47 protein-coding genes and 1 tRNA gene (1 of these 48 running past the window's edge) are annotated in these 57,671 nt (G+C 71.6%); 28 read left to right on the top strand and 20 right to left on the bottom strand.

From position 1 onward, the window contains the following. Together VF289_RS18355 and VF289_RS18350 are read right to left on the bottom strand one after the other, a co-directional pair. Positions 1-565 carry the 5' portion of an orotate phosphoribosyltransferase gene (locus VF289_RS18355; RefSeq protein WP_330885733.1) on the bottom strand. It extends 35 nt beyond the left edge of the window, so 565 of the gene's 600 nt are visible here — the first part of the coding sequence; the start codon lies at positions 563-565; its stop codon lies beyond the left edge, outside the window. Positions 566-731: 166 nt separating this feature from the next. Then, the gene (locus VF289_RS18350) at positions 732-1,580 is read right to left on the bottom strand and encodes an SDR family oxidoreductase (protein ID WP_330885731.1); all 849 of its coding nucleotides are present in this window, start codon (positions 1,578-1,580) and stop codon (positions 732-734) included. An 85-nt stretch (positions 1,581-1,665) separates the two neighbouring features. On the opposite strand from VF289_RS18350, the gene VF289_RS18345 reads away from it, so the two are divergent. The 7 genes from VF289_RS18345 (at position 1,666) to VF289_RS18315 (ending at position 7,499) form a co-directional block, all read left to right on the top strand. After that, positions 1,666-2,466 carry an exodeoxyribonuclease III gene (locus tag VF289_RS18345; protein ID WP_330885729.1) on the top strand — a complete coding sequence of 267 codons (801 nt, stop codon included), beginning with the start codon at positions 1,666-1,668 and terminating at the stop codon, positions 2,464-2,466. A gap of 414 nt (positions 2,467-2,880) precedes the next feature. Next, entirely contained in the window at positions 2,881-4,131 is a 1,251-nt protein-coding gene (locus VF289_RS18340) for a hypothetical protein (RefSeq protein ID WP_330885727.1), read from the top strand. Beyond that, positions 4,128-5,321 (top strand): TadA family conjugal transfer-associated ATPase, encoded by a 1,194-nt coding sequence (locus VF289_RS18335; protein ID WP_330885725.1) that lies wholly within the window; start codon positions 4,128-4,130, stop codon positions 5,319-5,321. The genes VF289_RS18340 and VF289_RS18335 overlap by 4 nt, the downstream gene beginning before the upstream one ends. Further along, entirely contained in the window at positions 5,318-6,403 is a 1,086-nt protein-coding gene (locus VF289_RS18330) for a type II secretion system F family protein (RefSeq protein WP_330885723.1), read from the top strand. The genes VF289_RS18335 and VF289_RS18330 overlap by 4 nt, the downstream gene beginning before the upstream one ends. 159 nt (positions 6,404-6,562) lie before the next feature. Further along, positions 6,563-6,763 (top strand): DUF4244 domain-containing protein, encoded by a 201-nt coding sequence (locus VF289_RS18325; RefSeq protein ID WP_330885721.1) that lies wholly within the window; start codon positions 6,563-6,565, stop codon positions 6,761-6,763. Beyond that, entirely contained in the window at positions 6,763-7,170 is a 408-nt protein-coding gene (locus VF289_RS18320) for a TadE family type IV pilus minor pilin (protein ID WP_330885719.1), read from the top strand. The genes VF289_RS18325 and VF289_RS18320 overlap by 1 nt, the downstream gene beginning before the upstream one ends. Next, positions 7,167-7,499 (top strand): Rv3654c family TadE-like protein, encoded by a 333-nt coding sequence (locus VF289_RS18315; RefSeq protein WP_330885717.1) that lies wholly within the window; start codon positions 7,167-7,169, stop codon positions 7,497-7,499. Before VF289_RS18320 ends, VF289_RS18315 begins: the two co-directional genes overlap by 4 nt. Positions 7,500-7,597: 98 nt before the next feature. Here VF289_RS18315 and VF289_RS18310 read toward each other — a convergent pair whose 3' ends face one another. Beyond that, entirely contained in the window at positions 7,598-10,114 is a 2,517-nt protein-coding gene (locus tag VF289_RS18310; protein WP_330885715.1) for a DEAD/DEAH box helicase, read from the bottom strand. 225 nt (positions 10,115-10,339) lie between these two features. Between VF289_RS18310 and VF289_RS18305 the strand changes: the two genes are divergently transcribed. From VF289_RS18305 to VF289_RS18265, 9 genes are all read left to right on the top strand, one after another. Continuing rightward, positions 10,340-11,956: a DUF7059 domain-containing protein gene (locus VF289_RS18305; RefSeq protein ID WP_330885713.1), complete on the top strand. Its 1,617-nt coding sequence runs from the start codon at positions 10,340-10,342 to the stop codon at positions 11,954-11,956. Beyond that, complete coding sequence (locus VF289_RS18300; protein ID WP_330885712.1) at positions 11,953-12,975, top strand: phosphatase PAP2 family protein; 1,023 nt, start codon at positions 11,953-11,955, stop codon at positions 12,973-12,975. Before VF289_RS18305 ends, VF289_RS18300 begins: the two co-directional genes overlap by 4 nt. A 103-nt stretch (positions 12,976-13,078) precedes the next feature. Next, on the top strand, positions 13,079-15,844 hold the full coding sequence (gene topA / locus VF289_RS18295; RefSeq protein ID WP_330885710.1) for a type I DNA topoisomerase: 2,766 nt from the start codon (positions 13,079-13,081) through the stop codon (positions 15,842-15,844). Between the two features lie 285 nt (positions 15,845-16,129). Next, positions 16,130-17,476 carry an ABC transporter substrate-binding protein gene (locus VF289_RS18290; RefSeq protein WP_330885708.1) on the top strand — a complete coding sequence of 449 codons (1,347 nt, stop codon included), beginning with the start codon at positions 16,130-16,132 and terminating at the stop codon, positions 17,474-17,476. Then, positions 17,473-18,630 carry a sugar ABC transporter permease gene (locus VF289_RS18285; protein ID WP_330885706.1) on the top strand — a complete coding sequence of 386 codons (1,158 nt, stop codon included), beginning with the start codon at positions 17,473-17,475 and terminating at the stop codon, positions 18,628-18,630. The genes VF289_RS18290 and VF289_RS18285 overlap by 4 nt, the downstream gene beginning before the upstream one ends. Further along, positions 18,627-19,481 carry a carbohydrate ABC transporter permease gene (locus tag VF289_RS18280; protein WP_330885704.1) on the top strand — a complete coding sequence of 285 codons (855 nt, stop codon included), beginning with the start codon at positions 18,627-18,629 and terminating at the stop codon, positions 19,479-19,481. The genes VF289_RS18285 and VF289_RS18280 overlap by 4 nt, the downstream gene beginning before the upstream one ends. Positions 19,482-19,651: 170 nt before the next feature. Next, positions 19,652-20,728: a Gfo/Idh/MocA family oxidoreductase gene (locus VF289_RS18275; RefSeq protein WP_330885702.1), complete on the top strand. Its 1,077-nt coding sequence runs from the start codon at positions 19,652-19,654 to the stop codon at positions 20,726-20,728. 11 nt (positions 20,729-20,739) lie between these two features. Continuing rightward, complete coding sequence (gene tmk / locus VF289_RS18270; RefSeq protein WP_414644527.1) at positions 20,740-21,456, top strand: dTMP kinase; 717 nt, start codon at positions 20,740-20,742, stop codon at positions 21,454-21,456. Between the two features lie 26 nt (positions 21,457-21,482). Then, on the top strand, positions 21,483-22,703 hold the full coding sequence (locus VF289_RS18265) for a DNA polymerase III subunit delta' (RefSeq protein WP_414644526.1): 1,221 nt from the start codon (positions 21,483-21,485) through the stop codon (positions 22,701-22,703). Positions 22,704-22,755: 52 nt separating this feature from the next. On the opposite strand, the gene VF289_RS18260 is transcribed toward VF289_RS18265, so the two are convergent. The 4 genes from VF289_RS18260 to VF289_RS18245 all read right to left on the bottom strand — a co-directional run bounded on the left by VF289_RS18260 (position 22,756) and on the right by VF289_RS18245 (position 25,889). After that, a complete protein-coding gene (locus VF289_RS18260) occupies positions 22,756-23,796 on the bottom strand; it encodes a DUF3027 domain-containing protein (RefSeq protein ID WP_330885698.1) in 1,041 nt (346 codons plus the stop codon). A gap of 4 nt (positions 23,797-23,800) precedes the next feature. After that, complete coding sequence (locus tag VF289_RS18255; RefSeq protein ID WP_330885696.1) at positions 23,801-24,187, bottom strand: cold shock domain-containing protein; 387 nt, start codon at positions 24,185-24,187, stop codon at positions 23,801-23,803. A gap of 293 nt (positions 24,188-24,480) precedes the next feature. Continuing rightward, positions 24,481-25,200, bottom strand: a complete 720-nt coding sequence (locus VF289_RS18250) for a CoA pyrophosphatase (RefSeq protein ID WP_330885694.1) — start codon at positions 25,198-25,200, stop codon at positions 24,481-24,483. Then, positions 25,197-25,889, bottom strand: a complete 693-nt coding sequence (locus VF289_RS18245; RefSeq protein ID WP_330885692.1) for an endonuclease III — start codon at positions 25,887-25,889, stop codon at positions 25,197-25,199. The genes VF289_RS18250 and VF289_RS18245 overlap by 4 nt, the downstream gene beginning before the upstream one ends. Positions 25,890-26,047: 158 nt before the next feature. Here VF289_RS18245 and VF289_RS18240 point away from each other — a divergent pair, with 158 nt between their 5' ends. After that, positions 26,048-26,725 (top strand): Crp/Fnr family transcriptional regulator, encoded by a 678-nt coding sequence (locus VF289_RS18240; RefSeq protein WP_076808401.1) that lies wholly within the window; start codon positions 26,048-26,050, stop codon positions 26,723-26,725. 294 nt (positions 26,726-27,019) lie between these two features. On the opposite strand, the gene VF289_RS18235 is transcribed toward VF289_RS18240, so the two are convergent. The 4 genes from VF289_RS18235 to VF289_RS18220 all read right to left on the bottom strand — a co-directional run bounded on the left by VF289_RS18235 (position 27,020) and on the right by VF289_RS18220 (position 28,918). Next, positions 27,020-27,841 carry an MBL fold metallo-hydrolase gene (locus tag VF289_RS18235; protein ID WP_330885678.1) on the bottom strand — a complete coding sequence of 274 codons (822 nt, stop codon included), beginning with the start codon at positions 27,839-27,841 and terminating at the stop codon, positions 27,020-27,022. A gap of 10 nt (positions 27,842-27,851) precedes the next feature. Next, entirely contained in the window at positions 27,852-28,349 is a 498-nt protein-coding gene (locus VF289_RS18230; RefSeq protein ID WP_330885676.1) for a RidA family protein, read from the bottom strand. Between the two features lie 4 nt (positions 28,350-28,353). After that, complete coding sequence (locus VF289_RS18225) at positions 28,354-28,524, bottom strand: DUF4177 domain-containing protein (RefSeq protein ID WP_096798403.1); 171 nt, start codon at positions 28,522-28,524, stop codon at positions 28,354-28,356. 91 nt (positions 28,525-28,615) lie between these two features. Continuing rightward, on the bottom strand, positions 28,616-28,918 hold the full coding sequence (locus VF289_RS18220; RefSeq protein WP_330885672.1) for a WhiB family transcriptional regulator: 303 nt from the start codon (positions 28,916-28,918) through the stop codon (positions 28,616-28,618). A gap of 295 nt (positions 28,919-29,213) precedes the next feature. On the opposite strand from VF289_RS18220, the gene VF289_RS18215 reads away from it, so the two are divergent. The 6 genes from VF289_RS18215 to VF289_RS18190 all read left to right on the top strand — a co-directional run bounded on the left by VF289_RS18215 (position 29,214) and on the right by VF289_RS18190 (position 36,597). After that, positions 29,214-31,613: a penicillin-binding protein gene (locus tag VF289_RS18215; protein WP_330885670.1), complete on the top strand. Its 2,400-nt coding sequence runs from the start codon at positions 29,214-29,216 to the stop codon at positions 31,611-31,613. Positions 31,614-31,659: 46 nt separating this feature from the next. Further along, positions 31,660-32,553, top strand: coding sequence for a metallophosphoesterase (locus tag VF289_RS18210; protein WP_330885668.1), 894 nt, complete (start codon positions 31,660-31,662; stop codon positions 32,551-32,553). Positions 32,554-32,618: 65 nt separating this feature from the next. Next, positions 32,619-32,695 (top strand) — tRNA-Pro (locus VF289_RS18205). A 574-nt stretch (positions 32,696-33,269) separates the two neighbouring features. Next, on the top strand, positions 33,270-34,367 hold the full coding sequence (locus tag VF289_RS18200) for a peptidoglycan-binding protein (protein ID WP_330885665.1): 1,098 nt from the start codon (positions 33,270-33,272) through the stop codon (positions 34,365-34,367). Between the two features lie 213 nt (positions 34,368-34,580). After that, positions 34,581-35,990 carry a beta-N-acetylhexosaminidase gene (locus VF289_RS18195; protein WP_330885663.1) on the top strand — a complete coding sequence of 470 codons (1,410 nt, stop codon included), beginning with the start codon at positions 34,581-34,583 and terminating at the stop codon, positions 35,988-35,990. Between the two features lies 1 nt (position 35,991). Beyond that, the gene (locus VF289_RS18190) at positions 35,992-36,597 is read left to right on the top strand and encodes a LytR C-terminal domain-containing protein (RefSeq protein WP_330885661.1); all 606 of its coding nucleotides are present in this window, start codon (positions 35,992-35,994) and stop codon (positions 36,595-36,597) included. A gap of 71 nt (positions 36,598-36,668) precedes the next feature. Here VF289_RS18190 and VF289_RS18185 read toward each other — a convergent pair whose 3' ends face one another. Continuing rightward, entirely contained in the window at positions 36,669-38,633 is a 1,965-nt protein-coding gene (locus VF289_RS18185; protein ID WP_330885659.1) for an Ig-like domain-containing protein, read from the bottom strand. A gap of 116 nt (positions 38,634-38,749) precedes the next feature. On the opposite strand from VF289_RS18185, the gene VF289_RS18180 reads away from it, so the two are divergent. After that, positions 38,750-40,420, top strand: coding sequence for a maltokinase N-terminal cap-like domain-containing protein (locus VF289_RS18180; protein ID WP_330885657.1), 1,671 nt, complete (start codon positions 38,750-38,752; stop codon positions 40,418-40,420). Here the strand turns inward: VF289_RS18180 and VF289_RS18175 are convergent. Then, entirely contained in the window at positions 40,383-40,892 is a 510-nt protein-coding gene (locus VF289_RS18175) for a hypothetical protein (RefSeq protein ID WP_330885655.1), read from the bottom strand. The genes VF289_RS18180 and VF289_RS18175 overlap by 38 nt on opposite strands. Before the next feature lie 153 nt (positions 40,893-41,045). Further along, positions 41,046-44,432, bottom strand: a complete 3,387-nt coding sequence (locus VF289_RS18170; RefSeq protein WP_330885653.1) for an ATP-binding protein — start codon at positions 44,430-44,432, stop codon at positions 41,046-41,048. Positions 44,433-44,760: 328 nt separating this feature from the next. Here VF289_RS18170 and VF289_RS18165 point away from each other — a divergent pair, with 328 nt between their 5' ends. The 4 genes from VF289_RS18165 to VF289_RS18150 all read left to right on the top strand — a co-directional run bounded on the left by VF289_RS18165 (position 44,761) and on the right by VF289_RS18150 (position 49,333). Further along, on the top strand, positions 44,761-46,479 hold the full coding sequence (locus tag VF289_RS18165) for a glycosyltransferase (protein WP_330885649.1): 1,719 nt from the start codon (positions 44,761-44,763) through the stop codon (positions 46,477-46,479). A 2-nt stretch (positions 46,480-46,481) separates the two neighbouring features. Next, positions 46,482-47,732, top strand: coding sequence for a CDP-glycerol glycerophosphotransferase family protein (locus VF289_RS18160; RefSeq protein ID WP_330885647.1), 1,251 nt, complete (start codon positions 46,482-46,484; stop codon positions 47,730-47,732). A 214-nt stretch (positions 47,733-47,946) separates the two neighbouring features. After that, complete coding sequence (locus tag VF289_RS18155; protein ID WP_330885645.1) at positions 47,947-48,633, top strand: IspD/TarI family cytidylyltransferase; 687 nt, start codon at positions 47,947-47,949, stop codon at positions 48,631-48,633. After that, on the top strand, positions 48,626-49,333 hold the full coding sequence (locus VF289_RS18150; protein WP_330885643.1) for an SDR family oxidoreductase: 708 nt from the start codon (positions 48,626-48,628) through the stop codon (positions 49,331-49,333). The genes VF289_RS18155 and VF289_RS18150 overlap by 8 nt, the downstream gene beginning before the upstream one ends. 186 nt (positions 49,334-49,519) lie before the next feature. Here the strand turns inward: VF289_RS18150 and VF289_RS18145 are convergent, their stop codons facing one another. The 6 genes from VF289_RS18145 to VF289_RS18120 form a co-directional block, all read right to left on the bottom strand. Next, positions 49,520-50,410, bottom strand: coding sequence for an ABC transporter ATP-binding protein (locus VF289_RS18145; protein ID WP_330885641.1), 891 nt, complete (start codon positions 50,408-50,410; stop codon positions 49,520-49,522). Beyond that, complete coding sequence (locus tag VF289_RS18140; RefSeq protein WP_330885639.1) at positions 50,403-51,350, bottom strand: ABC transporter permease; 948 nt, start codon at positions 51,348-51,350, stop codon at positions 50,403-50,405. The genes VF289_RS18145 and VF289_RS18140 overlap by 8 nt, the downstream gene beginning before the upstream one ends. Before the next feature lie 187 nt (positions 51,351-51,537). Next, on the bottom strand, positions 51,538-52,338 hold the full coding sequence (locus VF289_RS18135) for a polysaccharide pyruvyl transferase family protein (RefSeq protein ID WP_330885637.1): 801 nt from the start codon (positions 52,336-52,338) through the stop codon (positions 51,538-51,540). Further along, complete coding sequence (locus VF289_RS18130; RefSeq protein WP_330885635.1) at positions 52,338-54,371, bottom strand: glycosyltransferase family 2 protein; 2,034 nt, start codon at positions 54,369-54,371, stop codon at positions 52,338-52,340. The genes VF289_RS18135 and VF289_RS18130 overlap by 1 nt, the downstream gene beginning before the upstream one ends. Before the next feature lie 168 nt (positions 54,372-54,539). Beyond that, positions 54,540-56,252 (bottom strand): CDP-glycerol glycerophosphotransferase family protein, encoded by a 1,713-nt coding sequence (locus VF289_RS18125; protein ID WP_330885633.1) that lies wholly within the window; start codon positions 56,250-56,252, stop codon positions 54,540-54,542. Between the two features lie 192 nt (positions 56,253-56,444). Then, positions 56,445-57,671, bottom strand: a 1,227-nt coding sequence (locus VF289_RS18120; protein ID WP_330885631.1) for a siderophore-interacting protein, incomplete at its 5' end; no start/stop codon positions are given.

Below are 57,671 nucleotides of genomic sequence, written 5' to 3'. Positions count from 1 at the left end.
GGTAGCGATACCCGGCGGCCTCGACGGCATCCCGCGAGGCGTCGGAGCGGTGCACGATCACGGCGACCGCGGCGATGTCCGCGCCGGCCTCGGCGAGCGCTTCGCAGGCCGTGAGCACGCTGCCGCCGGTGGTGGAGGTGTCCTCCACGGCGACGACGCGGCGACCTGAGACCTCGGGGCCCTCGATGCGTCGCTGCAGACCGTGAGCCTTGTTCGCCTTGCGCACCACGAAGGCGTCCAGGGGGTCGAGGGTGTCGTCGGCCGCGGAGGCGTGCAGGATCGAGGTGGCCACGGGATCCGCTCCGAGCGTCAGCCCGCCCACGGCCTCGACTCCGGGCACCAGTGCCTCACGTCGCAGCAGGTCGAGCATCACGCGGCCCACCAACGGGGCGGCCTCGCGGTGGAGGGTGATGCGGCGCAGGTCGACGTAGTGATCCGCCTCGGCGCCGGAGGAGAGCACGACGTGACCGCGGACGACGGCGAGGTCCCGGATCAGGACGCGCAGACGCTCGCGGGCGTCGTCGATCGGCAGGGACTGTGCGGAAGCGGTGCGGGAGCCTGACATGCGGTCAGGGTAATCGACACGTCGGCGGCCGGGTCGAGCGCGACGGCCGACGGGACAGGCCCACCGGACGGCCGACAGAACGGGCCGACGGCCCGCGGCCCGCGGCCCGCGGCGCACGCTCCTGGCCGGTGTCCACCCCTGGTCAGCACCCTCGCCAGGTCATCGCCTACTCCGGGTCCTCCCGCTGCCAGGGGGCGTGCAGGTTCCTCTTCGAAGCACGGCGCCGGGAGCGCTGCACGGACTTGGCCTGCATCCGCCGGTACCAGTCGGGCGAGGTCAGTGCCCGCACCAGCGGTCGTGGCGCGATGCGCGAGACCTCGCCGGCGGTGCGGTACTTGACCGAGGGGATCGAGAGCACGGTCCCCTTCGCGGTGTCCTTGAGCGCCTGCTCGACGACGAACGGAGCCTTGAGCCAGGTGATCCGGGGCAGTCCGTCCATCGACATGGCCGCACGCTCATGGAACTCGGTCTGCACGAAGCCGGGCAGCAGCGCCGTCGCGCTCACCCCGGTGCCCTTGAGCTCCATGGCGAGGGACTCCGTGAACACGGTGACCCAGCTCTTGGAGGCCGCGTAGGGGCCGGCGGTGGTGTACCCGGCCAGCGAGCTGACGTTGAGGATCGCGCCCTTGCGTCGCTGCACCATCGAGCGGGCCGCGGCGTGGGAGAGCACCAGCACGGCACGCATCAGGGTGTCCATCTGCTTCTCGTGGTCCTCGACCCCGACCTCGAGGAACCCGCCCCGCAGCCCGTAGCCGGCATTGTTGACCAGCAGATCGATGCGGTCCACAGGGTCGGTGAGACGGATCGCGACCCGCTCCAGCTGCCCGCGGTCCGAGAGATCGGCGGGCAGGACCTGGAGGTCGACCCGGTGGACGTCTCGGATCTGGGCGGCGACCGCGGCCAAGCGATCCTCGTCCCGGGAGACCAGCACGAGATCGTGCCCGGTCCCGGCGAGCTGCCAGGCGAATTCGAGTCCCAGTCCGGAGGTCGATCCGGTGACGAGTGCGCGCGCCATGCCGAGAGTTTACGTCGGCCCCTCCCCTGCCGTGTGCAGTATCGGCCGGCGGCGCGCACCGCCGCTCCCCCGTAGGATCGACGCCATGCGCATCGCGACCTGGAACATCAACTCACTGCGCGCCCGAACGGATCGGGTGCTGGACTTCCTCGAGCGGCACGAGGTGGACGTGCTGGCCCTGCAGGAGATCAAGGCGAAGCCTCAGCAGCTGGATCTCACGCCCTTCGAGGCGGCCGGGTACGACGTCGCCGCGCACGGACTGAACCAGTGGAACGGAGTGGCCCTCCTCTCCCGCGTCGGTCTCACCGACGTGCGCACCGAGCTGCCGGCGGTGCCCTCCTATCCCGAGGACGAGACGGGCGTGGTCGAAGCGCGGGCGCTCGGCGGGATCGTGGGCGATGGCCTGCGGATCTGGTCGCTGTACGTGCCCAACGGGCGGGAGATCGACCACCCCCACTACGCCTACAAGCTGCGCTGGCTGGAGGCGCTGCGCGCTGAGGGCGCCCGCGAACTGGCCGCCGATGCCGACGCTCGCGCCGTGCTGGTGGGCGACTTCAACGTGGCCCCCTTCGACCAGGACGTGTGGGACACGGAGTTCTTCGAGGGCAAGACTCACGTCACCGAGCCCGAGCGGGCCGCGTTCCGTGCCGTGGTGGAGGCCGGCTACGCCGATGTGGTGCGACCGGACCACGAGGGCCCGGGCGTGTACACCTACTGGGATTACCAGAAGCTGCGCTTCCCGAAGAAGGAGGGCATGCGCATCGACTTCGTGCTCGGCTCACCCGCCGTGCAGTCCGCGGTCACCGGATCGTTCATCGACCGCGAGGAGCGCAAGGGCAAGGGCGCCTCGGATCACGCGCCCGTGGTCGTGGACCTGGAGTTCTGAGCGCGGCCGGTCCCGCGCCGGCCGTCGATGCCGGCACCGAGGACTGCTGCCGGCGGCGAGGACTGCTGCCGGAGGCTGAGCCGAGCACACGTGCCGAACAGACCTGCTGCACATAGAGGGAGCGGCGTCGCGATCACTCGCGACGCCGCTCCGGACGAGCCATCTGCATCGGGATCAGGCGTACACGTGGTGTAGCTGCGGTGGCGCTTTCGACGCCTCACAGCCGGTCCGTTGCGGGGACCAGTCGTACGTGGGTTCCGATGCCGGTATTCGTCGTTGTACAGATCACACTACGCGCATCGTGAGGGCCGTGCAAGCACCCCGCGCACTCTGACCGTTCCTCCACAGAGGTGGGTTGTCCACCATTCGCGAGGACCCCTGCCGCGGCGCCGTCGTCCCGGCCACGATGGCGGTATGACCAGCACGATCATTCCCTCCTCCAGCGGGCAGGCCGGTGTCCCCGGTCTCGTCGGCGCCGCCGTCCCCACTGAGTCCACCCCCGGTGGGGAGTCGACGCCGCGCCGTCGCCGCAGCCGCTTCCCCGACCCGGGCTCCGCCCTGCCGGCCTCCGCCTCCGCGACCCGCCCCGCGGTGCGGTGGACGGGCTCGGACACCTCCTTGCGGGAGCTCGTGCGGGACCATGCCACCGCCGTCGGGCTGGATCTCGTCGAGTCCTCGGCGGACACCGCCGTCGTGTGCATGGCCACTGACACGGCCGCTCTGCTCGCCGACGCCCGCACGCCCGTCCGCCCTCGCACTCCTCTGCTCGTGGTGACCGACGAGCCCGAGGTCACCCCTGCCGCATGGGCGAGAGCGCTCGAGGCCGGGGCCCGGGCCGTGCTCCGCCTGCCCTCCGGGTCCGAGGAGCTCCTCTCCCGCTTCGCCGAGCTCGCACGACCCCGCAGCGCCTCGCTCCTGCTGGGTGTGGTCGGCGGCTGCGGCGGAGCGGGCGCCTCGAGCTTCGCGGCCCGACTCGCCGCCGCAGCCCGACCGCTCGGAGCCGTGACGCTGATCGATGCCGATCCCTCCGGCGGCGGAGTGGACCTGCTGGTCGAGGCCCCGTCGCTGGAGGGGATCAGCTGGCAGGAGACAGCGGACCTCGGACCGGATGACGGCGAGGCGCTCCGCGCCGGGCTGCCCGCGGTGGACGAGGTGCGGCTGCTCGTCTCCGGGCAGGGGCCCGGCCCGCGGGTGCAGGCGCTCCCGCCCGTGCTGTCCGCCCTCGCGCCGCTGGGCGGGACCGTGGTCGTGGACCTGGCGGAGTCATGGGTCCCGGCGGCGGCGGAGCATCTGGATCTCCTGCTGGTGGTCGTCCCGGCCACCGACCATGCGGTGCGTGCCGCAGCGCGGAGGCTGCGGTCGTGGCAGGTGAGCGGAGGACGCGCACGGCTCGTCGTGCGGCGCAGCGGTCCGCTCAGTCCGCGCGAGGTCGTCGAGGACCTCGCTCTCCCCCTTGCCGCCGCCTTCCGCGACTCACCGCGGGGCAGCGTGCCGCTGCTGGACGTTCGCCGGCGCGGCGCAGACCGCGCCGCGCGGGAGCTGCTCGCAGGTCTCGAGGCCGGAGGGATCTCCGCCCCGAGGGACTCCGTCGGGCCGGGATCGGCCGGGCCACGCTCCGTCGGGACGCGCCCCTCGGGGCCCCACTCCGCCGGAGCGAGCGCATGAGCGCCGCCGCGCCCTCCCTGCCCGACGACGATCTCGCCCCGCTGCTGGAGCTCGTGCGGGACGATCTGGTGCACGTCCCCGGCACGGTCGACGTCCCCCGGATCGTGCGCGTGCTGCGGCGACAGGGGCGAGTGCTGGGGGCTGCAGCGACCCTCGAGTTCACCGCGCGCATCCGCGATCACGTGGACGGGCTCGGCCCGCTGCAGTCCCTGGTCGCGCCAGGAGTCACCGACCTGCTCGTCAACGACGACGGCACGGTATGGGTCGATGACGGTGACGGGCTGCGCAGCGCCGGCTCCCGGCTGGACCCCGGCCAGGCGCGGGACCTGGCGGTCCGGCTCGCGACCACCGGTGGGCGCCGCCTGGACGACGCCGTGCCGTGGGCGGACGCGCACCTGCCCTCCGGCATCCGCTTCCATGCGGTGCTCCCTCCGCTGTCCCCGGGCGGGGCGATCCTCTCCCTGCGCCTGCCGGCTGCCGGCCGCCTGGACCTCACGGACCTCGAGGACCTCGGCGCGCTGAGCCCCGACGCACGAGCCGCACTGCAGGCGATCGTCACCGCACGGGTGCCCTTCCTGGTCACCGGCGGCACCGGCACCGGGAAGTCCACTCTGCTGGCGGCCATGCTCGGCGAGGTCCCGCACGACGAGCGGATCGTCGTGGTCGAGGACGTGCTCGAGCTCTCCGTCGACCATCCCCATGTCGTCCATCTCCAATCGCGCCATGCCAACAGCGAGGGCGCCGGCGCCGTGGACCTCACTGCCCTGGTGCGCCAGAGCCTGCGCATGCGCCCGGATCGGATCGTCCTGGGCGAGTGCCGCGGCGGTGAGGTGCGGGAGCTGCTGCAGGCGTTGAACACCGGTCACGAAGGCGGGTGCGGCACCGTCCATGCGAACACCGCGGCCGATGTCCCCTCCCGTCTCGAAGCTCTCGGCGCGCTCGGCGGACTGGATCGCGCGGCACTCGCCTCCCAGGTCGCCAGCGCCCTGGAGGTGGTGATCCACCTCGGTCGCCGCAACGGCACACGCGCCCTCGAGGAGATCGCGCTGCTGCGACGCGGGGAGGACGGCCTGCTGGTCGCGGAGACTGCACTGCGCGATCGGGAGGGGCATCTCGAGGAAGGGCCCGCCTCCTGTGCCCTCGCACAGCGCCTGGCCACCGCCGGCGCCCACCGCCGGGGACCGGCATGACCGCGGCCGCGGTCGGTGTGCTGCTCACGCTGCTGTGGGTGCTCACCCCGCCACCTGTGCGTGCCACCGGCCCCGCGCTCTCGCGCCGTCCCGCGCGGCGGAAGCCCGGCCCGCTCGAGATGGCGCATCTGGTGGAGCAGCTCGCCACCGTGCTCGGCTCCGGCGCCGGGCTGCGGCAGGCCTGGTCCGCGCTGGGGCGAGCACTCCCGGAGGGCGAGCTGCGTGACCTCGCCCGCTCCGCCGCCACCGGCGCCGATCCGCGCCGCGCGGCCGGGGAGCGACTGCGACGCACCGAGATGGTGACCTCCCTCAGCACGGCGCTCGCGGTGTGCGAGCGCACCGGCGCCCCCACCGCGGGGATGCTGCAGCACCTGGCCGGTGCGCTGCGCGATCTGCACGATGCCGCCCAGTCCCGGCGCAGCGCCTTCGCCGGGCCACGGTCCACCGCCCGCATCCTGCTGGTCCTCCCGCTCGCCGGCCTCGGACTGGGGATGCTGCTGGGCGGGGATCCGCTGCGCCTCCTTGTGACCTCCGGTGCCGGCAACCTGCTCGGGGCCACGGGGCTCGCTCTCACCGCTATCGGCTGGTGGTGGATGCGCCGGCTGATCCATCGCGCGGATCCTCCGCACCGCCACCAGGTGGATCCCTCCGTACAGCTCGAGCTGATCGCCGGCGCGCTGGACTCCGGACTCCCGCTGGCCCACGCGGTCGCTGCGGTCGGCGATGCGCTCCCAGCGGGTGGCGAGGCCACCGCCCTGCAACGGTTCTCCGCCGCGCTCGCCGCCGGAGTGCCGGCCACCCTCGCCGGCCGCGCGCTCCCTCCCGAGCTCAGCGCCCTGTCCCGCTCCGCAGTGCTCACGGAGGACACCGGAGCGGATCTCGCCCGTGTGCTGCGCTCCGCCGCCCGCGACGCCCGCCGCAGCCGCGCACGGGATGCGGAGGTGCTCGCCGCCCAGCTCGCGGTCCGCCTCGTGCTGCCCACCGGGCTCGCCCTGCTGCCCGCCTTCGTCGCCCTCGGAATCATCCCCACGGTGATGTCCCTGCTCGGTGGCACCTTCGCCCTCGGCCCCGGTGCGGGATGAGGACCTCGATCTCCGGGGACGACCCGGCGCGCCTGCCCTCTCCGGGCCGGCGCACGGCAGCCACGGCTGCCATCCCGTGGTGGCGTTCGCCGCCGCGGCCGAGCGGCTCCGGCCGCACCATCGGGCGGCCCCACCGCCCACGACGAGAAGGAGGACATCATGTCCCTGACCCTGGCGCATCTGCGCCGCACCCTCGACCGCACGATGCGGGACGAGACCGGCGCCTCGACCGCCGAGTACGCCATCACGGTGCTCGCCGCCTGCGGCTTCGCCGCCGTCCTGGTCGCCCTGCTGGCGTCCGGGGAGGTGCGCGAACTGCTGATGGGCATCATCGTCTCGGCCCTGTCCAAGGGGTCGTGATGCCCTGGCGCCCCCTGTCGTCCCGGCTCCGGGACGACAGGGGGTCCGCCACCGCGGAGACGGCGATCGTGCTGCCCGTGGTGGTGGTGATGGTGGTGCTGGTGCTGTTCACCGGTGCCGGACTGGGCAGCCAGCTGCGGCTCGAGAGCGCCGCCCGTGGTGCTGCCCGGGAGCTCGCCCGCGGCGAGGACGCCGCCACCGCCGTCGCCGTCGCACAGCGGATCGGCGGCGAGGACATCGAGGTCACGACCTCGGTCGACGGCCCCTGGGTGCAGGTGAAGGTGGGACGCACCCTCAGCGCGCCCGCCGGCCCCTTGGCCGGAGCACGCTGGACCCTGACGGCGGATGCGGAGGCACGGCGGGAGCCGCAGCTCGTCACGCGCCGCGTCGAGAGCGGTGCGCCATGAGCACCGGAGCCGCCTCTGTCCTGGCGTGGACCGGCGCCGCGACCACGATGGTCGCGAGCCTGTCCCTGCTGGGCACCGGGGTGATCGCCCAGTCACGGGCCGCGACCGCCGCAGACCTCGCCTCCCTCGCCGGTGCGGACGCGGTGGCCGTCGCCCACGGTCACCCCTGCGCGGTCGCCGCGGACGTCGCCGCCCGCAACGACGCCCGCCTGCTGCGCTGCGAGCAACGGCACTGGGACGTGCTGGTGACCGTCGAGGTCGACGCCGCTCCGCTGCCGCCGGCGACCGCGCGCTCCCGCGCGGGACCTGGCCCGGCGGAGCTGCCGTGAGACGGGAGCGGCACCCGTATCGGCCCAGACCCCGAGCCGCCACCTCGCCGCTTCACGACCTCGCCCGGGCTCACCCGCGCTGCCTCACACCGGCAGGCTCACTCCCGCAGCAGCTCCAGCAGCCGCACCGCCTGCGCCTTCGACAGCGGCTCGTTGCCGTTGCCGCACTTCGGAGAGACCACGCAGGCGGGGCAGCCCCCCTCGCAGCCGCACTCCCCGATCATGTCGGCGGTGGCCCGCACCCAGGCGGCGGCGTCGTCGGCCCCGCGTTCGGCGAAGCCGGCGCCGCCCGGCGCTCCGTCGTAGACGAAGATCGTCGGCTCCCCGGTGTCCTCGTGCTGGGCGGCGGAGAGCCCGCCGATGTCCCAGCGATCGCAGGTCGCCAGCAGCGGCAGCATCGAGATCGCGGCATGCTCGGCGGCGTGCAGGGCGCCGGGCAGCTCCTCGCCGGGGATCTCCGCGCCGTCGGTGGTCTCCCGAGGGATCACCCACCACACCGCCTTGGTGGTCAGGGTGCGCGGCGGCAGGTCCAGCGGGTGCTGGGCGAGCACGGCCTGGGTGAACACGTCCCGCACCTGATACCCGGTGACCTGATCGGTGACGTCCACCGTCCCGAAGCACAGCCGCACCCCGCTGGACCACGCCACCTCCCGGTCGATCTGCCGGATCCGCAGGGTGGAGGCGCTCTGCGGGTGGGTGCTGTGCAGCGGGTCCTCACGGCGGACGAACGCGACCGCCTGGTCCACGTCGAGATGGTTGACCACATAGCTGGTGCGCTGGTGGAGATAGACCGCGCCGTCGTGCACCTGGGTGTGGGCGCTCGCGGCGTCGACCGTTCCCAGCAGCACACCGCTGGCCTGCTCGACGATCCGCACCGGCTCCCCGCCGCTGCCGCGCAGGTCGGTGAGCTGGTGGGCGGATTCGGACATCGTCCAGTACCAGCCGGTGGCCCGGGAGCGCAGCACCCCGCGGGCGGCGAGGGTCCTCAGCAGGTCCCGGGCGGTGGGGCCGAAGATCTCCTCCTCCCCGTCCCGGATCGCGAGCTCGGAGGCGGCGGCGCACAGATGCGGGGTCATGACGTACGGGTTCGCCGGGTCGAACACCGCCGCCTCGACCTCGGCCCCGAAGATCGTCTCAGGATGGTGGACCACGTAGGTGTCCAGCGGGTCCTCGCGCGCCACGAACAGCGCGAGCGCCCCGCCGTCATCATCCTGCCGGCGGCCGGCGCGGCCGAACTGCTGCCACAGCGAGGCGCGGGTGCCGGGCCACCCGGCCACCACCACCGCGTCGAGCCCCGCGATGTCGATCCCCAGCTCCAGCGCATTGGTCGAGGCGAGAGCGCGCAGCTCTCCCGAGCGCAGGGCGTCCTCGAGCTCGCGCCGCTCCCGCGCCAGGTAGCCGCCGCGGTAGGCCGCGATACGTCCTGCCCGGGAGGCGAGCTCGGCGGAGGCACCGTGCTCAGCCTTCTGCTCCAGCAGTCGACGGGCGCCGCTGGAGACCAGCTCCGCACCGCGCCGGGAGCGGGCGAAGACGAGGGTCTGCACGTCCCGCTCGACGAGGTCGGCGAGGATCGTGGCGGCCTCGCTGGTCGCGGAACGGCGCAAGGGATCCTCAGCCCGTCCTGCGGAGGAGCTCTCCTCGCCCTCAGCGGGCCCTTCCTCGACCAGCCCGCCCTCGGTCACGGAGCCCGCACCAGACCCCGGCACGGAGCCCGCGCTCGACCCCGCTCCGACGCTCGCGCCCGTTCCGCTGCGCGACCAGAGCGCCGGGTCACCGCGGCCGTCGACCCGGGTGCGCGTCCCCGGCTCCCACAGCCCGATGGTCAGTCCGGCCCTGGGCGAGCCGTCCTCGGTCACCGCCTCGACGTCCCGTCCCACCAGGCGCGAGGCGGACAGCTCGGGGTTCGCGGTGGTCGCGGAGGCGAGGACGAAGGTCGGCTCGGCCCGATAGTGCGCGGCGATCCGGCGCAGCCTGCGCAGCACCATCGACACATGGCTGCCGAACACGCCGCGATAGCTGTGGCACTCGTCGATCACCACGTAGCGCAGGGCCCGGAAGAAGTGCGCCCACTGCTCATGGCCGGGAAGGATCCCGAAGTGGAGCATGTCGGGATTGGTGAGCACCACGGTGCCGTGGCGGCGCACCCAGCGCCGCTGCTCGGCAGGGGTGTCCCCGTCGTAGAGGGCCACCCGGGCATCGCGGATCCCGGCCCCGTCGGCCATCGCGGTGATGTTGGTCAGCTGGTCCGCGGCGAGCGCCTTGGTGGGTGAGAGGTACAGAGCGGTGGCCCGCCGCGCCTCGGGATCCAGCTCCCGTGCCCCGATCGCGGTGAGCACCGGCAACAGGTAGGCGAGGGACTTGCCGGAGGCGGTGGCGGTCGAGAGCACCACATCCTGGCCGTCGTGGGCGAGCTGCGCGGCCTGCTGCTGATGCGTCCACGGGGAGGTGATGCCGCGCTCGGCGAGATGATGGATCAGGCGCGGATCGGTCCACTCGGGGAAGGCACCGCGACGACCGGGGCGGGCGGGCCGCCGCTCGATGTGGGTGAGACAGGTGCGGCGGGTCAGCGGCTCGCTGAGATCGGCGAGGAGCTCGCTCGCCCTGCCTGCCCGCATCCGCTCCTCCTTCCCTCGCATCACGCCTGCACACATCGGTCCTGCGCACATCGGTCCTGCGCAGATCGTTCCCGCACATCGTCCGTGCGCGCCGTGCTCCTGCGCATCTCCTCCTCGCGCGGCTGGTTCCCGCGCGTCCGGTCGCCGCACATCGCCACAGGGCCTGCGCAGATCTCACACAGGGCGTCCCGTGCGGCTCCAGGTGGCTGTTGCACAATCGTAGCCATGCGCACCGACCCTCCGACGCCCGCCCCTCGCGTCCTGCCTGCGGAGATCGCTGCCCTGCGCGCCGATCTGAGCACCGCCTCCTATCTCACCTCGACGGTGGAGGCACTGCTGGGCCCGGTCGCCACGGCGGCCCTGCGCCGGGAGAACCCGGTTCCCGCACTGCGTCGCCTGGAGCATCGTCAGGAGCCCGCGGCCGTGCTGCTGCGCCTGTTCACGCTCGGTGACGACGTGCCGGGAGAGCAGGTGCGCGAAGCGCTCCCGACCCTCGGCGCGGAGGGCGCCCGACGTCTCGGTCTCGTCGGCCCCGCCGACGCGGAAGAGACCGCGGACCCCGCGGACCCCGCCGACCCCTCCGACCCCGCGGAGCCCGCAGCTCCCGAGGAACCGCTGCGTGCACTGGTGGACCTCGCCCCGTACTCGGCGAGCGACGACGCCGGGCAGATCGACTGGTGGATCGCCTCGGATCTCTCGGAGCTCGCCACGGGCCGCCCCCTGGGCCCCGAGCACGTGCTCGGGGTCGGCGGCGCCTCCCTCACCCTGGCGAGGATCACACCGCGCGAGAAGGTGGGCCGGGTGCTCGACCTCGGCTGCGGCGGCGGGATCCAGGCGCTGCACGCCTCCCGCCACGCCGAGCACGTGGTCGCGACCGACCTCTCCGCGCGGGCCCTCGGATTCGCCGCCTTCAACGCCGCCCTGAACGGCGCGGACCTGGATCTGCGCCAGGGCTCCCTGCTGGACCCGGTGGACGGGGAGACCTTCGACCTCATCGTCTCCAACCCGCCCTTCGTGATCACTCCCCGTGCCGCGGCCCGGGAGGAGACCTCCTGGACCTATCGCGACGGCGGCCGCGCCGGGGACACCCTGCTCGCGGAGCTGCTGCGCGCCCTGCCCGCGCACCTCGCCCCCGGCGGCAGCGCGGCCCTGCTCGGGAACTGGGAGATCAGCGACCCGGACCGGTGGGACGCCCATCCCCGAGTCTGGCTGGGCACCACGACCGCCGACGGGGTGGACGCCTGGGTGCTGGAACGCGAGCAGGAGGACCCGGCGCAGTACGCGGAGACCTGGGTGCGCGACGGCGGGGTCACCAGTCGTGACCCGCGCTGGCCCGCCCTGATCGGGGCCTGGCTGACGGACCTCGAATTCCGCGAGGTGGCGGCGATCGGCTTCGGCTACCTGCTGCTGCGCCGCCCCGAGCACCCGACCTCCCGCCCCGGCGTGCTGCGCACCCAGCAGGCACCCGGCACCGGGAGCGGAACCCTCGCCGTCCATCTCGCCGCCGGTCTGCACGCCCTGGATGCGCTCGAGAGCGTCGACGACGATGCCCTGGCCGCCTCCCGACCGCTCCGCGCGGAGGACGTCGTGGAGCGGCGCCACCTCATGCCCGGTCAGTGGGATCCGATGCTCATCGAGCTGGTCCAGGGCGCCGGCCTCGCCCGGGTGGTGCGGGCCGGCCAGCTGCTCGCGGCGACCGTCGGAGCGCTGGACGGCACCCTCACCCTCGGCCAGGTGCTCGGCGCCGTCTGCGCCCTCACCGACGCGGACGAGGACGAGGCCCGGGCGCGAGTGCTGCCGGCCGTGCGGGAGCTGATCCTCGACGGGATGGTGACCCTGTGACCGCACCGAGCCCTGCTCAGTCCCCCTCCCAGCCCCCCACCCCGGCACCCGACCGCCCGACCGCCCCGGCCGGTGCGCTCGGGCGCCCGCTGCTCTCCCTGCTCGCCGCCGCGGTGTGTGCGGTCGCGGTCGTGGGCCTGGCCCGCTTCTTCGTCGGGACCGCGAGCGGGCAGCGGTTGGACCAGCTGATCCTCTCCGGTGCCGAGGCGCATGATGGATCCCTGTCCCGCTGGGCCGAGATCGCGGTGGAGACCGTCAGCGTCCCGGTGGTCGCGGCCCTGCTCGTCCTCGCCACCGTGCTGGTGCTGCTGCGGCGCCGCCCCGGCCTGCTGCTCCCCCTCGGCACCCTGGTGCTGGGCGCGAACCTCACCACCCAGGTGGTCAAGCACCTGGTGATCACGCGCGAGGCGCTGGGGCCCGGGATCGACATCACCCCCAACTCCTTCCCCTCAGGTCACACCACTCTCGCCGCCACCGCGATGATCGCGCTGGTCCTGGCCGCCGGGCGGGCCCGGCTGGTGCTGGCCCCGCTGGGCGCGCTGTGGACCACTGCCGCCGGCATCGGCACCCTGGTGGTGGGCTGGCACCGCCCAAGCGATGTGATCGGCGCGATCGCCGTCGTCGCCGCCTGGACGTTCCTGATCCTCGCCCTGGACGGCCTGGGGACCAGGCGTCGCCGCCGCCGGGCCTCCGCCCGGCCCGAGCGCGGGCGTCGCCGACGCGTCCCGGGTGACGGCGCCTCCGATCCGGCGCACCTGGATCCGCCCCGCCCCTCCGGCGTCGAGACGGCGACGGCGCTCCTGCTCGGCCTCACCGGGCTCGCCGGCCTCGCCTACGGGGCGTTCGGGCTGTTCTCCCTCGAGCTCCCGCTGGACCTCCACGACCCCGTCCAGCAGCTGCCCGCCTTCGCGGCGACGGCGGCGCTGATCGCCGGCGGCACCGCCGCCTGGATGTCGCTGACGCTGCTGCTGCGCACGCCGACGTCACACAGGACGCGCCCTGCGGAGCGTGTACCGTGAGCATTTGCCGAGCGCAGAGGATGCGTCCGGTGCATCCCGGACCACGGCATTCGGCCACGGCGGACGGGCCGCGACGTGACGCGGCGAGGAAGGACACAGCAACGTGACTGGCGGACGACATCTGGTGATCGTCGAGTCCCCGGCGAAGGCGCGGACCATCGGCCGGTATCTCGGCGACGAGTACGACGTCAAGGCCTCGGTGGGGCACATCCGTGACATCCCGGTGCCTCGTGACCTGCCTGCCGAGATGAAGAAGGGCCCGTACGGGAAGTTCGGCGTCGACGTCGAGAACGGCTTCGACCCCTATTACATCGTCAGCCCCGACAAGAAGAAGACCGTCGCGGAGCTGAAGAAGGCCCTCAAGGACGCCGACACCCTCTACCTCGCCACCGATGAGGACCGCGAGGGCGAGGCCATCGCCTGGCATCTGCTGGAGACCCTCAAGCCCAAGAAGTCCCTACCGGTCAAGCGCATGGTGTTCCACGAGATCACCAAGGACGCGATCCACGCGGCGCTGGAGAACACCCGCGACATCGACGCGAGCCTCGTCGATGCGCAGGAGACCCGCCGCATCCTGGACCGCCTGGTGGGCTTCGAGCTCTCGCCGGTGCTGTGGCGCAAGATCAAGCCGTCCCTGTCGGCCGGTCGCGTGCAGTCCGTCGCGACCCGTCTGGTGGTCGAGCGGGAGCGCGAGCGGATGGCCTTCGTCGCCTCCGACTACTGGGACATCACCGGCACCTTCGCCGGCGGCTCCGAGGACACGCAGTTCACCGCCAAGATCGCCACCGTCGACGGGGCACGGGTCGCGACCGGCTCCGACTTCGCCGACGACGGCACCCTGAAGCCGCGCTCGCAGAGCGCGACGGTCCTCACCGGCGAGTCCGCACAGACCCTGGTCGAGGTGCTCGGCGACGCCCCGGCGACGGTGACATCGCTCGAGTCCAAGCCGTACACGCGCCGGCCCGCCGCCCCGTTCACCACCTCCTCCCTGCAGCAGGAGGCCTCGCGCAAGCTGCGCCTCGGCGCCCGCCAGGCGATGCGGGTGGCGCAGTCGCTGTACGAGAACGGCTACATCACGTACATGCGTACGGACTCGGTGACGCTCTCCGGTGAGGCGATCCGCGCTTCTCGCGCCCAGGCCGCCGAGCTCTACGGCTCCCAGTACGTGCCGGACAAGCCTCGCTATTACCAGAACAAGTCCCAGGCCGCGCAGGAGGCGCATGAGGCGATCCGTCCTGCCGGCGATCACTTCCGCACCCCTGCCGAGGTGGCCGGTCAGCTCGCGGGCGATGAGTTCCGCCTCTACGAGCTGATCTGGAAGCGCACCATCGCCTCGCAGATGGCGGACGCCAAGGGCACCACCTCCACCGTCGAGCTGCTGCTGGAGGCCGCCGGGCGCGCGGCGACCTTCCGCGCCGCCGGCACCGTGATCACCTTCCGCGGCTTCCTCGCCGCGTACGAGGAGGGCCGCGACGCCTCCCGGTACAAGGACGACGAGGGCGACAAGGGCTCCGACAAGCGCCTCCCGCAGATGGAGGAGGGTCAGACGCTGGTCACCCGTGAGCTCAGCCCCGACGGCCACACGACCACCCCGCCGCCGCGCTACACGGAGGCCTCGCTGGTGCGGGCGCTCGAGGACCGCGGCATCGGCCGACCCTCCACCTACGCCTCCACCGTCGCGACCGTGCAGGATCGCGGCTACGTGCTGCGCCGCGGCACCGCGCTCGTGCCCAGCTGGACCGCCTTCGCGGTGGTGCGCCTGCTGGAGGAGCACTTCGGGCCCTTCATCGACTACGACTTCACCGCGCAGATGGAGCAGCAGCTGGACCGCATGGCCCAGGGCGACCTCGCGCGCTCGGAGTACCTGAAGAACTTCTACCTCTCCGACGGCACCGACGGCCCCATCGGTCTCAAGCCCATGGTCGACGACCTCGGCGAGATCGACGCCCGCGCGATCAACAGCATCGAGATCGGCGAGGGCATCACGCTGCGGGTGGGTCGGTACGGCGCCTACGTCGAGCAGCTGGTGCGTGACGAGAGCGGCGAGGTGGTCGAGGGCGCTGATCCGCGCCGCGCGAACGTCTCCGACGAGGTCGCCCCCGACGAGCTCACCGTCGAGACCGCGAAGGAGATGCTCGAGCGCGCCAAGGACGACGGCCGTGTGCTCGGCACCGATCCGGAGTCCGGCCACGAGATCGTCGCCAAGGACGGCCGCTACGGCCCCTATGTCACCGAGATCCTGCCCGACCCCGAGGAGACCGGCGGCAAGAAGGTCCCCAAGTCCAAGCAGCCCAAGCCCCGCACGGGCTCGCTGCTGAAGTCGATGGACCTCTCGAGCGTCTCCCTCGAGGATGCGCTGAAGCTGCTGAGCCTGCCGCGCGTGGTGGGCACCGACGCCGAGGGCGTCGAGATCACCGCGCAGAACGGCCGGTACGGGCCGTACATGAAGAAGGGCACCGACTCCCGCTCCCTGGAGACGGAGGAGCAGATCTTCTCGATCACCCTGGAGGAGGCCGAGAAGATCTACGCCCAGCCCAAGACCCGTGGCCGCGCCGCCGCCAAGCCCCCGCTCAAGGAGCTCGGCACCGATCCCACCAGCGAGAAGCCGATCGTCATCAAGGACGGCCGCTTCGGGCCGTACATCACCGACGGCACCACCAATGTCTCGCTGCGCGCGACGGAGAAGGTCGAGGAGATCACCGAGAAGGTCGCGATCGAGAAGCTCGCGGAGAAGCGCGCCAAGGGCCCTGCCAAGAAGCCGGCCGCCAAGCGCGCCCCCGCGAAGAAGAAGACTCCCGCCAAGAGCACGACGGCCAAGAGCAGCACGGCCAAGAGCACGACGGCCAAGAGCAGCACCGCGGAGAAGTGACCGCGGGGAAGTGACCGCGGGGAGGTCCTGAGGGACCCGGCACGACGGAGGGCACGGACCACCAGGTCCGTGCCCTCCGTGCATCCGGGGAGCACGGCGCTGCGCACGAAGGACGACGAACAGCACCCTGCGGACAGTCGGATCAGGCGGAATCTGGGCAGGGAAGCGCTTATCCGGTCACGGGACGGCATCGACCTGCGCGTGTCGGCCTCCCAGGCAGGTCACAGACCCGTACAGGCCTAGAGTGTGATCTGAAGTACCTTGTCGACTCACAAAGGAGTGATCATGGCTCGACGTCCCAGTCGGCGTGCGGTCATGTCCGGAGCCGCGGCCACCGCCGCCCTCGGGATGACCGGATGCCTCCAGAATCCCGACCCTGCCGGTGGCGGTGGCAGCGGTCCGGTCGAGCGGTACACCCCGGGAGACACCCCCGGCTCGGGCACGGTGAGCATCCTCGGCGCCTTCGGCGGCCAGGAGGAGGAGGCGTTCCTCGCCTCGCTCGAGAAGTTCCAGTCCGACTCCGGCATCACCATCGCCTACACCCCGGACACCGACTTCACCAACACCATCCAGCAGCGCGCGGGAGCGGGCGACGCCCCCGATATCGCCCTGTTCCCCCAGCCCGGCGGCATGTTCGATCTGGCCGCGAAGGGGATGATCACCCCGATCGACGTGTTCCTCGACTACGACCAGCTGAACTCGACCCTGATCCCGGGCTTCCTCGACTCTGCCCGGCTGCAGGGCCGCGTCTACGGCGCCCCGATGCGCATGGCGTGCAAGTCGCTGCTGTGGTTCCCGAAGAAGGCCTACGAGGAGGGCGGCTACGGCGACAAGCCCGCCACCATGCAGGAGCTCTATGAGATCACCGAGCAGATCAGGGCCGACGGCATCGCGCCGTGGTCCGACGGCTGGGGCGCCGACCAGGCGACGGGCTGGGTGGGCACGGACTGGATCGAGGAGTTCATGCTCCGCGTCCACGGCCCGGTGGTCTACGACGACTGGGTCAAGCACCGCCTCCCCTTCAACTCCGAGGAGGTCGTGCAGGTCTTCGATCTGGTCGGCGATCTGCTGAAGACCGAGGGCAATGTGCTCGGCGGCACCGACGCCATCATCAACACCCCCTTCTCCGAGGCGCCGCTGCCCCTGTTCGAGGATCCGCCGAAGGCGATGCTCGTGCGCCAGGGCAACTTCGTCACCGGCTTCTTCCCCGAGGACGTCATGGCGAACATGGACGAGGAGGTCGGCGTCTACGCGATGCCCACCTGGGAGGACGGCTTCGACGGCCAGCCGATCCTGGGCGGCGGCGATCTGGCCGCCCTGTTCACCCTCAACGACGACACCGTGAAGGTCATGGAGTTCATGGCCTCGGACGCCTTCGGGGCCGAGTGGGCACAGGCCGGCGGCTGGCTGAGCCCGCACCGCACCTTCGACCTCTCGCAGTACTCCGACGAGATCACGCGGCAGGTCGCCGAGATCGCCTCCGGAGCGGCGGTCTTCCGCTACGACGCCTCGGACCTGATGCCGACGGCCGTCGGCTCGGGCTCCTTCTGGAAGGGCATGGTCGAGTGGCTGCAGGGCGCGAAGACCTCCCAGGAGGTCTGCGACGAGATCGAGAACGGGTGGCCGGAATGACCACCGCGACCGCGACCCGCACGGGGTCGGAGGGACCGACGGAGGCCGAGGACCGGGGACGCGGCGGCGCACGCCCGGTGCGCGTGCTCGTGGGCATCATCGGGATGGCGGTGACCGCCTGGGTCGTCTGCAACGCCTTCCTCGCCTTCGCCTACTACCCGGACTGGTTCGCGAACTCCGGGATCCTCATCGGGCTGCTGGGGCTGATCGTCGGCATCGGCGGTTCGGTGGTGTTCTTCTACTTCCTGAACATCTGCATCGAGGGCTTCCCCACCCGGTTCGCGGCCGGGCTCATCCCCTACGCGTTCCTGCTCCCGGGGTTCAGCCTGATCGCCCTGTTCCTGCTGTACCCGACCGTGCAGACGATCGTGTACTCCTTCGCCAACGACGACTCGACGGCGTGGGTGGGGCTGGCCAACTACGAGGCGATCTTCTCCAGCGGGCACTTCTGGTCCACGCTGCTGAACAACTTCCTGTGGATCCTCATCGTCCCGGTGGTCACGGTCGCCTTCGGCCTGGCCGTCGCGGTGCTCGCGGACAAGCTCTCCCCGGCCGGGGAGAACGCCGCGAAGTCGATGATCTTCCTGCCGATGGCGATCAGCTTCGTGGGAGCGGCGACGATCTGGATCCTGGTCTACGCCTACAACTCCCCCGGCGACGCCCAGACCGGGCTCCTGAACGCCATCGTCACCACCCTCGGCGGGGATCCGCAGCCGTGGTACCAGATCGAGACAGGTCGGCTGAACTCGATCGCGCTGATGGTGATCCTGATCTGGATGCAGACGGGCTTCGCGATGGTGCTGATCAGCTCCGCGATCAAGGGCGTCCCCGAGGACACCGTCGAGGCGGGGCGGATGGACGGCGCCGGTGAGATGCGCATCTTCTGGCAGATCATCTTCCCGCAGGTGCGGCCCACCCTCCTCGCCGTGCTGATCACGGTGCTGATCCTGGTGCTGAAGGTGTTCGATCTGATCTACGTCACCACCAACGGTCTGTACGACTCCGACGTGATCGCGAACCTCTTCTTCCGCAAGCTGTTCACCGATCAGCAGGCCGGGCAGGCCTCGGCCATCGTGGTCGTGCTCCTGATCCTGGTGATCCCGATCCTGATCTACCAGGTCAAGAGCTTCAGGCAGCAGGAGGCGAACCGATGAACGGCACCATGAAGGACGGGCGCAAGCGCTCCCCCCTGGCCATGATCGCGATGCCGCTGCTGGCGCTGCTGTGGACGATCCCCACGATCGGTCTGCTGGTGACGAGCCTGCGCACCCGCGAGGCCGCGGCCTCCACCGGCTGGTGGACCTCGCTGTGGGAGGGCGGGTGGACGCTGGACAACTACACGGCCGTGCTCTCGAACTCCTCGACGACCAGCTCGCTGGTCAACTCGGTCGTGGTGGCGGTGCCGGCGACGGTGCTGCCGATCATGTTCGCGGCCTTCGCCGCGTATGCGTTCACGTTCATCCAGTTCCCCGGCAAGGACGTGCTGTTCATCGTCATCGTCGCGCTGATGGTGGTCCCGATCCAGGTCGCCTTCCAGCCGATGCTGGACATGCTCGGCCCGCGAGGGCTCGGCATCAACGGGCAGTTCGTGGCGGTGTGGATGCTGCACACCGGCTTCGGCATGCCGCTGGCGGTGTACATCCTGCGCAACTACATGGCCACCCTGCCGGGCTCGGTCGTGGAGAGCGCGAAGATCGACGGAGCCTCGCACTTCCAGACGTTCTGGCGCCTGGTCGCTCCGATGTCCTCCCCCGCGATCGCCGCCTTCGCCACCCTGCAGTTCCTGTGGGTGTGGAACGACCTGCTCATCGCCAAGCTGTTCCTGGGCGGCGGCGAGAACAAGACCATCATCGTGAACCTGCAGCAGATGCTGGGCACCCAGGGTCAGGGCGCCGAGCTCCTCACCGCGGGCGCCTTCATCTCGATGGTGATCCCGATGATCGTGTTCTTCGGCCTGCAGCGCTTCCTGGTGCGCGGCATGACGGCGGGCTCGGTGAAGGGATGAGCCGGTCCGTCGGCCGGATGTCGCAGGTGAATCTCCGCCGACGGGATGCTGTCCTGTTCACGGCCACGGCCCCGACCTCTCGGTAGGGCCCGATTCAGCCGAGGGCTGAGAGTCCTCCACAGCGTCCCCGACACCGCCTCGGTGTCGGGGACGCTGGGTAGATTGGGCCCATGAGCGAGTCCGACGCATCCCGAGGCAGCGACGCAGCGCCCACCCTGGCCCTCCCCGGCTCCACCGTCCCCGACCCGGCCGCCGCGCCCGGTCTGCGCTGGGGCGTGATCTCCCCGGGGCACATCGGCGACCAGTTCACCGCGACGGCGCACCGGGCGACGGCCTCCCGGGTGGTCTCCGTCGTCTCCCGCTCCCGGCAGCGGGCCGAGGACTTCGCCGCGAAGCATGGCATCGACAGCGCCTTCGACTCGGTCCAGGAGATGCTCGCCGCGGGCGGGCTCGACGCCGTCTACATCGCCTCCCCGCACGCCCAGCATCATGAGCTGACCCGTCCCGTCCTCGAGGCCGGCGTCCCGGTGCTCGTCGAGAAGGCCTTCACGCTCAACGCGGGCCAGGCCCGCGATCTGCTGGACCTGGCGGGCGAGCGCGGGGTGTTCGCGATGGAGGCGATGTGGGCGCGCTTCCTCCCCCAGTACGACGTGCTGCGCCAGGTGATCGCCTCCGGTGTGCTCGGCGAGATCATCGAGGTCGCGGCGGACCACGGCCAGACCTTCTCCCCCGATCCCGCCCACCGCATGTACAACCCCGATCTCGGCGGCGGCGCCCTGCTGGACCTCGGGGTGTACCCGATCTCCTTCGCGCAGATGGTGCTGGGCGACCTCTCCGACCTCGCCGTGCGCGGGGACCTGACGGACACCGCCGTCGATGCCTACTTCGGCATGCTCGCGGCCGGGGCCGAGGGAGGCCGTGCCCGCCTCTCCTCGACCCTGCTCGCCCGGACCCCGACCGAGGCCGTGGTCAGCGGCTCCGCCGGTTCTGCGCGGCTGTCCGGGGCCTTCTTCGCCCCAGGGACCCTCACGGTGTCCCTCCACGACGGCCGCTCCGCGACCTTCTCCCATCCCGGCGAGCACGGTGACGGGATGGCGTACGAGATCGCCGAGGCCTCTCGTCGGATCTCCGCCGGGGCTCTCGAATCGCCCCTGATGAGCTGGGCGGATACCCTCAGCGTCATGGACGCGATGGATGCCGTACGCGCCGAGCTCGGCGTGGTCTACCCCGCGGAGGCGCACCCGTGAGCCTCCTGGACATGTCCCGCGGCCTGCGCATCCCCGCACCGCATCCGCCCAAGCGGGGAGTGTTCATCTCCTTCGAAGGCGGCGAGGCCGCCGGCAAGACCACGCAGATGCAGATGCTGCGGAACCATCTCGTCTCCGAGCGCTCCGTCGCCGAGGACCTCATCTTCACCACCCGGGAGCCGGGCGGCTCCGAGCTCGGTGCGAGCATCCGCGAGCTGCTGCTGAACGGCGATCACGTCGATCCCCGCGCCGAGGCCCTGCTGTACGCCGCCGACCGCGCCCATCACATCGCCACGATGGTGCGGCCCCATCTGGCGCGCGGCGGCCTGGTGCTCACCGACCGCTATCTCGACTCCTCGATCGCCTATCAGGGCGCGGGTCGCGCCCTCGAGCCCGACGAGATCGGCTCGCTCTCCCTGTGGGCGGTCGACGGTCTGCTCCCTCACCGCACGATCCTGCTCGACGTACCCACCCACACCCTGGACGTACGGCGCGATCCCGCAGGCCACGACCGGCTGGAGACCGCCGGGCTCGAGTTCCACGAGGCGGTGCGCGAGGAGTTCCTCGACCTCGCCGCGGCGGAGCCGGAACGCTATGCGGTGATCGACGGGACCCTGCCCCGCGAGGAGGTCCACGCCCAGGTGCTGGCGGCTGTCGGCGAGGTGCTGAGCCTGTTCGACCCCACCTTCGAGCCGGCGCCGCCCGCCCGTCACCGGGACGAGCTGTGACATCGCCCGGAGCCTCGGGGCCGACGCTGGTCGGGGCAGATGGTCCCGCCGGACCCGGAGCCGACGGGGCCGGAGCCAGCGGGCCCGGAGCCTCCGGACAGGACGCGGGCGGCGTCTGGGCAGATGTGGTGGGACAGGACGCGGCCGTCGAGCAGTTCCGTCGCGCCGCCTCTCCGGAGGGATCCCTCGCCCAGGCCTGGCTGATCACCGGCCCTCCCGGCTCCGGCCGCTCCACCGCGGCCCGGGCCTTCGCCGCGACGCTGCAGTGCGAGCAGGGCACGGGCTGCGGACAGTGCCGCGCCTGCCGGACCACCCTCGCGGGGACGCATCCCGATGTCACCGTCGTCGCGACGGACAAGCTCTCCATCGCGAAGGAGGAGGTGCGCGCGCTGGTGATGACCGCGCAGCGCTCCCCCGCCACCGGTCACCACCGGGTGCTGATCGTGGAGGACGCGGATCGCATGAGCGCCGGCACCTTCAACGTGCTGCTGAAGTCCATCGAGGAGCCGCCGCCGGCGACCGTATGGATGCTGTGCGCGCCCTCCGCGGAGGACCTCGCCCCCACCATCCGTTCCCGCTGCCGCCTGGTGACGCTGTCGGTGCCCTCCTCGGCCGTGGTCGCGGATCTGCTGCGCCGCCGGGACGGGATCGACGAGCAGCTCTCCGTGCGGGCGGCCCGCGCCGCCCAGGGGCACATCGGCCTAGCGCTGCGCTACGCCACGCAGGACGGCGCCCTTGCCGCTCGCGAGGAGTCGGCCCGCGCCCTGCTGTCCCTGCATGGTGCCGGGCAGGCGGTGCTCGCCGCCCAGGCCCTGGTGGATCGTGCGACGGCCGAGGCGAAGGAGCATGCGGACGTCGTCGCGGCCGAGGAGAAGGAGCGGTTCCTGCGCTCGGCCGGGATCGAGGACGGCAAGGTGCCGCCGTCCCTGCGGTCCCAGCTGCGTCAGCTCGAGGAGGATGCCAAGCGCCGGCAGACGCGGCTGGTGCGCGATGTGCTGGATCGGTATCTGCTGGATGTGCACTCGGTGCTGCGCGATGTGCTCAGCCGGCAGCTCGCTGCCGACACGGAGCTGGTGAACCTCGAGGTCACCCCCGAGATCGAGCAGGCAGCGCGGCGCGGCTCCGGAAGGGTGACACTGGGACTGCTCGAGGCGGTGCAGACGGCGCGGGAGCGCATCAGCGGGAATGTGCCGCCGCTGCTCGCGATCGAGGCGCTGCTGGCGCGGATCGCCGTCTCCCTGCGCTGAGCGCCCTGCCTCCAGCAGTGGAAGCAGGGCGCTCAGGGTGCGGTCGCAGCTGTCAGGCCTGGGGAGCCGTCGGGATCTCGTCCTCCGGGGAGTCGGCCTCCGGGACCTCCGCCGCCGGGGCCGGGGTGCCCTGGGAGGACTCTTCGGCCGACGCGCCAGCAGGCTCTTCGGTCGGCGCGGCAGCAGGCTCCTGGGCAGACGCGCCTGCAGGCTCTTCGGTCTGTGCGGCAGCGGCCTCATCGGTCGGTGCGGACGGTGCCGAGGCAGCGGGCTCCTCCGCCGAGGAGGGGGCCGGGTCGACCTTCTCGACCTCGACGTCGAGCTCGTCGACGATCACTCCGCTGCTGCGGGGGATCTCGCGGTCGCCCTCCTCCTGGCCGGTCTCGGAGTGCGCGCCGCAGCCGAAGTTCAGGTGGACCACGCGGCCGTCGGCCGGGGACCACTCATTGGTGCACACCCCGAACTCGTGGCGCAGAGAGCCCGAGAGCTGGGTGAAGAAGCCGCAGCTCGTGCAGTTCGCCGCGACCGTGCCGCGACGCCCCCGACCGGAGGTCTGGCGGGGGCCGAACTCGCCCTCGAGCCAGCGCTCGGCGGCCTCGCCGCGACCCTCCGGGGACAGCACCCGTTCCCGTCCCAGGCCGAGCTCCCACAGCGCGACGCGATCAGCGTCCTCGTCGCCGGTGGCCTCGTAGCCCTGCTCGAGACGGTCGTCCTGGTCGCGGTAGGGCAGCAGGTCATCGGCGCCGATGTCCTCGGGCTTCAGCCGCTCGGACCAGGGCTCCCAGTCCGGGGCGAGGATCGCGTCGTCCCCGGGCAGCAGCGCGGTCTCGGCAACGGTCGCGGCCTTGGCGCGGGAGGCGCGGGTGAGCACGACCACCCAGGACCAGCCGCGGTACCCGGGCATGGTGCATTCGAAGACGTGGGTGACCAGCCGCTCCCCGCTGGCCTCGGCGCGCAGGTGCTCGCCGACCTGCCCGGCCTCGGTGACCTCGAGCAGCGCCTCACGGGCGAGCTCGACGGCCTCCGCGGCGATCACGTCCAGCTTGGGACGCGCGGTGCGGGCGCGGCGAGGGGCGGTGGTCGGTGACGTCATGGGTTCAGGCCTCGAAGTTGTCGGCGACGGCGCGGAGGACGGTGGCGATCTTCTGCGAGTGGCCGCGATCGGGGTAACGCCCCTGGCGCAGGCCGTTGGAGGCGTCGTCGAGCAGACGGATCAGGTCCTCGACCATCCCCGCCATCTCGTCGGGCTTCTGGCGCCGGGCGCGGCTGACCGACGGCGCGGGCTCCAGCAGCTGCAGCGAGAGCACCTGAGGGCCCCGTCGACCGTCGACCATGTCGAAGTCCACGCGAACGCCCGGCCGGAGGGAGTCGACTCCCTCGGGCAGGTTCGAGGCGTGCACGTAGACGCTCTGTCCGTCCTCGTCATCGAGGATGAAGCCGAAGCCCTTCTCGGCGTCGTAGAACTTCACCTTGCCGCGTGGCACGTGGATCCCATTCCTTGTCTGCTGCTCATCGGTCTGCGAGTACTGGTTCCCCGGGGCGTCGGCGGAGCCTCGATGCCGACATCGCATGCCGGTCGCTCCGCGTGCGCCCCGTGGCGCTGCCGGAGACCGTCCGGCAACACTCGAGTCTATCGTGCCCGAACCGCCGCATGGCGAGGGGAATCTTCCGGCGTGACCACGGCCACCGCTACACACCATCCGCCCGTGCCGGTCACTGCCGGCCCGGGAACGTCGGTCCGGGTCCGTCTGGGCCCGCCCAGGTCCGCCAGGGTCGGTCACCGTCGGCGCTCGGGCGGGATCTCCCGCGCCGGCGCATCGGGCGAGACCGGGTCCAGCCCCAGCCCGGTGAGGACCTGTTCTAGGATCATCGCGGTGAAGCCCCACACGAACGCCTCGCCCGGGAGATCGAAGACGGGGCCGACGCCGAAGCCGCGGAGCAGTCCGCGACGGTGGTGCGCCGGGTCGGTGAGCGAGCCGGGGCCGGTCAGGGTCGCCCATACCAGGCGCTCCACCTCCCCCGGATCCTGCACCCCCAGCGCAGGCACCGACGGCGACCAGCTCAGCACCGGAGTGACCACCTGGACGCGCCAGGGCATGGGGATCGGGGCGAACGCACCGAGCACGCGGACCTCGGCGGGATCCAGCCCGGTCTCCTCCTGGGCTTCCCGCAGTGCGGTGTGCACGTCATCGCGATCCCCCGGGTCACGACCTCCTCCGGGGAGGGAGAACTGGCCCGGCTGGGAGCGCATCGTCTGGCCGCGCTCCTCGAGCACCAGCTGCGCGTCCTCCAGGGAGGTGCCTGCCAGGTGGATCAGGACCGCGCTGTGGCGCACCGTCCCCTCGCCCTGGCGCGGATCCCGCGGATCGAGGTCGCGGCGCACCAGCACGTCCCCTCGACGCGCCCTCCCGGCGAGCGGGGCGAGGAACTGCGCGGCGGCGGGCAGGACAGAGTCGGGCAGAGCAGGGTCGGGCAGGGAGGGATCCTGAGAGGTCATGCCACCCCCTCCTTCGGGCACACGTCCTCCAGTGCGCAGTCCCCGCAGCGAGGGGCCCGTGCCGTGCAGATGCGCCGGCCGTGGAGGATCAGCCGCAGTCCCAGCATGGTCAGCTCCTCGGCCTCGCCGCCGGTGCCGTCCGCCGCCAGTCGCGCGACCACGTCCTCCTCGACCGTGCGCGGGTCCTGCTGCACGGTCCAGCCCAGCCGGCGGGAGAGTCTCCCCACGTGCGTGTCGACCGCGAGCAGCGAGTGCCCGAACCAGGCGCCGCGGACCACGTGAGCGGTCTTGCGCCCCACCCCCGGCAGCGCCTCGAGGGCGGACTGGTCATCCGGCACCTCGCCGCCATGATCCTCGAGCAGTCCCCGGGACAGGGCGATGATCCGACGCGCCCGGGTCGCCCCCATCCCCAAGGGGCGCACGACGCCGGTGACCTCGGCCTCGCCCGCCGCGGCGAGCTCCGCGGGCGTCGGCCAGCGCTCGAACAGCTCGGGGGTCACCTGGTTGACGCGGACATCGGTGGTCTGGGCCGACAGCACCGTCGCGACCAGGAGTTCAAAGGCGTCGCGGTGATCGAGCTCGGTGCGCGCCCCGGGATGGACCCCCGCCAGTCGAGCGGCGACGATCCCGGCATCGGCCCGGCCGGCGGGACCGGTTCCGGTGACGGCCCGCGAGGGCGACCTCGACATCTGGACTGATCCTCCTGCGGCGCGTGACGGGACCGAGCGGCGTCGGCACGGTAGTGTTCAACCATCATGTGACCGTGGCCACCGCAGTTCGTGGCATACGACACATCGAGTAGCACAGCACGGTCCCGACAGTCGGGGCCCCACACTCAGGAGGTTCCGTGGACGAGAACATCGTACGGTCATCACCGCTGTTCGCTGCGCTCGACGAGGACGGCAAGCAGGCCGTGCTGGCGTCGATGAAGCAGGAGGACTACCACCGCAGCGCCATCATCTTCCGAGAGGGGGACCCGGGCGACCGGCTCTTCATCATCGGCTCCGGCAAGGTGAAGGTCGGTCACGCCTCGGGCGACGGCCGCGAGAACCTGCTGGCGGTGCTCGGCCCCGGGGAGACCCTCGGCGAGCTGTCCCTGTTCGATCCCGCCCCGCGCAACGCGACGGCGACCGTGGTCGCAGAATCGACCCTCTACTCGCTCTCGCAGCAGGACCTCTACCGGGTCCTCGCCCAGCGTCCCGAGGTGGGCCGCCACCTGCTCGCCTCGCTCGCGCGCCGCCTGCGCAAGACCAACGAGTCCCTCGCGGACCTGGTCTTCGCCGACGTCCCCGGGCGTGTGGCGAAGAACGTCCTCGACCTCGCCCAGCGCTTCGGCCGGCAGACCGACGACGGCGTGATGGTCGCCCACGGCCTCACCCAGGAGGAGCTCGCCCAGCTGGTCGGCGCCTCCCGCGAGACGGTCAACAAGGCGCTGGCGGACTTCGCCTCGCGCGGCTGGATCCGGCTCGAGGCCCGCGCGGTGCTGATCTCCGACGTCGAGCGCCTGCGCCGCCGCGCCCGCTGACGGCGGCCAGCCGGCCCTGACAGCGACCGGCCGACTCTGCCTGCGGTCAGCCGCCTCCGGCGCGGCACCGTCGCGGGGCATCGCGACACGCACACCGAGACCACCGATCGCGCCCACCAGCGGGCGGGATCGGTGGTCTCGTCGTCTCGTGCCGGAATCGCACGACGGCCGCGCTCTCGCGCGCAGACAGGGCAGACAGGGCAGACAGGGCAGACGGGTCACCGCAGCCCGGTCGTCCCGAGAGCGCGCTCCTCCGCAGATGCTCGGCGCGGGGACCCTTGCGAGGTGCGGCGCTCAGCGCTCCTCGGCGAGGTGGTCGAGGGTGGCACGGAGGTTCTTGCGGGCGGCGTCCGCGAGCTCGGGCGGCAGCTCGGTGCCGTAGACGGCGCGCAGCAGGCGGTCCATGGTCAGCACCCCCGCGGTGCGCGCCCGGCGCACCTCTTCGATCCGCTCGCGACGGTGGGCGATGGCCTGCTCGATCGCCTCGAGCGATTCCAGGGGCGACTCGTGGACCGGACCGTGTCCGGGATGGATCGAGCCGATCCGCCCGTCGGCCGCCATCGCCCGCAGGATCGCGAGCGACTGCAGGTAGTCGCCGAGCGACCCGCCGTCCTCGGGCACGATCACTGTGGAGGATCCACCCAGCAGGGTGTCTCCGCTGAGCAGGCGCCCACCGTCGACCAGCACCCCGACCGAGTCGGAGGTGTGGCCGGGCAGATGGATGACGTGGCCGACGGTCCCGTGGTCGCCCTCGAGCGAGGACGGCAGCGGGCGGGACCCGGGGACGGCGCTCTGGTCCGCCGCCCACAGCGGCACCTCTCGCCCGCTGCGTGCGGACAGCTGCCGCGCCAGCGTGGCGGCTCCGGCGGCGTGGTCGAGATGGCGGTGGGTGACCAGCACCCCCAGCGGCCGGCTGTCCGGCCCGCAGCGCAGCAGGAGCTCGGCGAGATGCTCGGGATCCCGTGGGCCGGGATCGATGATCCACACCTGGTCCTCATCGCGCAGCACGTAGCTGTTGGTGCCGCTGAGGGTCATCGGTCCGGGATTGTCCGCCCGGACGGCGATCAGCTCGACGGCCGGGGCCTCAGGATCCCGCTGCGGGGCATGGTCATCCATGGCGCGGTGCTCAGCGGGTCGCGTCGGCCGGGCCGGCGAGCTCCACCAGGAGGTCGAGCTCGACCGGCGAGTCCAGCGGGAGCACGGCGACGCCCACGGCGGACCGGGCATGCGTCCCGGCGTCGCCGAAGAGCTCGCCGAGCAGTTCGCTGGCGCCGTTGATCACCGCCGGCTGCGCGGTGAAGGAGGGATCGGAGGCGACGTATCCGGTGAGCTTGACGATGCGGGTGATGCGGTCGAGATCCCCGGTGAGCGCCTCGATCGCGGCGAGGGCGTTGAGGCAGCAGGTGGCGGCGAGCTGCGCAGCCTGCTCCTGGGTGACCTCCCCGCCGACCTTGCCGGTCAGCGGCAGCGCGCCCTCCACGAACGGCAGCTGCCCGGAGGTGTGCACCTGGTGGCCGCTCGCGACGGCCGGCACATAGGCGGCGACGGGCGCGGCGACGGTGGGCAGAGCGAGCCCGAGCTCGTCGAGCCGGGCGCGGAGCCGGGTGCTCCCGGTGGCGACCATCGGCTCAGCCCTCGCCCAGCGGGCGCTTGAGGTAGGCGACCAGGTTCTCCGGGTTCGGACCCGGCACCACCTGGACCAGCTCCCACCCCTCCTCGCCGTAGTTGTCGAGGATCTGCTTGGTCGCGTGGATCAGCAGCGGAACGGTCAGGTATTCCCAGCGGGTGACGGTGCTCATGGGGCGAGCCTACCGGGGCACGAGCCTCGGGTGCGGGGCACGGGCCCCGTGGCCTCAGCTCTCGCCCGGCGGCCCGCGAGCTCATCCGCCCTCAGGAGCCCACGGCCTCCTGCTCGGCGCGGCGCAGAACGGCCCACCAGTTGCTCACCTCGGGATTGCGCCGCAGCAGCCGACGGCGCTCGCGCTCGGTCATCCCGCCCCACACCCCGAAGTCGACGCGGTTGTCCAGTGCATCGGCCAGGCACTCGGTCCTCACGGGGCAGGCCCCGCAGGCGAGCTTGACCGCATGCTGCTCGGCGCCCTGCACGAAGAACCCGTCGGGTTCCATGCTCACGCAGGCTCCGCGCGTCGCCCAGCTCGAGTCGTTGGTGGTGACAGCTCCCCCGATGGTCATACCCGTCCTCTTCCCAGTTCCCGGATCGACGTTGATCCGTTCATTTCCCTTACTGTAAGGAGACAGCCGCCACAGTGCAAAACGCGAGCAGGTAGATGAACATCCACGCGAAGTGTGCTACATCGTGAACCGGGCGTGCTCGGCGGCGCCCCGGGGGCCGGTGATGCCCCTGGCACCCGGTACCCGGAGCACGCCGTCGCCCGGCGCGTCCCGGCCGGCCGCCGGATTCGTGAAGATTCCGCACTCGTGGCATGCCTGAATGCCGACAGGCCAGGGCTCCCCGTACCCTGGGATCATGGCCAGCACCCCGCCCGCGCCCGCTCCGGGACGCTCCCTCCCCGTCGCCCTGCTGCAGACCGTCTATCTGCTGCTGGGGCTGCTCGCCGTCTCCGCCCTCGCCGGCGTGCTGATGGCGGCGTTCTTCCTGCCCATGGTCTCCGCCGGCTCGGCGGTCGCCAAGGACGGCGTGGACCTCTTCGAGTCGTACCCGACCGAGCTCGAGGTGGAGCCGCTGAACGAGGCGAGTCGCATCGAGGCCTCGGACGGCTCGCTGCTGGCCACCTTCTACACCGAGAACCGCATCATGGTGCCGCTGGAGGAGATCTCCCCGCACATGCAGAACGCGGTGGTCGCGGTCGAGGACCGCCGCTTCTTCGAGCACGGCGGCGTGGACCCCAAGGGCATGATCCGGGCCATGGCCTCGAATGCCGCCGGCGGCGCGACCCAGGGCGGATCGACCCTGACCCAGCAGTACGTGAAGAACGCCCTCCTGATGGACGCCGTCCAGCGCGGAGACCAGGAGGACCAGATCGCCGCGACCGAGCAGAGCTACGGTCGCAAGCTGCGCGAGGCGAAGCTCGCGATCTCGCTCGAGAAGACGTGGACGAAGGACGAGATCCTCAACGCCTACTTGAACGTGGCGCAGTTCGGGCCCTCCCAGTACGGCGTGGAGACAGGCTCGAGGCACTACTTCTCCAAGAGCGCCGTGGACCTCAACCCCGGCGAAGCGGCCCTGCTCGCAGGCATCACCAACGGGCCCAACCAGTACGACCCCGTCTCCCACCCCGAGGCGGGCGAGAAGCGCCGCAACGAGGTGCTGGGCGATATGCGCCGCGAGGGCCACATCACCGACGAGGAGTACGAGACCTACACCGCCCAGCCGGTGGAGGAGATGCTCGAGATCCAGAACGTGCGCGCCGGGTGCGCCGACGCCGGCACCAGCGGCTTCTTCTGCGACTACGTGACGCGCTCACTGCTGAACGACCCGAGCTTCGCCCCCACCTACGAGGAACGGCGCAAGCTGCTCTACGGCGGCGGGCTCACCATCCGCACCACCCTCGACCCCGCCACCCAGGCGGCGGCGGTGGACATCCTGCAGCGCAAGGTGCCGGGCGATGCCCAGCACGGCTTCGGGCACTCGATCGTGACCGTCGAGCCCGGTACCGGCAAGATCCTCACGATGGCGGAGAACCGCTCGTTCAACCCCTTCGAGGAGGTCAAGCCCGGCGAGTCGGCCATCAACTTCAATGTGCCGCAGGCGCTCGGCGGCGGCAGCGGCTTCCCGGTCGGCTCGACCTTCAAGCCGTTCGTGCTGCAGGAGTGGCTCGAGAACGACCGGTCGCTCTACGACAAGGTCAGCACCGTGCGCGACCCGATCACCTACGCCCCGGCCAAGTGCCTCGGGGGCGGTGCATGGCGCGAGAGCTCGGGATGGAATCCCGACAACGCCGTCTCGGTGCCGATCGCCCCGATGGAATCGGTCCTGAACTCCACCAAGTTCTCGATCAACACCAGCTACACCGACATGGCCAGCCAGCTGGACCTGTGCAACATCGCGAACACGGCACGCAACATCGGCGTGGTCCCGGCGACGTACAACCCGTACGACCCGACCACCTGGGAGATGCCGATCGAGGACATGTACGGCACGGAGCTGGCGCCGGCGGTGCTGGTCCTGGGCGAGCTGCGGATCTCCGCGCTCGACATGGCCTCCGCCTACGCCACGTACGCCTCCGGGGGCACCTACTGCAAGCCGCAGGGCATCAGCGAGGTCGTGGACCGCAACGGGGACCCGATGGAGATCTCCGGCGCCGAGTGCCACCAGGCCGTCGAGAAGGACGTCGCCGACGCCATGGCCTGGACCCTCCAGCAGGATCTCGAGGACCCGAGGGCCACCGGCAAGGGGAAGATCATCGAGGGCCATCCCGCCGGAGGCAAGACCGGCACCTCGGGCTCGCAGTTCCATACCTGGTACGTCGGCTTCACCCGCCAGATGTCGACCGCGGTCTGGTTCGGCCACCCCAACGCCAATGTCCGTCCGGGCGGCTTCGCGGTCGACGGTCAGATGCTCCGCAGCGGCAGCGTCTGGGGCAACACCATCTCCCTGCCCACCTGGCAGGAGTACATGACGCGAGCCCACGAGGGGCTGCCCAGCGAACCGTTCCCGGCGGCGCCGACCCCGCCCGCCTCCCCCTCCGGCGAGGTGGTCCAGGAGGGTGTCGTGCCCGACGTCTCCGGCATGGTGCTCTCCCAGGCGGAGGATGCCGTGACCTCGGCCGGCTACACGCCGCAGGTCCAGCGTGAGGCGAGCAGCGACGTGGGCCAGTGGTACGTGATCGGCACGAACCCTGCCGCAGGCACTCGCCTGCCGGAGGGCGAGACCGTGGTCATCCGTCAGTCCACGGGTGGGAACTGAGGTGCGACCCCTGCTTGCGGCCGCAGGGGCCGCAGGGGCCCTCGGCATGGGTGCTGCCGCCGCCGCCCACCTCTGGTCCCGCCACGTCGAGATCCACCGGTACACGCTGCGCGAGGTCGAGCTGAGGATCCTCCCCCCGGGGACCCGCACGATCCGGGTGCTGCACATCAGCGACATCCACCTGCTCCCGGACCAGCAACGGAAGCTGGACTTCCTCGAGCACCTCACGCTGCTGCGCCCGCACCTGGTGATCGACACCGGGGACAACATCGCCTCGGCCGCTGCGATCCCGGTGCTGGCAGAGGCCCTGGAGCCGCTTCTGCGACGGCCCGGGGCCTTCGTCCGGGGCTCCAACGACATGTACGAGCCGGTCTCGAAGAACCCCGCGCGGTACCTGCTCCCGGACGCCCGCCCACAGGGGATGACCGATCCGAAGGAGCCCACGCTGCCCGTCAGCGAGCTCACGGAACGACTCGCGGAGCATGGCTGGAAGGACCTCACCAACACCCGTGCCGCGATCGAGCTCGGAGGGCTCGAAGTGCGCCTGGCGGGCGTCGACGACCCCCACCTCGAGCTCGACGAGATGCCTCCCCCGGCCTCCCCTGCGCCGCCCGCACCGGCGCACGGCAACGTGCTGCGCCTCGGGGTGGCGCACGCGCCCTACCGTCGCGTGCTGGACTCCCTCGTCGCCGACGGCTCGGAGCTGATCCTCGCCGGGCACACCCACGGTGGCCAGCTGCGACTTCCCGGAATCGGCGCCCTGGTCACCAACTGCGACCTCCCCCGACAGCAGGCTCGCGGCCTGTCGGACTGGCAGGGCGTCCCGCTGAACGTCAGCGCGGGGATGGGGGCGAGCCCCTACTCGAACTACCGTCTGCTGTGCCCGCCCGAGGCGACGTTGCTCACGTTGCGTGCACCGAAGGCCGGACCGGTGCGGTGAGCACCTCTCGGGCCTGCTAATGTTTCTCCTCGGTGCTCCGCTTCGACGGGGCGCCGGGACACCTTCGGGGTGTGGCGCAGCTTGGTAGCGCGTGCCGTTCGGGACGGCAAGGTCGCAGGTTCAAATCCTGTCACCCCGACCAGTGAGCGAAGGGCCGGCGGATCGCAGGACGATCCCCGGCCCTTCCGCATTCCCGGACCCCGACTCACGCACCGCGACCTTTCGGCGCTCCGGCCATGGCCCCTCCACGCCGTTCAGCGTCCCGTTCAGGACCCTCAGATCAGGACCCTCAGAAATACCGGCATCACCCGCCTCGCCGAGGCGGCATTTCGGACATATCGCCCTGGGCTGACCTGCGTCTTCGCAAGGCGGAGCATTCATGATGAGCATTCTCTGGCGTGAATAACAAAGGTGTAACTACCATAACGCGACCCCCATTTCGAGAGCAACACGGGGCAATTTCGTGGTTTTTGGCAAAATCTTCGCAAAGATGTGATGGGTCGCAGGCAAACCCCCCTGTGGGCCACACACGACCTGCACATACAGTGACCAGCGGTGCTGCCCGAGCTCGGGCCGTACCCTCCGGGCTGCCGCCTTCCCGTCACCGGCCCGGTAGCTTCCTCCACTTCCCTGGGTGACGGGCGCAGATCGTGCGCGCGTCGCCCGCGCCGCCGCACGGCACCGCTGCGAGGCGACGGAGAAAGAGATCGCCACCGATGTTCCGCACAGCTCCACACGGCACGCACCGGGCTCCCGGCCGTGCCGTCATCGACTACCGAGGGCTCGCCGCCCCCGTGGGTCGGGGTGTCGGAGGGGCCGCCGTGATCGGCGCCGTCTCCGCGACCGCCGCACTCACCGGTGGGGCCTCGGCCACAGCCCAGGCCCCCGCCGCACCGGCCGCCGGGACCGTCCGCGGGATCGCCCCGAGCGCTGCTCCGGGCATCGTGCCCGTCAGCCAGTCCCAGCACACGTCCGTCAAGCTGCGCCTCGGCGCACGCGGCGCGGCCGTGACCTACCTCCAGCAGCGCCTGAACGCCCACGGCGCCTCGCTGACGGTGGACGGCGTCTTCGGCTCCGCCACCCTCCGGGCCGTCAGGAACCACCAGTCCCGCGCCGCCATCGGCGTCGACGGCGTGGTGGGCCCCAAGACCTGGAACGCGCTGACCGGTGGGAGCGCCTCGGCTCCGCCCGCGTCCTCCGACGGCTCCTCGCAGCCCAAGCTCCGTCAGGGTTCCCGCGGCAGCGCCGTGAGGACCCTGCAGTCCTCGCTCAACGCGAGCGGCGCCTCGATCTCTGTCGACGGCGTCTTCGGCCGCGGCACCGCGAGCGCCGTGCGCTCGCTGCAGGCCTCGGCCGGGATCGGCGTCGACGGCGTGGTGGGCCCCAAGACCTGGAACGCACTGAACCGCGGCGTCCAGATCTCCCCCGGCGCGGGTGGCGGGTCCTCGAGCGGCACGTCGGTCAACGGTCAGGCCATCATCAATGCGGCGCGTGCGCAGACCGGCGTCCGCTACACGTGGGGCGGATCCTCGCCGTCCTCCGGCTTCGACTGCTCCGGCCTGGTGTACCACGCGTACAATCAGGCGGGGATCAACCTGCCGCGCAAGACGGCCAAGGGATACACCTTCGGCGGGCGGATCATCTCGCAGTCCGAGGCGAAGCCCGGCGATCTCGTCGCCTTCACCGGCAACAACTACGGCCACATGGGCATCTATGTGGGCAACGGCAGGATCATCGACGCCTCCGGCTCACGCCAGCAGGTCGTCGAGCGCTCCATCTGGAACGCACCGCACGTGTTCGTCACCTACCGCTGATCGCCTCGGCGCTCGACGGAGGACGGATATAAGGCCACGACGGCCTGCTCGACGCGAGAGCGTCCACGGGAAGGAGCAGGGCGGCGTGAGGGAGCCCGGTCGGCGCAGCCGACCGGGCTCCTGTGCGTCCCGAGCCCCAGTGGGCGCAGTGACGCGCGTCTCCATGGCAAACTGGTGGGGACCACGATCGACGTCATCCGTCCAGGAGAAGCAATGCCCGATCCCCTCGCCCTCGTCCCGCTGCCCCAGTCCGTCGTGTGGTCGGAGGGCGTCTGGGAGACGAGCGATCCCTGGGAGGGCCTGTCCGTCGGGCTCAACGAGGATCTGCCGCCCACCGAGTACACGCTGTCGATCTCGCCGGCCGGCGCGGCGCTCAGCGCCGGCAGCGAAGCCGCGCTCGCCGACGGCCGCAACACCTTCGCCCAGATCGTCACCGGCACCCACGGCGCCATCCCGTGCGTGACCATCTCCGATGCGCCGCGGTACGCCTGGCGCGGCATGCACCTGGACGTCTCCCGCCACTTCCTGCCGGCCGCGGAGATCGAGACGCTGATCGACGCGATGGCGCTGCACCGACTGAACGTGCTGCACCTCCACCTCACCGATGACCAGGGCTGGCGCATCGAGATCAAGGGCTACCCGCGGCTGACCGAGATCGGTGGCCGGCGCGAGCAGACGCTCATCGGCCACATGGGCGATGACGAGGAGGCCTGGACCTTCGACGGCACCCCCCATGGCGGGTCCTACACCCAGGAGGAGCTGGCCGGGCTGATCGAGTACGCCCGCCGCCGCGGCATCATGGTGGTGCCCGAGATCGACCTTCCCGGCCACCTGCAGGCGGCCGTCGCCGCCTATCCCGAGCTCGGCAACTTCCCCGACCAGAGGGTCGGTGTGCGCGAGGTCTGGGGGATCTCCGACCACGTGCTGGGCGTCTCCGACGAGGTGTTCGACTTCCTGCGCGATGTGCTCACCCAGGTCGCCGACCTCTTCCCCGCCCCCTATGTGCACATCGGCGGCGACGAGTGCCCGCGTGTGGAATGGGAGCGCTCCCCCGCGGCGCGGGCCCGCATGAACGAGTGGGGCTACACCCGGGTCTCCGAGATCCAGGGCCATTTCACCCAGTTCGCGGCCGACGTCCTCGCCGAGAAGGGCAAGCGGATCATCGCCTGGGACGAGGTCCTCGAGAGCCACCTGCCCGATGACACCGTCATCATGAACTGGCGCCACGGCAACGGGATCGCGGAGTCCACCTCCCGTGGCTTCCGCACCATCATCGCGAACAATGAGCACACCTACTTCGACCACTACCAGGCGACCCCGGCGGAGGAGCCGCTCGCGATCGGCGGTCACACCACCGTCAAGGACGTCTACACCGCGAAGCTCACGCCGAAGAAGCTCGGCGAGGACCAGGAGAAGCTCCTGATCGGTGTGCAGGGCCAGCTGTGGACCGAGTACATGCCGGACGCCGCTCAGGTGCAGTACATGGCGTTCCCGCGCATGTGCGCCCTCGCCGAGCGCGCCTGGGGCTCTCCGGAGCAGAGCTGGGAGGAGTTCGAGGAGCGTCTGCGCGCCCATCTGCCTCGCCTGGACGCCTTCGGCATCCGGTACCGCCCGCTGGACTGAGATGCCCACCTCCCACCGCGACGCGCATCCGTACGGCCGCTCCTCCGACGACGTCCGGCGCCGTGACCAGCGCCTGCGCCGCACCCGGCGGCTCCGGGCGACGCAGCTGACGATCTTCTCGGTGCTCGCCATCATGCTGATAGGGGTCGGCGTGTATGCGCTCGGTGAGCTGAGCGAGCCGACGGCAGAGCCCGGCGTGATCGCGCCGAAGTCCTTCGGCCCCGATCCGGTCGAGCTGGCCTGCCCCGCGCCGGGAGACCTCCCCACGCCTCCCGAGGAGGTCACCGTGACGGTGCTGAACGGGACCTCCCGCAGCGGCCTGGCCGGGGACGTCACCGAGAACCTCGCCGAGCGCGGATACGAGGTGGGGGAACCGGGGAACACTCGCCGGGCGACCGGCGCCGCCACGATCGTCCACGGCCCCGAGGGGTATCTGGCGGCGCAGGCCGTGCAGGTGCAGATCCAGGACGCCCAGCTGCGGCTGGACGAGGAGCGTGAGGGTGCTGGGGTGGATCTGCTGATCGGTGACGGGTTCGCCGGTCTCCAGGAGGAGTCGGTGGCCGCCGCCGCTCTCGAGGAGCCGGTGGAGATGCCCGAGGGCTGCTGAACCCGTCGCCGGGGCGGACCCTCCCGGCCGGGCCGTGCCTCCGTGCCGGGGCGGGGTCCTTCCCGCCGACGTCAGTCCTCCCAGGCCCGACGGTCGGTCTCCATGCGCAGACCGATCCAGAGCGAGACGCCGCCGCCGAAGAGCAGCAGCAGCACGAGGGTGCCGAAGAGGACCGCGGTGCCGCTCGAGGAGGGCATGAGGCCGACCAGCAGGCTGTTGATGCCGGTGGTCTCGGGATCCGACTCGGCGGCGTCGGCGAGATCCGGGTCCACGTCGACCACCAGGGTGGCCCGGGCGGGCACGCCCTCGCCGTCGTGGAGGTGGTAGTCGATAGGTGTGGTGCGGCCGATGAACCCGGCCTCGGGGGCGAAGGTCACCGCCCCGTTCTCGCCGACGGTGAAGACGCCCTCCCCGGGGATCAGCAGTCGCTTGCCGCGACCGTCCTCGAGGTCCGAGAGGTTGGTCGCCGCGAGCGAGCTGATCTCGACGCTCTCGGGGACCAGCGGCTGGGAGCCGCTCCCGGCGGTGTCGTTGCCCAGCACGTCCACGGTGACCGGCGAGCCGGGAGCAGTGCGGCCCTCGTCATCACGCGGCGTGGCCGTGACCGGGGAGTAGATCGCCTGCAGGGTCGCATGGACCGGATTGTCGGCGTAGACGCCGCGCGCGGTGACCCCCACCGGCGTGGCGGCGCCGACGAATCCGTCCTCGGGCGTCATCACCACCGCCCCGGTCTCGAAGTCGATCCGCCAGGTCCCCTCCCCCGGGACCGTCAGCTGCGTGTCCTCCGCGGTGAGCTCGGCCCCCTCGGGCATCTCTGCGGCGTCGAAGCGCAGCGAGTCGGAGCTGACGTCACGGACCCCGGTGCTCAGGTCGATGCTGATCTCGCTGCCGGGCGCCCCGGCCACCGCCCGGGAGCGGAGGATCGGGTAGGCGGTGCTCAGCAATGCCGTCGAGGCGGTCTCTCCCTCGCCGTCCCCGCCGGTGATGCCCATCGGTGCGGTCTCGTGCACCTCGGCGCTGTCCGGGGAGAAGCGCACGGTGGCGGCCTCCCGGTCCAGCTCCCAGACGCCCTCGCCAGGGACCACCACCCGGGTGCCGTCGGCGGAGACGTCATAGGATCCCGGATCGCCGAGCGGCTGCAGCCGCAGCGTCGTGGAGTCGACGAACTGCTGTCCCTCGCCGACCACGAACAGGATGTCCTCCCCGTAGGGGGCCGACCAGTCCAGGTCCGAGATGATCGGGACCGTGAGCGTGATCCGGCCTGCGCGCTCCACGGCGCCCTCCTCGTCCGCGATCACGAAGCGGACGGGATTGATCTGCCGGCCGAGGCCGGGCCCGGCAGGGGTGTGGGTGAGGGTGGTGCCATCGGCCGAGAGCTGCCAGAGGCCCTGGTCGGGGACCGTGGCTCGGCTGCCGTCGGCGAGCACCGTGGATCCCGGCGGCAGTCCCTGCAGCTCGAGCCGGGCGGTGCCCTCGGCGGGCACGTCGCCGCCGAGCGAGATGCTCGTGGCCTCGCCGGCCGAGCCGTGGGCGGAGATCTCCTCGAGCTCCAGCAGCTCGGGCACCAGTTCGACGGGCAGCGAGCGGCTGTCGTGGTGCCCGCCGATGGACAGGGAGATCGGGGTGCTCGGGCCCTCCACGCCGTACTCCGGGGTGAAGACGAGATCCTCACCGATCAGCGACCAGGTCCCCTCCCCCGCGACCTCGATGCTGCGGGAGTCCTGCCCCACCGGCCGCAGGGAGGCGTCCTCCTGCTCGGCGTCCTCGGGCACCTCCAGGCGCGCGGAGCCGAGGTCGACCTCGTCCTCGAGCCCGTCCTCGATCAGGGAGACCAGCGGGATGCGGGTGATCGACCCCGGGACCATCTCCAGGGTGCGCGTCTCCGCCGGGAACTCGAAGGGGCCGTCCTCCCCGAGCGCCGCCGCCGGTGCTGCCATGGACAGGGCCAGGACTCCGGCTGCGCACAGCGCTGCAGCCCGCGCGACCAGGCTCCCCGGGCACGCGCGAGAGAGGCGACGCGGCGACGGCTCGAGCATCGGGCCAGGGTAGCAACGCGGCCCGGGAGCCCGCGGGGCGACCGCCTCGACCGGCGCGTCCGGGGCACTGCGGCGGATGCCTCCTGCCGAGGCCGGCCCGACCGTAGAGTGAGCGCATGGACGAGAGCATGGACGAGATCAGCGCCGCTCCCTCCCCGGCCGCCGACATCCCGCCGACCGACGAGCCACCCCCCGACGCCCCACCCCTCGACCTCTCCGCCCTGCCTCCGGTGGGCGAGATCCTCGACCTCCTCACCGGGCAGCTGCTCGCCTGGATGCCCGCCCAGCGCTGGTACGCCCACAAGGGTGCCGGGCGAGCGCAGCTGTCGATCCGCGGATGGGCCCCGCTGCGCGTGGCACCGGACCATCTCGCCGTCCTGGTCGTCGTGGCGGTGACGCTCCAGGGCGAGCATCTCGGTGAGAGCGACCCCGGGGCCGAGAACCGGTCCGAGGTGCTCTACCAGGTGCCGCTGGTGCTGCGTCGCCCCGATGCCCCGTCCGGCGAGCGCGACGAGGGCGCGGAGATCGGGGTGGTGGCGGTGCCCGGCGGTCCGTTGCGCGTGGACGACGCCACCCGGGACGCCGACGGCCGGGCCGCGATCATCGCCACGCTCGTCTCCGGCGAGGGAGCGGCCGGTCCTGCCCTCGGTCTGGCCTCCCAGCGCCCGGTGCCCGAGGCTCCGCTCCCGCTGGGTCGCGCCATGCGGAGCCGGCTGCTCGCAGGCGAGCAGTCCAACACCTCGATGATCGTCGAGACGGAGGGCGCCTCCCCGCTGATCGTGAAGCTGTTCCGGGTGCTGCAGGACGGCGAGAATCCCGATGTGGTGCTGCAGGGCGCGCTCACCGCGAGCGGCAGCACCCGGGTCCCGGCGCTGGTGGGCTCCGCGACGGTGGGCGTGGGCAGCGCCCGCAGCGGCGGCGACAGCGGCAGCGCCGGCAGGGGCGGCAGCGGCGGGGTGGTCGGGATCCGCACCCACTCGCTGCTGGCCCAGGAGTTCCTGCCCGGGGTGGAGGACGCCTGGCGGCTCGCGCTGCGCCTCGCCGCCGCCGGGGAAGATTTCTCCGCGCCCGCCGCGCAGCTGGGTGCGGCCGTCGCGGAGGTCCACCGCGATCTGGCCCGCGCCTTCGGCACCGTCGCCGCCGAGACCGCGCAGGTGCGGGCGATGGTCGCGCAGATGCGGGGACGGCTGGCGGAGATCTCCGGCCAGCTCCCTCGGGTCGCCGAGCTTCGGGAGCCGCTCGAGGCGCTGCTGGAGGCGGCCCTGGTGGTGCCATGGCCGCCGATGCAGCGCATCCACGGGGACCTCCATCTGGGGCAGGTCCTCCGGGTTCCGGAGCGAGGATGGGTGCTGCTGGACTTCGAGGGCGAGCCCCTGCGTCCGCTCGCCCAGCGCAGCCTGCCCGACTCGCCCCTGCGGGACGTCGCCGGGATGCTGCGCAGCCTCGACTACGTCGCCGGGGCGGTGCGACTGGAGCACGGGGGCGATGCCGCCGCGTGGACGGCCGACGCCCGACGCGCCTTCCTCACGGGCTATGTGCAGGAGTCCGGGGGTGAGGTCCAGGGCCCCGGGAGCGCAGTGCAGTCCTCCGCAGGTGCGGCGCCGGGCTCCGGGAGCACTGCACCGGCCGCCCGCCCCCTCGCGGTGCTGCTGGCCGCCTTCGAGGCGGACAAGGCCGTCTACGAGGCGCTGTACGAGGCGCGCAACCGACCGGACTGGCTGCCGATCCCGCTCACCGCGCTCGCACGGATCAGCGCACCAGCCGCGGGGGCGGGGTCAGGGGGCTGAGCGCCGAGACCGGACTGGTGGTGGCCATCGGGGCCAGAGAGCCCGGCAGGAACGGAGCGCTGATCGCGCGCACCGCCACCCGCACTCCGATGACCACCTCGAGCAGGTCCCCGGCCGTGTTCGTCCAGCGGAGAGAGGTCACCCCGGATCTCGCCCGATCCGAGCGGCGATGCAGCCCGTGGGCGGTCGCGATCGAGTCCGCGACGTCGATCAGCCGCGCGGTGGCGGTCGCCGAGGCCTCGGGGCGCCCCGCGCTGGTCAGCAGCGCGCTGACGTGGCAGAGGGTCTGGAGACCGCGCCAGGAGTCACCGGAGGAGCGGTCCCGCTCGGGCCGGTGATCGTGGAATCCCCCCAGACCCGGCTGCTCATCGAGCGCCGCGGCGGTCACGGTGCTGAGCAGCGCGTGCATCCGCTGATGGGTCTCGTCCTGGCTCGGGACCGCGCCGGATGCCGGGTGAGGAAGAGCTGACATCACTGTGCACCTTCCACCTTCGCGCCGCCCGGGGCGGTCGCTCCACATTGCACCGTCCGGCCAGAACGGTTGGCGACCAGGGTACCGATCTCGGGAGCACCTGCCGATGGGGAGAACTCCCCATCGACGTCGGGCCCCGTCGGCCGCTGCGCCTCACTCCTCGGTGGGGACGAACTGCACCGGGGCGACCGAGGAGAACCGATCCTGCCGGATCGACACCACGCCCACGCCGCCGATGAACGGAGCCAGGGCCTGCGGGTTCTTGCCCGGGTTCGCGAGGATCACCTGGAAGCCGAAGTGGCGGAAGGACTCCATCGCCGCGGTGATGAACTTGCCCGCTCCCTTGGAGAAGGCCTCGTCGATGATGATCGGGGCATAGCGCGGGACCTCCTGGCCGGTGCCCGCGAGCTGGTAGCGCAGGGCCGCTGCGAGGCAGAAGGTGGCGAGCCTCTCGTTCTGGCCGCCGGAGAGCGGACCCCCGGATTCGTGGGCATGGACCACGGTGCCGGCGGCGTCGATCTCCTCGGCGTGGAAGTGCACATGGCGGCGCACGTCCAGGATCACCCGGGAGACCTGATCGTCCCGGGTGCGGGCGGCCCCGATCATGTCCATCAGATGGCGCAGCGAGAGGAAGCGCTCCTCGGCCAGCTCCCGGTCACGGGAGATGTCGTTCAGCGCGGTGTCCGCCACCGCCTCCTCGAGCGCGCGCTTGAACTCGTCGAGCGCGGCCAGGTGCACCGGGCGCATCGACAGCTGGAGGAAGCGGCCGGAATGGAACTCCACCTGTGCCAGCAGGGAGTTGATCCGCTGCAGGCGCTTGCGGATCTCGGCCGGCTCCCGGGCGATCGCGGTGGCGAGGGCCTGCACGTCGCCGAGGGTGTTGCCGGTGAAGAAGTCGAAGAAGCGCTCCTCGACCTCGGGGAGCTTCTCCTCCTCGATCCGCTGCAGGATCGCGAGGTAGTCGTCGACCCCGTCGAGGGTGGGCGCGGTGTCCCCGGCCTGGGCCGGCCAGCGGCGGGAGAACTCACGCATCGCGGTGCGCATGTCCTCCTCCGCGCGGGAGGTGCGCCGGGTGAGGTCCATCAGCTCGGCGTCCAGCGTCGCGGAGGCGTCCTTGGTGACCTGGTCGATGGTGGACAGCACCAGGGTGGGGGCGATCGCCGCGAAGCGCTCGGCGAGCTCCTGCTCGACGGCGGGCTCGAGCGTCGACTCCGCGATCCGCTCCCGGGCCTCGGTAAGGCGCTCCTCGGCGCGTTCGGCCTGTTCGCCGAGTCTGCCGGCGCTGCGGACCACCTCCAGCAGCTCCTCATCGCTGTCGTGGATGGACTGCTCGACATCCTCGATCTGGCGAGCCAGCTCGGCGAGGGCCGCAGAGCCGTCCTCGGCGGCGCGGACCATGTCCCGCAGGTTGGCCACACGGCGGGCGACCGAGGCGGCATCGATGTCGTCCCAGGAGACGGCGCTGATCATCTGGAGGGCGTAGAGCCGCTCCCGGCGCCGCTCCCGCTCGCCCTCGACGTCCTTGCGGCGGGCCTGGGCCTCGAACAGCGCCTGCTCGGCCCGGGTGCGCTCCTGCTCGAAGACGACGCGCTTGGCCCGGTTGTCGAAGCCGAGCACCCACTGGGAACGGTCGTTGATCTGGCGGTCGGCGTTCTTCTCGTGCCGGCTGGCGGAGTGCTTGATCTGCCCCGAGCGCAGCACGGCTCGGTGCAGCCGGGTGAACTCCTCGAGGGTCTCCGCGCAGGTGTAGTCCATGCGGGAGGCGATCTCGTGGGACAGCCAGACATGGAACTCGCCGTCCTTGACGTCGAGCTTCGCGGCCAGGGAGCGCTCGTCGATGCTCTTGGCGGGACGTCGCAGGTCGGTGTTGACCCGGTTGTAGGAGATCCGTCGACGCAGCTTCGTGCGGTCGATGACGGTGGCGACCTCGCGGTAGATGCGGTCCGGGACCAGGATCGAACGGGCCAGTCCCCGCAGCGCCTGCTCGGCGGCGGCGGTCCACTCCTCCTCGCCGCTGCGCACCTGCAGCAGCTCGGCGGCGAAGGGCAGCTCGGTGGGCGCGATGCCGACCTCGGAGGCGATGTGGTCGCGCAGGGCGACGTCCTCGGAGTGCAGGTTCGAGGCGCGGGAGGTGAGGGAGGCGAGCTCCTCCCGGGTGCGCGCGAGGGTCTCGCCCAGCTCGCGGACGGCCGCCTCGGCCTCCCAGCGGGCGGCGTCCGCCCCCTTCTCCTCAGCCTCGAGGGACTCCCGCAGTGCGGTCACCTCGCGCTGCAGGGCGAGGAACATGTCCTCCCCCGCCGGAGTGCGCAGCTCCACCGTGGCGAGCTGCGCGGCGAACTCGGTGCCGCGCTCACGGCGCCGCTCCCGCTCCACCTCGAGGCCGGCGATCTGCTGCTTCCAGTCGTCGATCTCGCCGCCGCCGGCGCGCTTGCGCTGCTCCTTGAGCTGGGCGAGATCGGAGCGGGCCTCGGCGACGTCCTGCGTGAGCCGTCGCTGCTGCGCGGTGAGACGATCGCGCTCGAGCTGGAGCCGTCCCGTCTCGTCCCCGAGCAGCCGCACCAGGTGCTGAGCGGCGAAGACGTCGATGTCGCCCCGGCGGTCCACCAGCTCCCCGCCGCGCTCGCGCATCGCGGACCAGTCCTCGTGGTTCCCGCGCAGCCCGCGCAGCAGCTCCCGCTGCTCGCGTGCGGTCACCAGCGCCTCGTACACCTCGGAGAGGTTCTGGAAGTTCGCCAGCGCCTGATCGGCCAGGTCGAAGGTGCGAGGTGCGTCGAGCATGTAGTCGCGCAGCAGCGCGTTGACGTCTCCGAGCTCCTTGGCGGACTGGATCTTGTGCAGGAGCCCCAGCGCCTTCTCGTCCGGGATGCCCAGCAGCTGGCAGAACGCGGCGCGGTACTCGCGGAACTGGCGGAAGGTCTGGGTGCCGGGGTGCGCGGCCTCGAGCGCCTTGCCCTCGATCTGGGTGGAGACGAACTGGCGCAGGTCGGAGACGTCCAGCGGTGTGCGGGCGATGACGTAGAGGCTCTTGACGTCGGAATCCGCGGTGTGCCCGGCATGCAGCAGGAGCAGCCGGGAGAGCTGGACGGTCCCTCCGCGGCCATCGCTGTAGCGCAGGGTGAGCGCCGACAGCGTGGTCTTGTCGCGCAGCACCTCCTGGCTGAACTCGCCGGTGGCCTGGTCGTAGTGCATCGCCCAGGCGCCGCGCACATAGCTGGCCACGGTGCGGCGGTACTTCGAGCGGTTCGGTCCGGCATCCGAGGCCGCCGCGTTGAACTGCAGGGTGCGCGGCGGGGTCACCAGGGCGCTGATCGCGTCCAGCAGGGTCGACTTGCCCGTGCCCGGCCCACCCGTGAGGAAGTACCCCTTGGAGGAGATGGCCAGATCGTGCGTGCCATGGAAGGTGCCCCAGTTCGAGACTTGCACGGCGACCAGCCGCCACTGCCCGGGATGGGGATGGTCGGGATCGCGCTCCCCCTGCAGGGAGGAGGCATCGGGCTCGGCCATGCCGGGGAGGTCGAGGGTGTCGGCTGCGGATTCCACCACTGCAGGGTACCGGGATCGACCGGTTCCGGCAGGCCCCGCCCGCCCCCTCCCCCGATGCGACCCGCGTCGCATCCGCCGATGTGTTCCTCGGCTCCCTGCAGGGCTCGCACCACCCGGTGATCTGCAGTGCTCCGAGGGTCACCGAACCATCACAGAACCTCCCCGTTCACCTGGCATTCACCTTGTTATAGTCGCGGAGCTATCGGGGTCCCTTCCCGCAGCCGTCGGTTCCCGCTCGATCGCCCCTCCATCCAGAGACGCCCGGCGTCACCCTGCGATGCGCGGCGGCCGGGCCCGGGGCCGACCGACGTCGTCAGGAGAGTGGATGCAGGACGTGCCGAGCGAATCCGGCTCGCCGGGTGAGCGCGGCGATGCCGCTGTCGATGCTGCCCGCACAGGCGGGCCCTCGACCCTCCTGCAGCGCTCCGATCCCCACGCCACGCCCACGCTGTGGGGAGCGGTCTTCCCGGCGGCGAGCTGGCGGAAGGTGCTCGGCACGCGCACCGTGACGCTCACCGTCGAGGGCGGGCCCGCCTCGCTGCTGGCGGCGCGCGGCGGGCGCCTGCGGCGGCTCGGCCCGGTCAGCGGCGGGCGGCGCGAGCTCACCGCGGAGGAGCTGACCGAGGAGTGGCTCTGGATCGAGGGGGACGTGCGCTCGGTGACGTGGACGCTCGCCGAGGCGACCGAGCTGCCCTCGCTGTGCGTCGTGATCCCCACCTTCGGGCGGGAGTCGGACGCCCTCGCCCAGGCCCGCCGCTTCCTGGAGATGGAGGTCGTCACCTCCGTGGTGGTGGTCGATCAGGGCGGGACGCTGCAGCACCATCGCGCCTTCGCCCGGCTGCTCGCCGCCCACGATGCCCTGCGCCTGGTGGACCAGCCGAACCTCGGCGGTTCGGGCGGGTACGCCCGCGGAATGCTCGAGGCCTCCCGGGATCCGTCGGACGCGGTGCTGTTCTCCGACGACGACGCCGTCCTCTCCGAGGAATCGCTGCGCCGGATGCTCACCTATCAGGCGCTGGCCCCGCGCCCCACCATCCTCGGCACCCCGCTGTTCTCCGCGACGCAGCCCACCCAGCTGACCGCGCTCACCGAGGCCGTGAGCGCCTTCGCCTTCCAGTGGCGCTCCGCCGACCGCGTGCATCACGCGATCGACCTGGCGGGGACCTCCCCGGAGGAGTGGACCTTCTTCTCCCCCGGGGACGAGGCCAACTACACCGGCTGGTGGGGCACTCTGCTCCCCCCGGGCACGGCCGCGGACCTCGGCCTGCCCGCACCCCTGTTCCTGAAGTGGGACGACGCCGAGTACGGGCTGCGCGCCACGAGGCGCGGCTACGGCCACGCGGTGCTGCCGGGCACGTCGGTGCACCATCCGCCGTGGACCTCCTACCGCACCCAGATGACGTGGACCGGGAGGGTCCTGCACCGCAACCGGCTCGCGATCGCCGCCGCCTACGGCGCCGGTCGGGGCGTGCTCGCCTCCTCGCTGCTGCACCAGGCCAAGCACATCCTGTCCGGTCATCTGCTCACGGCCGAGCTCTGGGAGGACGGCATCGACGCGGTCCGCACCGGGCCCGAGGGCTGGCTCGGCGATGACCTGCTGCACGCCCGGGACGACGGCGCCCGGGTCGTGGACTCCTGGCATCGCCACCATGACCTCACCGCCGGCCAGCACCCCACCCATGGCTCCCCCCTGCCCCTCCCGGCGGCGCTGTGGCACTCGTTCCGCCGGATGCTGCGCCCCGACGGGCCGCCGCGGGTGGTGCTCGCCGTCCCGGCCGACGAGATGCACTGGCGCACCACGCTGGGCGGCGACGCCGTGCTGGTGACCGACGACGCCGGAGAGGTCCAGTCCGCCTTCGAGGTGAGCGGCTCGGAGATGCGCCATGCCCTGGCACGCTCCCTGCGCTCGCATCTCGACCTCGCCCGGCGCTGGCCCGGGCTGCGGGATCGGTATCGCGAGGAGCTGCCGCGACACACCACGGCCGCGTCCTGGACCGCGCTGATCGCCGCGGCCGACGCCGACGACCCCCAGACGAGGACGTGATCATGCCTGCACGTGGGAACGCGCTCAAGCGCCGGGTGCGCAGCACGGGCGGCAAGCTGCTGCGCCGCTTCGGCCTGCTGCCCGGAGGGATGCCCGACGGAATCGGGGACGACGCCGCGCTCGCGGGCACCGCCCTCGACGGCGAGGTCGTCGTGTACTTCCCGGACACCCTGGACAGCCTCTACCAGCTGCGCAGCTGGTACGGACCCCTGCGCGAGCTGCACCCGGTCCAGGGAGTGACCATCATCTGCATGGACTCCCGCACGGCTGCGGCCCTGCGCACGGAGGTGGACATCCCCGTGGTGACGATCGCGCTGGACGCCACGCTCGACGCGATCATCCTGCGCAGCGGGACCAAGCTGGTCCTGTACGTGAACTACAACCCGCTGAACACTGCCGCGCTGCGGTCGCGCTCGGCGATCCATGTCTCGCTGCTGCATGGCGACTCGGACAAGGTGGTCTCGGTCTCCAACCAGATCAAGGCCTACGACTACTCCTTCGTTGCCGGACAGGCGGCGATCGACCGCCTCGAGCGATACACGACCCTGTTCGACGCGCCGGCCCGATGCATCCCCGTGGGACGACCCTCCCTGGACACCGATCAGGTCGAGGTGACGGTCCGCTCGGACCCCCGCCCGACGGTGCTCTACGCCCCGACCTGGGAGGGCGGGCAGGCCTCCGCGGCCTACAGCTCGCTGCGCAGCCACGGCCTCGAGGCCATCCGCTCCGTCATCGAGGCGGGCCTCGGCGTGATCTACCGTCCTCACCCCCTCACCGGGGTGCGGGTCCCCGAGTACGGGGAGGCGGATCGGGAGCTGCGCGAGCTGGTCGAGACCTCCGGCGGGGTGGTCAGCACCGACCGGCCCCTGCAGCAGGACTTCGCCGATGCGGATCTGATCCTGTGCGACATCTCGGCCGTCACCGGGGACTGGCTCCCCACGGGCAGGCCGCTGATCATCACCCGCCCCTCGGACTCGCAGTCCCGGGATGCGGGCACGGCGCTGCTGGGGCTGTCCCCGCGCCTGTCAGCGTCCGAGGCCGCGACCGCCGGGAGCCTGGCCCGCGAGCTCATCGAGCACGATCCGCTGCGCGAGGAGCGGATCGAGCTGATCGAGTACTACCTCGGCGACATCACCCCCGGCAGCTCCCTGGCCCGCTTCCTGGAGGCCTGCCGCCGGCTGTCGACGCGGCGCGACGAGCTGTGGGCCCGGATCCAGGAGCAGGAGGGGGCCGGCACGCCGGATCCGGCCTAAGCCCTGACCTGGACCAGGGCCCGGGCCTCGGCCCGCACCGGGGCCCGAGCGTGAGCTGGCGCTCCCGCTCCGCGTGCCGCTCGGTCCCGGCGGACGCGACTTGTACAGTGAACGGCACAGGGCGCCCAGATGGCGTCCCGATGAATTCGACGGATGCGGATCTTCCCGTGACCTGTCACGACGGAGCCGCCGACCCGCACGAAGGGCATTCCCTATGTACTCATTGATCCTCCTCAACGGAGGGATAGGCAGCCGCACCGGCGCCGACGCGCCCAAGCAGCTGCTCAAGCTCCGCGGGATTCCGATCCTGGTCTACACCCTCGTCACCGCCGACAGGGTCGAGCAGATCTCCCAGATCGTCCTGAACTACCCGCCGCAGTGGCGGGAGGACATCGAGGCGATCCTGAAGGCCTACGCGATCTCCACCCCGGTCACGCTGGTCGAGGCGGGCTCGTCCCGCCACGCGTCGGTCGCCGCGATGATCTCGCACTGCACCAACGACGACGTGATCATCCACGAGTCGGCCCGCCCGCTCGTGCGCTCCAGCGACTTCCAGCGGCTGATCGACTCCGAGCACCGCAACGTCTCGCTGATGTCCGAGATCTCCTTCACCGTCGCGCCGGTCGATCCGGAGACCTCCGCCGTGACGGGGTCCCTGGACCGTTCGCGCCTGCGCAACGTGCAGCTGCCCCAGAAGTTCGCGAAGGCGGACCTCCAGGACTCGCACGCCCGCGCCGTCGAGCAGGGGATCGAGTTCACCGAGGACGCGACCCTGGTCGCGGACTCCGGCCACCCGGTCCACTTCATCGAGGGCAACGACGAGAACCTCAAGGTGACCACCAAGACAGATCTCAAGATGGCAGGGTTCCTCCTGCGACCCGAGGAGGACGACGATGAGTAAGACCGCCCTCGTCACCGGAGCATCCCGAGGCATCGGCCTCGAGACCACCCGGCGCTTCATCCTCAACAACGACGACATCACCACCGTGGTGATGTTCGCCCGCGCCTCCGAGGACTTCGACGCCAACGTCGCAGAGCTCGAGAAGGAGCTGCCGGTCGGGCGCCGCCTGGTGCCGATCCCGGTGGACGTCGGTGATCGCGAGTCCCTCAAGCAGGCCGTCACCCAGGCCTATGAGCAGACCGGCTCCATCGACATCCTGGTCAACAACGCCGGGTACACCAACCCGGTGCCGCTCCAGCAGGTCGACATGGCCGACTTCGAGAAGACGATCAACGTCAACCTCTACGGCCCGTTCACGATCGTCCAGACCCTGCTGAACCTGGGCAATCGCTTCGACCTCATCGTCAACATCGCCTCGACGGCCGGCATCACCGGCCGCTCGGGCTGGCTCACCTACTCCGCCTCCAAGGCAGCGGTGATCAACATGAGCCAGGTGATGCGCGAGGAGCTGTCGATCTACGGCACCCGCGTGGTGTGCCTCTCCCCCGGGCGCACGGCCACCGCGCTGCGCAAGACCCTCGCCCCCGACGAGGACCCCAGCACGATCATGCAGCCCGGGCACGTCGCCCAGGTCATCAACACGATCTCCTCTCCTGTCGGTCGATTCATCGACTCGGAGAACATCGTCGTGCGGCAATGAGCTGGTGACCCGCTGAACGGCTGACCCGCTGCACGACACAGCACAGGGCCCGCGCACCGGCGAACGGTGCGCGGGCCCTGTGCCGTGTGACGGGCGGTGCTGGTGGATCTGCGGTGCTGTCGAACCCTGAGTGCGATCGCAGCTCGGTCCGGCCAGCCCTGCGTCCGGGCCGGCGCTGCGGCCGGTTCAGCTCCGCTTCGCGCTCGCCGCCTGCTTCTCGGTCTCGAGCTTGTACGCGGTGCGTGCGTGCACGAAATCGCGATAGGCGACGCACACCTGCTTGGGGTCCCCGTCCATCACCAGGCGTCCCTCATGCACCCACAGCACGCGCGTGCACATGCTCTGGATCGTCGCCAGCGAATGGCTCACCAGGAACACGGTGCCGGCCGACGTGCGGACCTCGTCCATCTTGGCCTTGCTCTTGGCCCGGAAAGCGGCGTCTCCGGTGGCCAGGGCCTCGTCGATCATCAGGATGTCGGGCACGGCCGACGCGGAGATGGAGAAGCGCAGACGCGCCCCCATGCCCGAGGAGTAGGTCTTCATCGGGAGGTTCACGAAGTCGCCGATCTCGGCGAAGTCGACGATCTCCTGATACCGATCCCGCACCTGCTTCTTGCTCAGACCGAGGGCGAGGGCGCCGATCATGATGTTGCGCTCGCCGGTGAGGTCCTTCATGAGCACGGCGTTGACGCCGAGCAGCGACGGGTTGCCGGCGACGTGCACGGTCCCGGCGGCGGGCGGGATCAGCCCGGCGATCGCCCGCAGCAGCGTCGACTTGCCCGAGCCGTTCATGCCGATGATGCCGATGGCCTCACCGTGCTTGGCGGCGAAGGTGATGCCGCGCACGGCCTTCACCTCGCGCACCGGCGGCTGAGCGGCCCCGCGGCGCATGAGCCGGTCCAGCAGGCCCCACTTGCGCCCGGCACCGTGCCCGACCTTCTTCGCGCCGAAGACGCGATAGGACACGTGCAGATCGTTGACCAGCAGGGAGAGCCTGTCGGAGGGGACCTGGAGCACGGCGGAGGAGTCGAGCTCGTCCTTGTCGATCTCGAAATCGACCTCGTCGGTGTCAGTCACGGCCGTAGCGCTCCTCTCCGCTCCAGAAGATCAGGAATCCGATCACGCCGAACAGCACCGCCCAGATCGCGCCGAGCAGCCACATGAAGCCGTCCGGCGGATAGGAGGGCTCATCCAGGATCGAGGAGCGCACCAGGTAGAGGTAGACCGCCACCGGCTGGTACTCCATCAGCCAGCCCCAGCTGAACTGGCTGAGGTAGCGGTCCACGGAGAAGATCACGCCCGAGGCGTACATGAGGATGCGCATGAAGTGCGGCAGCAGATTGTCCAGGTCCGGGGTCATCGCGACCCAGCGCGCCACCATGAAGGCGCAGCCGGTGGAGAAGATCCACATCAGCGCGACCGCAGGGACCAGCAGCAGCCAGTACGCGTCGATCGTGACTTTCCCGGCCACGGGCAGGAAGCCCGACAGGTACGAGATCACGCACATGACCACGAGCGCGGGGCCCAGCATCAACAGCTCGGCCAGCACTCCCGCGGTGGGCAGCACCGCGCGCGGGAACTGCACGGACCGCACCAGGTTCATGTTCTTGTTCAGCGAGTGCGCCCCCGCCATGACGGAGCGTTCGAAGAAGCGGAACATGAACACGCCCACCACGATGAAGGCGATCGTGTTCTCGATCCCCTCCCGGCCGATCCGCAGCAGGAACCCGAAGATCAGCACGTACACCGAGGCGTTGATGATCGGGGAGATCAGCGACCAGACCTGCCCGAGATAGGTGCTCTGGTTCTCGGACTCGGCCTTGGAGGAGGCGAGCACCTGGATGAAGGCGCGGGTGCCCCACAGCTCCTTGAGATAGGTGCCCAGCTTCGGCCGCACACCGATCTGCTCGAGCTCGTTCTCCTCGACGGCGGCGGCGACCGAGTCCGGAGTGAAGGTGCGCTCCATCGGCTCGGGGGCGGTGGGCGGGGCGCTGGGCCCTGACGCGTCGACGGTCACCGGATGCTCCACTCCCCCCGTGTTCTCGTGTCATGGCCGCGGGTCCGCAACCTGGCGTTCATTCTAACGACGCCCGCCGTTCCCCCGGCGGTGGCGCGACGGACCTCACGCCCGTCGGCAGAGCCCACCAGAGCCGCACAAGGCGCAGACGGCACAGAAGGCGCTGAAGGCGCAGCGGCCACCGAGGTCACAGCTCCTGCAGCGCGGCGACCAGGCCCTGCTGCAGATCGTGGAGCCCGGTGGGGTCGACATAGCGCCCCGTGACCGTGTCGACGATCTCGGTGAGCGAGGCGCCGCCGGCGGGCTCGACGTACTCGCGGTACCTGTCGGGGACGGCATAGGCGGAGTAGTAGTCGTGGAACTTGTACAGCCCGCCCTGGAGCCTGTCCCCGAGGCGGATGTGGGCGTTGGGCACGCCGAGGGCGTCGGAGAAGATCAGCCCGTGCAGGCTCGAGGAGATCACCGCATCGCAGGCGGCGATCTCACGGGCCACCTCCTGCGGTGTCCAGGCGACGTCAATGATGCGCACCCCGGCCCCGAGCGCGCGCATCCGCTGCACGACGGGCGAGGCCACGTCGTGGTAATGCGGGATCACCCCGAGGGAGTAGCGCTTCTTCACGGTGCCGTCCACGAGCAGCGGGGCGAGGATCCCCGGGTCGCCGAGCGCGATCTCCCGCTCCCCCAGGTTCTCGACCCGGCCCAGGGTGGAGCGGCCGCGCACGGCGAGCAGGTCCAGGCGGGCAGGAGCCTCCCCGTCGGCCGCCTCCCGGATGAAGCCGCTCCCCCAGACCCGCGGCTGGTTCGCGCCCTGCTTGCGCAGGATCATCTGCACCACGGAGCCGGCGCCGACGAGGTCGCACCGGTCCGGGGCCGCCCAGGTGACGCGACGCCCGGTGAGGCGTTCGACGAGCGGCGGTGTGAGCTCGTCGCCGAAGTTCAGACGGTGCGGGTACTTCCACCGCCACCAGAAGGTCTTGATCGGCGCCATCAGGACCGCCGCTCCCGGACGGCGCGCACGGCGCGGGCGGCGACCGGGCCGATGACGGGCAGGCGCTTGACCGCGGGCACCACCCGTCGCCTCAGGCTCTGGCCGCTCGTGCCCCGGGACCGGGTGCGAGGGGCACGGATCTCGGGCAGCGGGAGCCGGTCGCGGCCGCTCTCTGCCGGGACGGTGACGTGCAGGGTCCCCTCCTCGTCGGCCAGGAGGCCGAAGCCGGCGGCGCGCGCCGGCCAGTGCTCGGTGCCCGGGGCGCGCAGCGGGACCTTCGCCCCGTCCACCGAGGCATCCACCCGCAGGGACGCCCCGATCATCTGGTCGCTCAGCGGCAGGCGCAGCCCGATCAGTCGCTCGCCGAGGCGGGTGACGGGCAGCAGCTGGCGTCCGCTGTGATGGGGGACGCCGTCGAGATGCCCGAAGAACTCGTCGTGCCTGCCCAGCGGGGCGGTGGTGGAGACCAGCAGCACGGCGCGGAGGTTCTCGTCGAGGGTCAGGCCCACGGCACGGGCGCCGAGCAGCTCGCGGTGCATGACCCCGCCGCGGTCGATCGACAGGTTGCCGTGACCCTGCGTGAAGTACGCGATCACGCGGTCCTGCGGTGCGGGGTCCTCGACGAGGTTGGAGACGCCCTCGGGCTCGATCGTGCGGGCACGGTCCGCGCCGAGCCGGACCTGCTTGGCGAACTCGCCGCAGCGGATCACCACGAAGAGGTCCCAGATCCCCCGCTCCAGCCCGTCGTGCTCCGCGCTGACGGCGTAGGAGGGAGTCCCGGCGGTGAGGTCCTGGGCGATCGTCCGCAGATCCACCTCGGTCTTCTCGTCGTCGCGCCGACGGGCGCGCAGCAGCAGCTCGTCGGGCGGGGTGGCGAGATCGGGGATCCGCACGGTCGCGGACACCTCGAGCCGGGAACCGGCGATGCGCACGTCCTCGAGGCGGCACTTCATCGTCGGCGCGTCGACGCTCAGCGCCTCTGCCGGCAGGAGCGCGGTGAGGGTCGGGGGCAGCTCTCGCCGGAAGGCGCCGTCGCGGTAGGTGATGCGCCCCTTGGGCTGCTCCGCGAGGTGCGCGGTCAGCTCCGCCAGCCCGTCGAGCTCCCCGGCCAGCAGCAGCTCGAGCTTCAGGCGGACGTCGTCCCCGATCACCTGGCGGACCCCGTCGGTGACGAGATGGCCGACCTGTTCGCGGAAGCGCCCGGCGAGCAGCTCCTGCTCGGCGCGCTCCAGGGTGAGCCAGCGCTTGTCCAGCGCGCGCTCCATGGACCAGCCCAGCGGCCGCTTCAGGAGCGCGTCGCGCAGCTCGCCCGGCGCGGTGTGCTCCTCGATCGTCAGCGCCACCCGCTGCGCGATCTCGCACTGGGAGGCCGAGCTCTGCCGGGTCAGCGACATGTTGGAGCGGTCGTCCCGGTGGCGGATGACGTAATAGACCATGTCCGCGAGGATGGAGATCTTGCGGGCACTGAGGTAGACGGCGGCCATGAACGGCTGATCCTCGCCGAGGCCCTGGTCCTCGGGGAACCGCAGCCCCAGCCGCTCGACGATCTCGCGACGGATCAGCTTGGTGGGGCCGAGCGTGTTGAACACCTTGTCCCGCACCAGGTCGGCGTCCAGCACCGTCCGGGTGAACATGGTGCTGGGGACCTTGCGGCCGTCCGAGCTGCCGAGCTTGCCGAGCACGACGTCCGAGCCCTCGGAGGTCGCCACCTCCACCATGCGCCGCAGCGCGTCGGGGGTCAGCCGGTCGTCGGAGTCCAGGAAAAAGAGGAACTCCCCCGTCGCCCGGTCGATCCCCGGGTTCCGGCCCCCGCCCGGGGTGCCCGAGTTCTCCTGCGACAGGACGTTCATCCGCGGGTCCTCGGCCGCGAGCTCGGCCAGGATCTCCCCGCTGCTGTCGGTGGAGCCGTCGTCGACGGCGATCAGCTCGATGGCCTCCGCGTCCAGGGACTGCTCGTGCACGGACCGGACGGCCTCGCGCACATAGTCCTCGGAGTTGTAGACCGGGATGATCACGGAGACCAGTGGGGTCATGGGGAGGGACCTCATCTCTCAGGGACGGTCGGGGGACGCACACCGACGGGGTGGCGGCGCAGCGGTGACCTGCATCGCGGCGCGGTGGGCAGGTCGAGGCCGTTCCAAGTGCCCGGAAGCGTAGCACCGGGGGCCCTGCGGGCCTTGCCGCGGGGCGGAGGCGGTCGATCAGGACGCAGGGAGGCGGAGCTCCTCGCGGGCGACGTCGACGAAGCGCTCCGCGTAGCGCTCCCGGGGGATGTCGCCGAGGTAGTAGGTGCCCCACCGCTTCCGTTCGGCCTCATGGGGATCGGTGCCGGTCAGCGCATCGAGCACCTCGTCGAGATTCTCGAGCGCGCTGTCGCGGACGACCAGGACGTAGGCGGCGCGCGCCATCGGGAACTGCTCGACGAACTCGGCGGCATCGGTGCGCGGTGACACCATCGCCAGCGGCTTCCCGGAGTGCAGGAAGTCACCCACCACGGCGGAGACGTCCGAGATCATCGCGTCGGAGGCGTTGAAGCAGTCCACCACGCTCATCTCGGTCTCCGCGATCTCCCCGTACAGATGCCGGCGGCCGGTGGCGGCGGCATCGGCCTCGAGCATCGCGCGGATCTCGCGGCAGGCGTCCCGCAGCTCCGGGGAGCGCTCGCTGTAGGGGTGGGGACGGAACACCACCCGGCAGCCGCGCTCGAGCAGGGACCGCACGATCTGCGAGCCCGCCAGGAGGGAGGAGTAGTTGGTCTCGGCCTGGTAGCCGAGCCAGGTCGGGGCGTACAGCACGGAGCGGTCGGACAGCTCCCCGATCGGCCCGCGCGCCTCGGCGACGTGCTCGACCTGCGGGCGGCCCACGATCCGGAAGATCTCCGGGGGCATCTGCACCCCGAACTTCTCGAAGCGGTCGATCGCGGCCTGCCCGGCCACGAAGTCCCGGTCGTACATGCGGATGATCGGGGTGGCGCTGGAGGCCTTGTCGGACTCGCCGTGCAGCAGCTGGATGTGGGTCAGCTGCGAGTAGCGGACCATGTGATTGTTGCGCATCGCGTTGTTGACGTAGAACACGCCCCGCAGGGACGGCACGATCAGGTCGTCGAGATCGGTGAGGGAACGGCGCAGCACGACGGGGTGGTCGGTCGCCTCCGCGAGCTGGCGGAAGGTGGGGACGGTGCGGACCACCAGCACGAAGGGCACGCCGATCCGCTCGAGGTAGGGCAGCCACATGGTCACCTGGAAGGCGGAGCGCGGCGGCGCGTGCCAGTAGACGTAGAACTCGGGCTGCATCGCCGAGAGGATCTCGGGGAGATCCGCCTGGAAGCGCCGACGCGCCTGGATCCGGCCGGCGATGTCGAGCAGCGCGGCGGCGGCGAGCACCAGCGAGGCTGCGGCGACCACCAGGGTGACCACGACCAGCACGACCGGGGCGAGCACCGCGAGCACCAGCAGGACCACCGCGAGCAGATTCAGCGGGAAGACGTGCCCGTAGCCGAAGCGCGCCCGGTTGCGGTCCTCATGGCCGGGAACGTTCGCGGCATAGGGCACCGCCAGCCGATTCATCGCGAGCAGGAGCGGCTCCAGGGCGAGGGCGAGGACCATCAGCACGCACGCCACGAGGGGGACGGCGCTCAGCTGGTCGAGCCCGTGCAGCTGCACGGCCGCCGCCGCGAGCAGGAGGTAGCGGGCCGTGAGATAGCGGCCCACCCCGCCGATCCCCGGCGAGCGCCGTGCCAGCGTGTGCCGCTGCCGCCAGAGGATGATCGCCAGCGGGAGGATCGCCAGCACCAGGGCGGGGACCCACCCCTCGGCAGCGACGGCCGTGAGAACGGCCAGCACCGCGAGCGTGTTGACGACGACGGGCCACACCGACAGCATCTTCGCCATCTTCTCGAGGCTGATCCTCTGCACGCCCTGCCACCTCTCGTCCTGCGGCGGCACCTCCTGTCAGGTGCCGGACAACAGAAGACGATCCTGCCACGTCGAACCGGCGCGGTCCGCCCGCTGTGCGCTTCCGCTCAGTGCTGTCCTGCTCACGTCGGCACGCCCGCTCGCGCGGTGGCGGCTGTTCAGCGCGCAGTGCTCGCCGGCAGTGCTCGTGGCTCAGTGCTCCGGCCGTCCCAGCCGCCAGTACCCCATGAAGGAGACCTGCTTGCGGTCCAGTCCCAGCTCGCTGACCAGGTGGCGGCGCAGCACCTTGATCACCCCGGCCTCCCCGGCGAGCCAGGCGTAGAAGGCGCCGTGCCCGGTGGTGGTCTCCCACAGCATCGTCTCGTCGACGTCCACGTCCTCGAGCTCCCCGGGAGATCCCGCGGCGTCATCGGTCGCGGGTCCGTCGGCCGCGGCGTCGCGGAACGCCTGGGCGCTGTTCTCGCTCATCAGACGACGCACGGCCTCGTCGAGCAGCTCCCCGTGCGCTCGCCCCTCGCGGGGCAGCCAGGTCACCTGCACCCCGGACCGGGTGTGCAGCTCCTGGATGTCCCCGGATTCGGGCACCTCGAGCAGAGCATGCCCGGTGAGGGAGGCGGGCAGCGCCTCCAGGATCGAGCCCACGGCGGGCACGGCGGTCTCGTCGCCCACCAGCAGCACGGTGCGGGCGGTGCCCGGACGGAACTCGATTCCGCCGTACTCCGGGCCCACCAGATGCCGGTTCGGTCCCAGCAGCGTGATGGTGTCCCCCACCTCCGCATCGCGCGCCCAGCGTGCGGCGACGCCCTGACCGGGCTGCTCGACGGGGTCCAGGTGCAGCACCATGTCGATGTCCATCTCGGGATGCTCGGAGACGTTCCCGGGGTGACCGGCGGCGCGCTGATCGCGCACGGTGTACGTGCGCATCCAGCCGCGCTCGGTGGGGTCGATCTGCAGCCAGCTGCGATACCACTCGGCGTGGGTGACGGGATCGAGCATCCCGCCGGGTCGCACCGGGGCGAAGTGGTCGGTGCTCGCACGCGGACCGGGGACGATCAGCTTCACCCGGAGGTCCAGCGGATGGGAGTTGGTGCCCACGTGCGCGAGGTCGGGACTGGTGAGGGTGAAGCGCACGATCGAGGGCCCCAGGGTGCGGCGGGCGGCGACCGTGAGCTCGACGGCGAGCATGCTGGAGTGCTCGAGGGACGGCACGAGCCCCGTCAGGGCTTCCTCGGTGCGTGCTTCCTCGGTCTGTGCTTCCTCGGTCGAGGCGTCCTCGACCGCTGCGTCCTCGGTGCGTGCTGCGTCGGTGGTGGTGGTGACCATGGCGTCCTCCTGGGGTCGAGGGGGTGATGTCGTACGGTCCCGTCCCAGCGGCAGCACCATCGGGCTGCCGGTGACGGGGTCGGGGGCGATGAGGGC

Source organism: Brachybacterium sp. (genome assembly GCF_036379615.1).
Taxonomy (GTDB): domain Bacteria; phylum Actinomycetota; class Actinomycetes; order Actinomycetales; family Dermabacteraceae; genus Brachybacterium.
Note: the sequence above shows the minus strand (reverse complement) of the source record. Positions and strands in the feature narration are given on the sequence as shown.

What these genes read in the sequence shown, in the direction of transcription:
- VF289_RS18350 (WP_330885731.1), bottom strand. Translation starts at nt 1,580, where the DNA reads ATGGCGCGCGCACTCGTCACCGGATCGACCTCCGGACTGGGACTCGAA.
- VF289_RS18345 (WP_330885729.1), top strand. Translation starts at nt 1,666, where the DNA reads ATGCGCATCGCGACCTGGAACATCAACTCACTGCGCGCCCGAACGGAT.
- VF289_RS18340 (WP_330885727.1), top strand. Translation starts at nt 2,881, where the DNA reads ATGACCAGCACGATCATTCCCTCCTCCAGCGGGCAGGCCGGTGTCCCC.
- VF289_RS18335 (WP_330885725.1), top strand. Translation starts at nt 4,128, where the DNA reads ATGAGCGCCGCCGCGCCCTCCCTGCCCGACGACGATCTCGCCCCGCTG.
- VF289_RS18330 (WP_330885723.1), top strand. Translation starts at nt 5,318, where the DNA reads ATGACCGCGGCCGCGGTCGGTGTGCTGCTCACGCTGCTGTGGGTGCTC.
- VF289_RS18325 (WP_330885721.1), top strand. Translation starts at nt 6,563, where the DNA reads ATGTCCCTGACCCTGGCGCATCTGCGCCGCACCCTCGACCGCACGATG.
- VF289_RS18320 (WP_330885719.1), top strand. Translation starts at nt 6,763, where the DNA reads ATGCCCTGGCGCCCCCTGTCGTCCCGGCTCCGGGACGACAGGGGGTCC.
- VF289_RS18315 (WP_330885717.1), top strand. Translation starts at nt 7,167, where the DNA reads ATGAGCACCGGAGCCGCCTCTGTCCTGGCGTGGACCGGCGCCGCGACC.
- VF289_RS18310 (WP_330885715.1), bottom strand. Translation starts at nt 10,114, where the DNA reads ATGCGGGCAGGCAGGGCGAGCGAGCTCCTCGCCGATCTCAGCGAGCCG.
- VF289_RS18305 (WP_330885713.1), top strand. Translation starts at nt 10,340, where the DNA reads ATGCGCACCGACCCTCCGACGCCCGCCCCTCGCGTCCTGCCTGCGGAG.
- VF289_RS18290 (WP_330885708.1), top strand. Translation starts at nt 16,130, where the DNA reads ATGGCTCGACGTCCCAGTCGGCGTGCGGTCATGTCCGGAGCCGCGGCC.
- VF289_RS18285 (WP_330885706.1), top strand. Translation starts at nt 17,473, where the DNA reads ATGACCACCGCGACCGCGACCCGCACGGGGTCGGAGGGACCGACGGAG.
- VF289_RS18280 (WP_330885704.1), top strand. Translation starts at nt 18,627, where the DNA reads ATGAACGGCACCATGAAGGACGGGCGCAAGCGCTCCCCCCTGGCCATG.
- VF289_RS18275 (WP_330885702.1), top strand. Translation starts at nt 19,652, where the DNA reads ATGAGCGAGTCCGACGCATCCCGAGGCAGCGACGCAGCGCCCACCCTG.
- tmk (WP_414644527.1), top strand. Translation starts at nt 20,740, where the DNA reads ATGTCCCGCGGCCTGCGCATCCCCGCACCGCATCCGCCCAAGCGGGGA.
- VF289_RS18260 (WP_330885698.1), bottom strand. Translation starts at nt 23,796, where the DNA reads ATGACGTCACCGACCACCGCCCCTCGCCGCGCCCGCACCGCGCGTCCC.
- VF289_RS18250 (WP_330885694.1), bottom strand. Translation starts at nt 25,200, where the DNA reads ATGACCTCTCAGGATCCCTCCCTGCCCGACCCTGCTCTGCCCGACTCT.
- VF289_RS18245 (WP_330885692.1), bottom strand. Translation starts at nt 25,889, where the DNA reads ATGTCGAGGTCGCCCTCGCGGGCCGTCACCGGAACCGGTCCCGCCGGC.
- VF289_RS18235 (WP_330885678.1), bottom strand. Translation starts at nt 27,841, where the DNA reads ATGGATGACCATGCCCCGCAGCGGGATCCTGAGGCCCCGGCCGTCGAG.
- VF289_RS18230 (WP_330885676.1), bottom strand. Translation starts at nt 28,349, where the DNA reads ATGGTCGCCACCGGGAGCACCCGGCTCCGCGCCCGGCTCGACGAGCTC.
- VF289_RS18225 (WP_096798403.1), bottom strand. Translation starts at nt 28,524, where the DNA reads ATGAGCACCGTCACCCGCTGGGAATACCTGACCGTTCCGCTGCTGATC.
- VF289_RS18220 (WP_330885672.1), bottom strand. Translation starts at nt 28,918, where the DNA reads ATGACCATCGGGGGAGCTGTCACCACCAACGACTCGAGCTGGGCGACG.
- VF289_RS18215 (WP_330885670.1), top strand. Translation starts at nt 29,214, where the DNA reads ATGGCCAGCACCCCGCCCGCGCCCGCTCCGGGACGCTCCCTCCCCGTC.
- VF289_RS18210 (WP_330885668.1), top strand. Translation starts at nt 31,660, where the DNA reads ATGGGTGCTGCCGCCGCCGCCCACCTCTGGTCCCGCCACGTCGAGATC.
- VF289_RS18200 (WP_330885665.1), top strand. Translation starts at nt 33,270, where the DNA reads ATGTTCCGCACAGCTCCACACGGCACGCACCGGGCTCCCGGCCGTGCC.
- VF289_RS18195 (WP_330885663.1), top strand. Translation starts at nt 34,581, where the DNA reads ATGCCCGATCCCCTCGCCCTCGTCCCGCTGCCCCAGTCCGTCGTGTGG.
- VF289_RS18190 (WP_330885661.1), top strand. Translation starts at nt 35,992, where the DNA reads ATGCCCACCTCCCACCGCGACGCGCATCCGTACGGCCGCTCCTCCGAC.
- VF289_RS18185 (WP_330885659.1), bottom strand. Translation starts at nt 38,633, where the DNA reads ATGCTCGAGCCGTCGCCGCGTCGCCTCTCTCGCGCGTGCCCGGGGAGC.
- VF289_RS18180 (WP_330885657.1), top strand. Translation starts at nt 38,750, where the DNA reads ATGGACGAGAGCATGGACGAGATCAGCGCCGCTCCCTCCCCGGCCGCC.
- VF289_RS18175 (WP_330885655.1), bottom strand. Translation starts at nt 40,892, where the DNA reads ATGTCAGCTCTTCCTCACCCGGCATCCGGCGCGGTCCCGAGCCAGGAC.
- VF289_RS18165 (WP_330885649.1), top strand. Translation starts at nt 44,761, where the DNA reads ATGCAGGACGTGCCGAGCGAATCCGGCTCGCCGGGTGAGCGCGGCGAT.
- VF289_RS18160 (WP_330885647.1), top strand. Translation starts at nt 46,482, where the DNA reads ATGCCTGCACGTGGGAACGCGCTCAAGCGCCGGGTGCGCAGCACGGGC.
- VF289_RS18155 (WP_330885645.1), top strand. Translation starts at nt 47,947, where the DNA reads ATGTACTCATTGATCCTCCTCAACGGAGGGATAGGCAGCCGCACCGGC.
- VF289_RS18150 (WP_330885643.1), top strand. Translation starts at nt 48,626, where the DNA reads ATGAGTAAGACCGCCCTCGTCACCGGAGCATCCCGAGGCATCGGCCTC.
- VF289_RS18135 (WP_330885637.1), bottom strand. Translation starts at nt 52,338, where the DNA reads ATGGCGCCGATCAAGACCTTCTGGTGGCGGTGGAAGTACCCGCACCGT.
- VF289_RS18130 (WP_330885635.1), bottom strand. Translation starts at nt 54,371, where the DNA reads ATGACCCCACTGGTCTCCGTGATCATCCCGGTCTACAACTCCGAGGAC.